We start from the raw sequence: 53,799 nt of genomic DNA on the forward strand, positions 1-53,799 counted from the left end.
GCTGTAGGCCAGGACGAACGGCGGCAGTGCGACGATCGCCAGCACCAGCAGGCGGGTCTTCGGCCGGTTCTCCGGACCGAGCTTGTGGAACTTGTCGAAGATGTTGGTCAGGAAGCTACCGCCCAGGCCCCAGTAGGACGTCAGCATGGCGCACAGGGCGAAGGTGTTGGCGGTGAAGAAGGCCCATTCGCCGAGCGCCTTGCCCCAGGCCAGGGTGGCGACTTCGGACTGGTTCTCCAGGCCGGTCAGGGCGATCACCGAGAGCGGCACGATGCTGAGCAGGACGAAGGTGGTCAGCATCCCGGTGATCACCGCCTTCGGCAGGCGCTCCGGGGCGTGGCTGAAACCACGGGCCATCTCCGGGACGATGTACTGGGCGGAGAAGCAGAACACCGCGATGTTGAATACCGGGACCATGTAGATCCAGTCGCCTTCGAGCAGGCGAGCGAACTCGGTATTGTCGTTGAGCAGGGTGGCCGCCACCAGGATCAGGATCATGCTGACCATGCCGATGCTGATGAACTTCTCGCCCTTGCCGATGGCGCTCAGTCCCAGATACAGCACGCCGGCGGCCGGAATGAAGAACAGCACGCTGCCCAGGGCCGGGCTGATGCCGAAGAAGGCGCTGAGGATCTTGCCGCTGCCGCTCATGTAGGCGATCAGCGCGCCGATGCTGTTGACCGCCACGGACAGGAAGATCGCCCAGGCGCCGAAGGAGCCGACATAGCGCTGGGCAAGGCCACTCAACTGGTTGTGGGTGCGCGTGCGCAGGGCGGTTTCCGAGACGTAGAGCATGGAAATGGTGGTGAACAGGCCGGCCACCGCCAGCCAGAGCAGCAATGGCATGAAGCCGGCCTTGCGGCTGGCGTAGGCCATGGACAGCACGCCTGCGCCGATGTTGGTTCCGACGATCATCGCCACCGCCTCGAGGAACGTCAGGCGCTTGACCTCCAGTCCCGAGGAATCGACGGCTTCCGCCCCGGCGTGATCCTGATACTGCTGGACCCGGGTATCACTCATGACAACAACTCCCTGCATTTCGAATTGGCATTGTGCGGGAGGCGGCCAGGACCGCCGTACCGATGGCCTTCTTCGAGGACAATGCAGGGCCGGGAATCGCGGACGCCTCCGGACCGGCCGCGCTTTTCGGCTGCGCGGTCCGGCGGGGGTATCCGCAGGCGGGCTCGCTCTCACCTGAAGCCATTGCCTGCGGGCCGCTTGCTCAAGCGGCCGTGCAAAATATCACACAATTCGACGGAGGAAGCGCGCGGCGACTACGACTTTACGCCTATGCCGATCGTCCGAAATATCCGGATAAATAATTGATGCAGATGGCTTTTGAAGGAGAGAAAGGCGCCATGGCGTGCTTTAACGTTTCAGCCGGAGCGTTCGAAAAGAGAAACATCCGTCAGTCTTCGCGAGGCTTCTTCGCCGCTTCGCGCCGCGCGCGGAAGAACGCCGAGAGCGCCTGGCTGCATTCTTCCGCCAGCACGCCGCCCTCGACCATGACCCTATGGTTGAGATGCTCCTGCTCGAAGAATCGCCCACGGCTTTCCACTGCGCCCGACTTGGGCTCGACCGTGCCGTACACCAGGCGCTGGATGCGTGCGTGCACCAGCAGTCCGGAACACATGCTGCAGGGTTCCAGGGTCACATACAGGGTGCTGCCTGGCAGCCGGTAGTTGCCCGCCTCCGCCGCTGCCATGCGGATCGCCAGCATTTCGGCGTGGGCACTGGGATCGTGGCTGCTGATCGGCCGGTTGAAGCCCCGCCCGATGATCTCGCCCTCGCGCACCAGGACCGCGCCCACCGGCACTTCGCCGAGGGCCGCGGCCTTTTCCGCCTCTGCCAGGGCCTCGCGCATGAAATGCGGGTCCCGGCTGCGATCGATGATCGGACGCACACCTTTTACCGTCGGGTAGCCCTTGCCGTTGCTGATCAGCTTAGTCACCCGCACCAGGCCTCGCCGACCGCGATGGTCCCCATCAGGCCGGTCTCCATATGGTCGATGACGTGGCAGTGGAACATCCACAGGCCCGGATTGTCCGCCACCAGCGCGACGCGGGCGGTCTCGTTCTTGCCCAGCAGGTAGGTGTCGGTGAAGTACGGGATGATCTCCCGGCGATCCGAATCCAGTACCTTGAAGGCCATCCCATGCAGGTGGATCGGGTGCTGGTACTGCGCCATGTTGCGCAGCTCGAAGATGTAGCTCTGGCCTTCCTTGAGCTTGGCCAGCGGCGGCGCGTTGTGCTTGTGCTCCTCGCCGCCTTCCCAGGCCTTGCCGTTGATCTGCCAGAACGACGGATAGGGATTCTTGCCGCTGGTATCGGACATCGCCCCGACCCACTCGAAACGGAAACCGATCTTCTCGGCATTGGCCAGGTCCGGTTCGCTCACCGGATTCGCCGGCAACGGCTTCGGCCAGTCGCCGGCAGGAGCCTCGGCGCTGGCCACACTGCGGATCGTCGCCAGGCGTACCGGCCCGTCGCGCAGGGACAGCTCGGTGCCCGCTTCCGGCACCTTCAGCGCCAGCTCCAGGCGCATCCCGGGGCCGATCCAGTACTGCCCCTCGAATCCGCGCGGTTCCACCGGATGGCCATCGATGGCATAGATCCTCGCCTCGCCGTTGGGCAGGTTGAGACGGTAGGTGACGGTGTTGTCGACGTTCAGCAGGCGCACCCGGACGATCTGCCCGGCCGGCAGGTCGATGGTCGGCACATGCTTGCCGTTGATCGTCGAATAGCGCCCGCGGGTGCCTTCTCGCGCGGCCTGGCGCGGCACGCTGAAGGGGGTGAAGGCGCCCTGCTCGTCCACGTGCCAGGTCTTCAGGCAGAGAACCTTCTCGTGGCGGAACCCGGTGGGTTCGCGCTCCTCGATGATCAGCGGGCCGACCAGTCCGCGGCCGAGCTGCTCGCTGCTCATCAGGTGCGGGTGGTACCAGTAGCTGCCGGCGTCCTGGGTCTTGAACTGGTAGATGAAGCTCTCGCCCGGCTGCACCGGCGGCTGGGAAATGTACGGTACGCCGTCCATCTCGATCGGTAGGCGGATGCCGTGCCAGTGGATGGTGGTCGGTTCGTCCAGCCTGTTGGTGAAGCGCACCCGCAGCCACTCGCCCTGCTTCGCCCGCAACTCCACGCCGGGGCACTGGCCGCCATAGGCCAGCGCCGGACTGCTGAAGCCCGGGACGATCTCCAGATCCAGCGGCGCGGCGATCAGTTCGTAGTCGTACTCCTGCGCCACCTGCGGACGCGCCAGCCAGAGGCGCGCGCCGCCGGCGCCGAGGCCGACTACCGCCAGCCCGGCGAGGCCGCCGAGCACTTGTCTACGGGTAAATGTCATGGAGCCTTCACCTTCGCGGGTACTGCGGCTGGGAAATGATAGATTTTCTCATTTCCACGCCCGCAAGGCGAGTTCTCGCTCGGAACAAATACACTCCCGCTGACCTGCAGCAAGCAAAAGAGCTCCCCAGCGCCAGCGGCGGATCGCTGGTCGCGGACTGCGCTCAGGCTACCTTCACGATGCGCTTGCCGAAGTTCTCGCCATTCAACAGGCCGACCAGAGCCGCCGGCAGGCTTTCCAGCCCGTAGAGCACATCCTCGTATACCTTGATCTGCCCGGAGTCGACCCATGCCTTGAGATCGGAGAGCGCCCGCTCTCTGCTCTCGAGAAAATCGCCAAGAAGGAATCCGCGCAACGTCAGGCGCTTGATGATGAGCAGCCCGGGGATCCCGGCAGGACCGGCGGCGGGTCGGTCCAGGTCGTATTGCGAAATCGCGCCGCAACAGGCGACCCGTCCATGCTCCGCCATGTTCGGCAGGCAGGCATCGAGGATTGCACCGCCAGTGTTGTCGAAATACGCGTCGATCCCGTCCGGACAGGTCCGCCGCAAGTCATCGGCCAGCGTCCCCGTCTTGTAGTCGAGTGCCGCGTCGAAACCCAGTTCACGAACCAGCCAGGCGCATTTGCTGGCGCCTCCCGCAATGCCGACGGTACGGCAGCCCCTGATCCTGGCGATCTGCCCGACGATAGAGCCGACGGCACCGGCGGCGGCAGACACTGCCAGCGTTTCGCCCTGCACCGGCCTGGCGCATTCGAGAAGGCCGAAATAGGCCGTCAGGCCTGCTACGCCGTAGACGCTGAGCAGATGCGTGAGGGGCTCCAGGCGCGGCAGCCTGATGAGCCCGGCCGCCGGCACGACCGCGAAAGTCTGCCAGCCGGTCTCGGCACAGACCAGGTCGCCGGGCTGGAACGACGCCGAGCGCGATTCCACCACCTCGGCCAGCCCCAACCCCGCCATCACCTCCCCGGCCACGAGGCCGGGGCGATAGGTCGCGCCTTGCATCCAGGCCCGGCTGGCGGCGTCCAGCGGTATGTACAGGACACGAAGCAACAGCTCACCGTCGGCCGGAACCGGACAACGCACCTCGCGCCCCTGAAAATGCCGGACAGCGAGCGCAGTCCGGGGAAGCTCGCTCAGAACGATCTGACGGTTGATCATCGCTTCTCTCCCGCCGCGAGAGCGAGACTGTCGCTGGCCTCACCGCCGAAAGCGGGAGGCATGTGAAACTGTCTGTCGTGCATGCTGTTCTCCGAGTCGATGGCAACCTGATGCAATCTCATTGTGAGAGAACATCTCCGGACTTAGAATGCAAAAAACTCCTATCTTCTATCGCGATCGTCCAGCATCAATGGATCCTCTCTCCGAAGTCCTTTCCCTGGTCAACAGCCAGGACTCCTCCTTCGGCGCCCTGAAGACCGGCGGCGATTGGGCACTCCGCTTTCCGGCACCGGAAGGTGTGAAGTTCAACGTGGTAGTCCGTGGCGCTTGCCTGCTGGCCACCGACGGCATGGAAGAGCCGATCCGACTGGAAGCGGGCGACTGCTTTCTGGTGTCCTGCCGCAGTCCGCTGCTGGTCGGCAGCGATCTATCCCTTCCCGCCGCCGACGCCACGCTGCTCTACCGAGATGCCCCTGACGGCGTCGCGCACTATGGGGAAAGCGAGGATTGTTTCCTGATCGGCGGTCGCTTCGCCTTTGGCGAAGAAGCCAACCTGCTGTTCGACGGGCTGCCTCCGGTGACCGTCGTGAAAAGCGATTCGGACCAGGCATCCGTACTGAGCTGGGCGCTGCACCGACTGGCCCATGAGTTTTCCTGCCCGTCACCCGGTAGCGCGCTGATCGCTCGCCACCTGGGCCACATCATGCTGGCGCAGGTGCTGCGGCTCTATCTCGCCGGCGAGGGCAGCGACACGCCCAGTTGGCTGCTGGCGTTGTCCGATCCGCGCATAGGCGCGGCGATCCGGGCGATCCACGCCGAGCCGGCCAAAGTCTGGACGGTCGAGCGCCTGGCCGACGTAGCGGGTACCTCGCGCTCCACGCTGGCCCTGCGTTTCAAGCAAACCGCGGGACTGGCGCCGCTGGAATATGTATCGCACTGGCGTATGCAATTGGCCGCTCGCGCCCTGCGCGACAGCAAAGCGACGATTTCCTCGATCGCGCAAACCCTGGGCTACGGCTCGGACAGCGCTTTCAGCAACGCCTTCAAACGCATCATGAAATGCTCGCCCAGAGACTATCGCAGCCGGCAGGCCAGCAGGGCATAGCGCTCGGCGAACCGCCCATGCGGCAGGTTCCCCGAGCGGTCGAGCGCATGGTCAAACGACCGACGGAGCTTGCCGCGGTATCTTTCCCGCCCGAAGGATGATCCCGATGGCCAGGACCACGCACGCGCCGAAGGCATAACGCAGGCCGAACGCTTCGGAGAGAAAGCCGATCAGCGGCGGGCCGATCAACGTGCCCAGGAATCCTATCGTCAGAACGGCTGCGATAGCCGAACTCGGCGCCATGCTCGAGGAGCGGGCGGCGGCCCCCGCCACCAGCGGAATGACGGTACAGATGCCGAGACCGACAAGGCAGAAGCCAATGATCGACGCCGGCAGGCTCGGATAGGCAATCGTCGTGACCATGCCGATCAAGGCGAGCCCCCCGCTCCACTGCAAGGTGCTGCGCGTACCGAAACGATCGGCGACCCGGTTCAGCAGAAGCCGGCCGACAGTCATGGCGCCCATGAATACCATGAAGCCGACTCCGACCAGTTGCCGCTCGGCCGATACCACGTCCTGGAAATAGACGACGCTCCAGTCGTACATGATGCCTTCGCAGGCCATCGAGAAAAAAACGATCAGCCCGTAGTTGAAAAGCCTCCTGTCCGGCATCGCGAAGGCCCGCCCGACCCGCTCCGCGCCAGGCTGGTCGTGGAGAAAGCGCCAGCAGGCCAGGGCGGCCAGGAAGGCGATCACCGATATCACGCCGAAATGCGTGGACAAGGCAAAGTCCTGCCCGATCATCAACGCCCCGAACCCGGCGCCGACGAATCCCGCCAACCCCCATATACCGTGGAAGAACGGCAACTCGGTCTTTCCGCTGAGCGCCTCCGACAGGCTTGCCTGGGTATTGTTCGACACATTGACCGCGCTATAGGAGAACCCCGATACGAACAACAGGGCAGCAAGCTGGTAGACGCTAGAAGCCAAGGGAACCAAGGACAGCAGAACGGCGTTCGTGAGAATCGCCGTTACTCCAACGTTTCTGCTGCCGAGCTTCGCGATCATCCAGCCGGATACCGGCAACGAAAGCACCACCCCGGCCGACATGGCGAAAAGCGCACTGCCGAACACCCCGTCGGAAAGCTGGAGTCCGTCTTTTATCGTGGCCATCCGGGAGCTGAGGCTCCCGAAACACAGTCCGAGCATGAAGAACATGCCGGAGATGGCAATACCTTTCCCTACGCTGCTGGAGGTCATTCGATCGATCCCGGTGCTTGTTTGATGGACAGCGAAAGCGCGGTATCCGCGGCGTCTTCCGTGTGCTCGACTAGGACGCGAATGCGTCGATCCCGGTGAGCGTCGCCGAAAGCCTCCAGAGGCGGCGGGCCTGCTCCGGATCGATCGCATGTTCGCGTACGCCGGCCAGGGTGCGCGAGTCGTCCGGCGCGACGCCTGCGATGTCGCAATCCTCGCAGTAGAGCCCGCCCATCCCCGCCAACAGCGGAGAGGTCGCAGCCCATAGCTGGGTGGCAGCCCCCTGCTGCGGGGTCTTGAGCGTATCGGGGCTGGCCGGATTGCCGGCTTCGTCCATCCAGCCCAGGGCGATCATCTCCGCCCGTGGAACATGGCGTTGCAACGGTGTGGCGATGCTGCCCGGATGCACTGCGAAGGCACGCACACCCCTCTCGCGACCCAGCGCATCCAACTGGATGGCGAACAGGGCGTTGGCAGTCTTCGACTGCGCATAAGCCAGCCACTTGTCGTAGCCCCGTTCGAACTGCACGTCGTCCCAGCGGATCGCCGAGTAGTGGTGCCCGGCGGAGGACACGGCGACCACTCGCGCGTCGTCCGCGAGCGACGGCCACAAGAGGTTCACCAGGGCGTAGTGGCCAAGGTGATTGGTCGCGAACTGCGCCTCCCAGCCCGGGCCTACGCGGGTCTCAGGACAGGCCATCACACCGGCGTTGTTGATGACGATATCGGCACGACGGCGCGAGGCGGAGAAGGCCTCGGCGAACCGACGCACGCAGGCCAACTCGGCCAGGTCGAGCGCCTGCACCTCGACTTCGTCGAGCCCGAGCAGCGCCTCCCTTGCCACATCCGGTCTGCGCGCCGTAACGATGACCCGCGCGCCCGCGTAGGCCAGCGCCTTCGTGGTTTCCAGGCCAAGACCGGAGTAGCCGCCGGTCACGATGGCGGTCTTTCCGGAGAGGTCTTGCCCCGCCATCACCTCGCTGGCCTGCGTTTTCGCTCCGAATCCCGAATTGATGGGGGTTTGCCTGATAGTCATGAGAATTCTCCTCGCATGCGGAAGCGGCCAGGCGGATAGCGCTGGCTCTTGGGACGAGGGTCATTATCGAAGTGGAAAACTGGATTCTGAATGCAGCAGAATCCAGTTTCCTGTCGAGATCGTCCGATCCCGTAAGCACCTGTTTCATCTCCGCTGCAAGAAAAGCGTGGGATGGCGGAGCTTCAGCGCGAAAGACGCTCAGTGGCGGAGCGCAACGGTAGACTCGCCGGGCGGCGCAGGGGGCACCCGTGGACCGGGGGGGCGAACGATGATCGGCGGGACGCTGCAACAGGGAGGCAGGCGCTAGCCCTCGAGGAACCTGGCGACGGACGCAAAGGCATGGCGTCGCCGATACGTGGGCTGAATGGAGAAAGCGGGACGACATCGCCCCGCTTCCCGTCCGTGGCAACTTCCAGTGTCACGAACGGATAGACACTGCGAGAAAGCCGCATGAGATCATGCGGCTTGCGGGATCACTCCCACTCGATCATAAATAGTCAAAAAACAACCATATAAATCAACGCCTTACCAAAGGCATCTCTATAAGTGCCATGAACAATACCACGCTCAGCTCCACAGCACTTGGATGACGCCAAGGCTTCAGGGCAACCTCGCAGCGCCCTGACGCTGCCGAAGGCTGTCCGCCCAGGCCGCCAAGGTATCAATCTCCGCTGTCAGTGTCTCTGGCCTCGGCAGCGGGCGGTTCAACGCAGCGGCGGCGCTGTGCAGCAGCTCGGAACAGCGGCCAAAGCCGTCACGCATGGCCTCGCAGTCGGGAACCGTGATCGCGGTCAGCTTGACCAAGCCAGGCGTCTTCACTTCGTTGGACAGCCGCCGGATGACGTGCCCGACAGCTTCTTCAACCGCGATCTCCCACGTATCGCGCAACGTCGCGGCGATGGATTTGACGGACTTTCGCCACTCGTCTTGATTGCCTTGCTCGAAATGGTAGCGTTCACCGGCAAGCTGATTGCTCAGACTTGTGGTGATGTCACTGACCCGACGCGCTTTGAATGGCGGCTCGCTGCGGCAGAAGCCTGCCTTGTCAGCACCTCGGCTGATGGAGCTAATCGCAACCGGCGGCTTTGGCTGCGCATCGTCAGCCGCGCGGTTCAGCTCGAACAGAAACGCAAGATCATGGGTGAAGACGATGACCTGGCGATGAGCGGCCTCAGCAACCAGGCGTTTAGCTACGGCCTCCCGGTGCATGTGGTCGAGCGAGGAAACGGGATCGTCAAAGACGATGCCAGACTTGTTTTCGGTGGTGGCGAGTTCGGCCATGAACGCGGCCAAGGCAACACAGCGATGCTCGCCCTCGCTCAAAACCTGTCCCACCGCAGCCGTGGGCTTCCGTGTAAGTGCGACCTTGAAGCGAGGGATGCCCTGAACGCTGTTTTGCTGTCGAAGCTCCACAGCGAGGCCAGCAATCTCGAAGCTCGCCACCTCGCGAGCAAATTGCGCGCGTAGCGCGTCCGTCACCAAAGCCTGAGCGATCTCGGTGCTCTTGGTGGTGACGCGGTTGGTAGCAGTGTCCCGCTGGGCCGTCTCAAGCAGTGCGATTTTCTTCTGTCGTTCGATTTCGGCGAGAACATCGGCTTTGATGCCACCAAGCCATTGCCGATCCACAAGCTCGGCCTTTTCGGTAAGCAAGGCGGCGCGAGCTGGAGAGCCAGCCTCCGCGGCAAGGGCGTTCGCCCGAGTCTCGATGCCCGCTGCTTGATCGACCAGTGCCTGACGCGAATATTCCGTAACGGGCACGTCAATAGCGGCGCTTGGATTTGCGTGGCGTCGCCTGATCTGGCGATGACGCCACAGGGCGCGAAGGGTCGCGCCCCTGATCTCCATCGCCAAGGCATCCTGGCGCAGTTCGTCGCGGACGGTTGCCACAATGTTCGCCAGCTCGGCCAACGAAACAGCCTCACCCTTGAACGTTGCCAGCGCCCTGTCGTATGCGACGCGCGCAGCGTCGGCACGTTGCTGGCTGTCGTCGCGCACAAAAGCCTCGAAGCGATTGAGCCGATCAGCGGCGACGGGCGTCAATTCCTGCTGGCAAAGCACGCATACGCTGCCGGGGTCTGTGACGGGGAATCGCCGTTCGGGATAGGCTTCCGCGTCAGAAAACGCTCGGGCACTGGCCCATAGCGCCTGCCAAACCTCCGACCCAATCTGCGGCAACGGTTCGTCGCGGAAAAGCGCACTGGAAGCAGCTTCTGCCGCCCGGCGTGCGGCATCGCTATCAACGGCAAGGCGGCGCAGGTTATTGGCGGAATCGTCGCTGATTGAAGCAAATAGCCGATCCAGGCGCGCAATGTGCCCGTCAACCTTGGCCTTCATCGCCGCAAGCTGACGCGCCGCGCGAGCCGGATCACCTGCCAGGTCCGCCGTGAGCTGCGCCAATCGGTCTTGCTCTGCTTGCGTGAGCGCTGCCAACGCTTCGACCGTCGCCGGCGCAGTGTTGGCGGTGATTCGGGCCATGAGCTTGCCGACCGCTGTGTCCCGGCTGCATGCCGGGGTCCTGATCGCTTCGGGCGTTTGCGCCTTTATCTGCGCGATCTCGGCTGCCAGCTTATCCTTGACCGACTTGCAGAGCTGCGCCAGCGCACCTAGCAGCTTGAGCGGAAACGGCGTGTAAGCCACGTCATTCGTATCGTCCACGTGGACGTTCGCGGTACGGGAATCGAACACGCTGATGCCTGAAAGCGCGTTGTCGGCAGCCTGACCAAGCTGCCAAGCGCAAGTGCGGTTCTGGCCGCTGATCGCGTATTCAATAGTGGCGCTCGGCGTGCCTGGCGCAGCGTCATAGATGTCGGGGGCGATTTCCTCGGCTCGGCCAGACATACGGGCGCGACATACCTTCTTGAGAATCCGCGCGTAGCCGGATTTTCCCGATCCGTTGTCGCCATAGATGATCGTCAAACCGACGCGGTGGAGTGTCAGCCGTTGGTCGGGAGCCAGGGCGTTGACATGCCGGACTCCATGCACCTGCCGCAGATAGACTTCCCCCTGATCGCGGTTCGGGCCGCGAAGGTGCCCAGCTTCCAGCGGGACCGCCGGATTGTCGCCCTTGCAGATGGAAGCCAGCTCGTCGATCTCGGCCGGCTCCAGAGCCGCTTGCGTTGCAAGTCGGCGCAGTGCGTCGCGCTGCCAGCCGGGACTATCAGCAGACCACGCAAGGATGTTGGCGAGCGCCTCTGCTTCCGTCGTCATAGACCTTTGCCTCGCGGTTCGCACTCGCTAGCTGTGCCAGTGCTCGCCAAGCGCCTGCTCACGGCTTCCGACAGCGTCTCACCAGGCCGCCAGCCGAACAGCTCGGAGATGCTTGCGGTCCTCGCGTGGCCAGGCGGTTCGAATTCGTAGCCGGCCGCGATCAATTCGGCCTCGACTTCCTCGGTGATGAAAAACGGCTCAGCCTGTTCTTCCTGATGAGTCTTCGTCATGCTGCTTCCTCCTGGCGTTCATCCTGGCCTACGGCCAGGGCTATTCATGCATTTGCACTGCCCTATGCCTTCACCAGCTTCGCAGCCTTGGGATCGTAGATGTAGCCGGTGATGCTGCCATCCTTGATGCGCGCGACGGCCTCGTCGATAACGAACAGCGGAACAAGAAACCACTCCTCGGGCTGCACGGGGTGACCGAAGCGGTCATTGATAGTGATGTTCAACCGTGCGGTCGCGAACAGCCTGTGGAACAGGTTCTCCATCCGAATGCGATTGATCCCCGCGAGCTTGTAGGTCGCAACGACCTCGACCTTTGCCAGCAGATATGTCGCTTCGTTCTCGGCGTTGGCGATGCGCGTTTCAACCCTGCCGCCCGTCACGCCCATCTTGTGGATGATGTCGCGGTGCTGGGCGACGTAGGGATGATCGGACAGGGAGCGCAGGACGTAGATCGTGCCGCTTTCCACATCATCCGCCTCAAGCTCGCCGCCAAAGGAGAGTTGCCCGCTCTCGGGCGAGGCCAGCCGCCGCGCGGCAGGGTCGTTGTAGAACGCACGCTGGAGCGAGCGCAGCAGCAAATTGCTTTCGGTGCCGTTGGAGAAGATGAGGCGCAGGCGGCGGTCCACCTCCCCGGCGGTGGTTTTCAACGGCTCGCCGACCTCGGCAACGTAGAGAGTAAGGCCATCGAGAACGAAAAAGTCCCCGGCTTCAATCGCACGGCGACCCGCTTCGATGGGCTGGGACTGGCGCATACCGGTCTTGACTTCCGCTTGCACGCGCTCGAACAAGGGCCGGAAGGTTTCGAAGTCCTCGCAGGGCTTGCGATCCGCGACCTCCTCGGCGGCGCGCTTTTCGGCGCTGGTACGGACATGGCGCAAGACCGTGATGTCGTCCGCGCCGGCAACATCCGCTAGTTCGGCAGCCAGGTCGTCGATGTCGATAGTTTCGTCCGCTGAAGCGGCAACGGTCGATGCCCCAGCAAGCAAGCCCTGATGGTCCAGCGGCTCAATCAAGGTGCGGCAATCCGGTAGCGCGCGTAGACGGTCGAGCCGCACGGCATATAGGCGCTCGAATATGTCGCGGTCTTCGCCATGCTGAGGCGCACGCCCGTGCTGCTCTGTGAAGCGTTGGATTTCCTCGAAGCCGGCAATGACACGCTCCTCGCTGGCTGGGCGGCCATTTTTCTTCTCAGGCGGCGCGAACTCGGCCAGCTCTGCCGCCAGGTCGTCAAGATCGGAGTTACTCATAGCGTCCCTCCGCCCTGAACCGCATGAAGGCGGCCGCACCTTCGGCAAGGTGCTTTTCCCAGGCGTCCTGCGAGGTAACCGATGGAGCCCTCCCACGTTCGCGTTTGAACTCAACCGCGCGCTTGGCGATCACTTTGGCATCTTCAGGCGTGATAGAGGTGCGTTTGGCCGAGATGGCCGCCGCGACCTGCTTCAAGCTGTCCTCGCTCATTGTCTTGGCGAGGATGGCATAGGCTTCGCCAAAGGGGTTGATGCGGTCGATGAGGTCAATGTCCAGCTCGCGCACGTCCATCGCAAAGCGGCGCACGCCATCGATCAGGGCGGTGTTGGGCGATCCGTCGCTCTCGCCTTCGGTGACAAGCCGCTTGGCCTGCTGCGTAAGGTTGAGGGCGGCGATGGCGTGCTGGCGTACCGCCTCCTGATCTTCAGCGTCAAGCTCGGGATATTTGTCCTTGATAATCTTGCCCATGCGAACCTGCGTGAGCTCCTCGGGAACCAGCTCTTCGTCGAACAAGCCACGCTCGATGGTGTGCTTGTCCTGCACGAAAGCCGCGATCACTTCGTTCAAGTCTTCCTGGCAGATGCGCGCTGCCTCTTTGCTCTTGGGTTCGGCGAGGCCCTTGATCTCGATCTGGTAGGCCCCTGTCTGCTCATTGACACCGATGTTGCAGCGGTCCGGGTCATAGCCACCCTCGCCATAATTAAAGCCTGGCGTCGGGCCGCTGTCGGGATTCTTGGGCTTGAACTCGAAGCGCGGAGCGAGAACCTGCTCCATCAGCAGACTCGCCGCGATGGCCTTCAACGTATCGTTAATGGCCTCGGTGACCGCTTCCTCGGTCGCGTCCGGCTCGGCGATAAGGTTGGTGAACCTCGCGCGAGTCTTTCCAGGCGCATCTCGGGTGGCACGACCAATGATCTGAACGATCTCGGTCAAGCTGGCACGGTAGCCCACGGTCAGCGCGTGTTCGCACCAAATCCAGTCGAAGCCTTCCTTCGCCATACCCAGCGCGATGATGATGTCCACATGGTCGCGATTGTTCTTCTGAGCCGGGTCTTTCAACGCGGCGGACACTCGGTCGCGCTTCGAGGCATCGTCATCGACCAGATCAGCGATGCGCAACACGCGGTCATCGGGGAGCTTAACGAGCTGGAACCCTGTGGTGGCGTCGATGCCATGCCACTCCCCCAGCGCCTCGATGATGTGCTCCACCTCGCGCATTTTGTCCTTCGTGCTTTCGCGCGAATTGACGTTGGGGATGTGGATGATGGTCTTCTCAACAGGGTCGAGGACATTGAGAATGTCATCGACATAAGGCCCGCTGTAGAAGAAATAGCCGATGTCGAGTTGCTTGAGGTACTCGTAGCCGTTGAGCTGTTCGTAGTAGGTGTAGGTAACGGTATCGAATTTCGACTCGTCGTGCGGAGCGAGGACGGCCTCCGCGTCGCCCCGGAAGTAGGAGCCGGTCATGGCGACGATGTGCGTCTTGTCTCGCGCGATGAACTGGCCCAGGTGCGTGCCCAGCTTGTTGTCGGGGTTGGCCGAAACGTGATGAAACTCATCGACGGCGATCAGACGGTCGTCGAACGCCTCGATGCCATAGGCATCGACCGCGAATCGGAAAGTGGCGTGCGTGCAGACCAGCACCTTGTCGTCGCCTTCGAGGAACGCGCCGAGGGACTTGACCTTACCGCCGTTGTCGTTGCCTGGCGCATTGCACAAGTTCCACTTTGGCTCGACGTGCCAATCAGCCCAGAAGCCGTACTTTGACAGCGGCTCATCGTTGAAGCTGGCCCCGATGGACTTCTCGGGCACGACGATGATGGCTTGCCTCAAGCCCTGGTTCTGCAATTTGTCGAGCGCCACGAACATCAGGGCGCGACTCTTACCCGAAGCGGGCGGCGACTTGATGAGCAGGTACTGCTCGCCCCGCTTGTCATAGGCCCGCTCCTGCATCGGACGCATACCGAGCGCATTAGCCTTGGTTGATGCACCGTTACGCGCATACGTAACAGATACGGAGGGGACGCTCCGAGGTTTGATGTTGTTCATGAGGAAGGTCTCGCTTCGGTGCTGCGTTGTGCCGGCTTTGCTGTCATGTGATATGGCCATAACGCCTGCCGCTGTTCATGACACGAACCTCCGCCAGACGGTCACCGAAAGATGTTTCGAAATCGTCCGCCTCCAATGCCCTCATGACGAATCGGCCTTCGGCTCGTTGGAACAAAAGGACCTTGCCATCGTAGATGTCGAAACCATGCGTTTCCGGGATAGGCAGCGAGATCTTCTCCATCATGTTGTTCCCTAGACGGAGGTTATTCGCTACGGGTTCGCCAGTCGGAGTTTCGAAGACAACCTGCCCGATGACGGAGTTGGCTGGCAGGTCGGCCGGAGGGTTAAACCCAAAATATCTGGACATTCCCCGAGGAAAGTCGATCTGGTTACCTGGGCGGTGAGGCCCGCGATTCTTGGTGACATACCCTGCTTCGATCCAGAAGACAGGTGTCGCAGCATGGTCGACATCGACGTTGGGCTGGTTCTCAACGACTCGCCGAAAAAAGGAGGTACTCCATCGCTCCTCGTAAACATCCAAGATATCGGCAACAGGTGTGGCCTGTTCCCATAGAAGTTCGGCTGCTACGAGGGTGGGACGGAGCACTACGTCGAACTCGTTGATGCCATGCGTGATAACGGAGGCACCGGCTTCGACGCTCTTGCGAAGGCCATTCGACGAAAAGTTTCCGGAACCAACAACTGCACCAGACCGCTCGGCCTCTTGGTTCAGCAGCATGGCCATCTTGGCGTGAAAATCGCGCCGGGGGACAAAACCGCTTTGGTCTAAAACATACATCCCATCGTGAATCCTGACGTCCACGTTCGGTCGCGAACACAACAATCGAAGGGCTTGCGGCTGAGTGCGACCATAGTCAATGCCAAAGAGCCATCGCGAAGGTGTATCTGCCCAGAAATTTCCGGCAAACGTCAAATCGAACAAGGCGGCGCCAGACTGGGTCGCATAGGCGTACAGCCCAAGGAAGTCGGTGGCCGCGATCTCTTCATGGATGCGTCGGATCTCCGATATCGTGGTCGGTGCATTCGCGTCGCGGTGTAGGAAAGTCGAAAGATTCAAGATGCCCCCCAATTACGCTCGTTTGACTCGGCGCTGCCCGGCACCCGCTTGACCGGACATGCGTGAATAGAGCTCAAAGAGTTTTTCAAGGCGCTCCGTGTCATTCTTGAATAAGCGACCTATATAGATTCTCTCCACAACTTCATCGTTACGCTCATGTGCGCGAAGTAGATCGGTCGGCATTGCGTCAGGCGCATAGAGTTCGGCAAGAGTCTGCGGGTAGTGGCGCTCACGCGCTAGCAGGATCTCTTGTGCGCATCTGGTGAGGTCATCGATATTCTTCTCTGTCAACTTAGGCAGTGGGAAGGTATTCCAGCCGATGGTGTTCGAATACCGGAAGTCGGTTTTCATTTTTCCGCACACGGTTGCAATCCACACGAGATGAAGTCGTGACGCCAACACCGCCAAGTTCCATAGCGGCGCGTCATACAGCGCGAACAAGAGATCGCTAACGATCACGCTGCCGTCTAAAAGGTCCACAGGCAGGTATGGTCGGCGCTCGGACGAGACTTTCGCCACGACAAGCGAATGCTGCTTAGCGGTACCGGCAATTTGGACGAAGCGATGAGGCCGTGCCGCGAAGTCGCGGGTAGAACTGGCAGCACTTGATAGGCGAAAATCCCGTACTTGGTCCAACACCGTCTTCAGGTAGGGGTGTTGCTGCGCATAAGGCGCATCGTCGTCCTCAATCCACAGGCACCACCGAGGTTTTCCCTGGATCATCTGTTCAGAGCCCATGTACGGGCGAACGAAGCGTTCGAGTTCGGGGTGCTGCATCAGCACACGTGCTCGTTCCTCGCCGTCCAAAACAAATGCACCACCATCACGCGGCATGTTGCCAAACAGCATGGGCGATACAGATGAAATCGGTCGACGCTCCTGCTCCACCGAGTTGACGCGCCCCGGCACAAGGTAGGCATTGATATAGTCAACTTGCCGCTCCTGCACGGAGCCATCCTCACTCACGGAGAACAACCTTTTAATAGGTTGTGGCGTGGATGAAATACCCACGATGGCCACAGTCACACCAGCGTTATTGCTTGCGAGATTGGTCCACTTGAAGGATGTGTGCGCGAATACGATCTGGTGTCCGGTGTTAAAAATTGCAGGCCACAAAATAGGAACCTGCAAGCCTTGGCAGATTGAGTTGGTGGAAACGAAGGCAGTGGCCGCATTAGTGCGCTCGCCATATGCTGCAGCCTTCATGAACCACCCGGCAACGTAGTCCAGAGATTTCCACGCGACACCAATGCGTTCGAAGATCGCCTTAAGCTCGCCCTTCTGTTCGTCTGACTGCCACTTGCTTCCCAGATACGGCGGGTTGCCACAAATATATGTTTCGCCCCCTTCGTTCTCGAAGTCGATCTGGGCTTGGTCCAACGGCGAGCTGAACAGGTCGTCCGCCTGCAACTTCACCCCCGTTCCAGTCGGCGGGCAAACGCTCAACCAATCAAGACGCAGCGCGTTGCCGCAGGTAATCCAGTTCTCATTGCGCAGGGGCAAGAACTCGGCCAGGGCCAGCTTCTGCCCTCGGTACAGCACGTCGCACTGGTACTCGGCGATGACCAGCGCAAGGCGGGCGATCTCCGCCGGGAAGTCGCGCAGCTCAATCCCGCGAAAGTTGGTGAGCGGGATGTCAGACGCGCGATCTGGTTCGCCGCGCCGCTTGTTGATCTCTGCCTCGATGGCACGCATCTCTTTGTAGGCGATAACAAGGAAGTTACCCGAGCCGCAGGCCGGGTCGAAAACTCGGATCTTGGCGATGCGCTTGCGCAGGTTGAGCAAGGTGCGCGGGTTGTCACCCGCCTCTTCTAGCTTTGCACGCAGGTCGTCGAGAAACAGCGGGTTCAGCACCTTCAGGATGTTGGGAACACTGGTGTAGTGCATCCCCAGCTCGCCGCGCTCCTCGTCCTCGGCGACGGCCTGGATCATCGATCCGAAGATGTCCGGGTTGATCTTGGTCCAGTCCAGCCCGCCGACGTGCAGCAGGTAGGACCGGGCGATCTTGCTGAATCGCGGCACTTCGTCGCCGCCAGAGAACAACTGCCCGTTGACGTAGGGGAAATCGTCGATATTGGCCCACCGGGGCAGCCCGGCGGCCGCCCGGTCTTCACGCTTGGTATTCATGGTGCGGAACAGCGTGGCGATGACCTCGTGCGTATTGGTCGAATCCCCCGCACTCATCCGCGCGACGGTCTCGGTGAACTTGCCCCTGCCGCCAAAGATATCGGTGTCCTCGGCGAAGAAGCAGAAGATCAGCCGCGCCATGAGCTTGTTCATGTCGTGGCGGCGCTCCGCTGTGCCCCAGGCCGGGTTGTCTTTCAACAATTCAACGTACAGCCGGTTCAGCCGACTGGTGGCCCGGATGTCGAAAGCGTTTTCACTGATCTGGCGGACGGTGCTGATGCCCGCCAGCGGCAGGAAGAAGCCGAAGTGATCGGGAAAGTCCTTGAAGGCGCAGGCGACGGTCTCGCCGCTGGTCAGGTCTTCGGCCTCGAAGTCCGCGCCGTCCGTAGCAAGGATGAACTTCGCCTTGGCCTTGGCCGTCGCAGGGCTGGCCTTGAGAGCGGCCAGCGTCTGCGTCACCCGCCCAGCGTCGCTGGTCAGAATGTGGATGTTGCTGGTCTGGAGAACACCGCCGAGGTCGGATTTGTTCGACGCCCCCGCACGCAGGCGCTTGATTGTCGTCGCCTTGTTGCCAAAGGCTTCAAGGAAGGCGTAGGGGAACTCTGCACGGTCGAAGGGCTGCTCCGCGAGGTCGGTGATGGCTTGTTCGATTTCTACGGCATTCATCGGCGTGCAGCCCCCCCTAGGGGCGAGGCCGCCAAGTTGCTATCGTTTTGCGGGGCGCTCATGTCTTGTCCTGCGTCTTCTCGGCTATCTGCGCGGCAATCCAGCGATCCAACTCGCTGCGACGAAACCGCCAGGTGCCGCCCAGCTTGAATCCCGGTATCTCCCCCTGCTGGGCCAGCCGGTATACGGTCTTCTTCCCTGCCTTGAGGTAGACCGCCACTTCATCCAGCGTGAGAATTTCGCTATCGGGTTGGTTCATTTCAGGCGGCTCGCTTGGTGTCGCGCGGCGAAGTCTTCCAAAGTTTGGCCAAGTTTACCATTTGAGCTGCCCGAATGAACCCGGAATCTCATGTGGCGAAGCCACAGATTCGGCCGGCGCTCCGCCCTGCGGCAAGTTCGCCACACCAGCTTGACGGCAACGCCATGTGCTTTGGCCGCCAGGTCGTAAATGGATTACGCCAAGAAGGTGGACGGCGTGTCTTTTTCCAAGGAAAGCAGGCAACGTAGTAGCCTGTGGCCTCATCTGGATGAGACGGGCTGAGCAATATCAGCGTAAGGCGTGCGATGGGCAAAGAGGAAACAGAGAAAGTGGATATGGAACATTGGCTACATGAACGGATCGGCCCAGCCTACGATGCGTTGAAGGCCGACCCAGGCCGCGCCGTTACCGCTGACCAGGTGCGCACCCGTCTGGCCGACATCGCCCAAGCTATCGAACTGGCCCGCCGCGTCGATGCGGACCTAGAATCCCTAACGCCCTTTGACCCGGCCGAAGACCTGACCACCGCCGAAGCCGTGGCCGCATTCTTGGCGGACGCCGAGGCCACGGCCGACCCGGCTTATATCGAGCACGCGCACCAGGTCGCGGCACGTGCGCGAACCATGCACGGCATCGCGTCGTGAGCGAGCTGGCCAGCATCGCCATTCCTGGCGGTGCTGCAGTTGGATCTCATCGCCGGAAATGACGATGCGAGATCCACGCCAAGGGGAAGAGTAAGGCGGGGCGTCATCGCCCCATCTGGCGATGCTCGAGCGCCGGCGCGCATCGCCACTTCCGACGATGCAGGCCCGGAGACAACAAGGGCAGCCATTGGCTGCCCTTGTTGTTCCTAGTATGTGGCTTACGCTGGGTGAAGCGACTGGCGCACGGCATTCAGTGCCTCACGGAAGTCCGCCGGCGTCGCTCGGCCCGTCTCGGCCTGGTAGAAGACGACCATGAAGGCATTGGCGACTGCTTCGGCCAGCGGCCCGAGCTGCCGGGCTGCATCCTGGTCAATCCAGTCTAGGGCCGCGAGCTGCACGGCCGCATGATGCACTGCCTGAGTTGCGTTGGTAGGATTCAAAGTTGCCATGATTCACCTCTCCATCAGGTGGGTTAATGGAAGTGTCGGCCGGCCCCACGCCGGCCGACGCGCCTTTCACGCCGGCGTCGTGCGATTCACGAAAGCAGCGACTTCATCATCGGGATCGGCCGCCTGATTACCGGCCTGCTCGCCGGCCAAGCTGTCGCCATCGAAGGCAGGAGCCTCTGCCGCAGTGCTGGCTCGGATCGCCGTTGCCACTTGGCCGCCGATCGTTTGGTCCATGCGTTCGTGGAAGCCCTCCGCAAGTTGCACCGCCTTGCCCCTGAGCACGGCACCCGCACCCTTCGCCAGCTCGCCGGCGGTGCCCGCAGCCAATGCTGCGGCACGAGTCAGGCCACTGCGGCCAGTGCTGCCTGGTGCGGCCTGCTGCCCCTGCCCAACACCGCCGGCTGAGGGCTTGGGTTCACTCTTGGCCGACTTGTCGGCACCGTCGCCGGTGCTGGTGGTCGAACTGCTGCCCTTGTCGCCGGCGCCGCCCTTGTCACCCCCCTTCGAGCCGGCCGAGCTGCTGCCGCCACCCGACGACGAGCCCCCGAAGCCCGCAGCCTGCGCGAAGGGCGATCCCCCTGCGCCGGCTGAGTCCTGACCGCCCGAAGCACCCGCGCCCCCCACGCTCGCCATCATGTCCATGCCCGCGCCGGCATCGCCGGTCGCGCTGCCTTGGGCCTTCTCGAAGGCGGCTTTGACGGCCGAAGCCCCGCCGGCGAGGTTGGCCGCGCCACTCATCACGGCAGCGCCGGCCATGCTTGCAGCGCCGGCCGCAACACTGGCAGCCCCCATCGCGGCACCAACAGCAGCGCCCGCACCGAAGTTGCCGATGCCACCGGCGTTCCCAACGCCCGTACCGGAAATCACGCCGGCGACCAGCGGCGGCACGCGATTGACCAGCAGCAGCAACGCCAGGCAGAACACCAGCATCACGCCCAGCTCCTCGAAGTTCAGTGTGCCCTTGCTCATCTTGGCGTAGAAGCTGGACAGCAGATCATTCCCGATGCCAACAAGCAGCACCATCGTCATGATCTGCACGGCGACGCCCAGCACGGTCTTGTAGTAGTTGATCGCCATGTCGGAAGTCCAACGCGATCCGCCGAAGCCGAGGAAGAAGATGCCGGCATAGGACAGCAGCCAGGCTGACACGAGCAGCAGCAACATGTTCACGGCGATGACAGCCAGCAGAAGCAGGATGCCGGCGCTCAAGACCACGCCCACAAAGCTGTCGATGGGCGACCAGGCCGACAGGTTGTTGATGGCCTGCTTCCAGATCAGGAAGCCCACATCGACGATGCCCGACGGCGTGATCGAGGAGATACCGGAAGCCTGCTCGCCAATCCTGGACAGCGACTGGATGATCGAGTTGGCAAAGTTCGGCCCATTGCGCAGCAACCAGAGGAAGAAGCCGAAGAACAGGATGAACCTGATGAACTCGGCGAAGAACTCACCAATGTCAGCCTTGCGCAGCGCCATGAAGCCGAAGGTGATGACCAGCGAGATCGTGCCCAGCGTCCAGAACAAGAACGTCGCGGCATTCATCACCACCGTCTGCCAGGCCGTGGCCCGCGTGGCGAACTCCGTTACCACTTGGTCAAGCATCCCCTGGTTGGTGAGCTGGGCCGACGCGGCTGTGGAGTAGAGCGCGAGCGCGACGCCGATCAGCGCCGCCTTGTGCAGTGCTTTCATGGCTTCGCCTCCTGCCCCTTCGAGTCTTTCGGGTCGGCCAGTTCCAGCCAGTTCATCGGCTTCTCGGTCGGGGCGATGCCGCCGCCGGTCCGCGACCGGCGCGAGCACAGCCCGGCGAAAGTTTCGCGCGTCGCCTTGTCCTCGATCTTTTTGATCTTCTCGATCTGGCAGTTCGCGTCATTGACCTCGGGCATGGCCTGGGTGGCCGGCTTGCTGTCGCAGCCGGCCAGCAGCGCCACCACGAGGCCGGCAAGCAGCATCGTCGGTTTCATGGTGTCAGCCTCCCTGGTCAGCGGGTCAGTTCGAGCCAGTTTTTCGGGCTTGCCGTTTTCCCGATCCGCGATTCCGTCGAAGCGGCGTGCGCCGCCTGCTGCCGGGCCTCAAGGTCGGCGTCGGCCTGCATCTTGGTCGCCACCGCGTTCTGCTGCGCGATCAACAGGCCACGAATCTGTAAGAGCTGGTTGGCCTGCTGGCTGGCAAGCTGGTTGGCGTAGCCGATGGCCTGCATCTGGCCGGTCGCACCCTGCGCGGCCGACTGGAGACGCTGCAACGTCGCCGCGTCGGCCGTCAGGTTCGATTGCTGCTTGTCCAAGCCCTTGAACAACGCATCGTTGGCCTTCTTCTGCGACTGGCTGGCGAGCTGCCGCACGTTGTTCATGGCGGCCAATTCGGCGGCCGAGCAGCCAGTAGCCGAGAAGCACGGTGACCCCTTGTAGTAGTTCACGTCCTGGAACTTGCTGATGTAGCTGTCCAGGCTGCCGAGCTGCGTCTTGTAGTAGTCCAGCGTGTTGACGGCGTTCATCAGCCCATTGATGGTGGACTGCGCCTGATCCCAGATATAGGCTGCCGGAGCCATCGTGTTCTGGAGCTGGTTCTGATACTGCTGGAGCTGGGTGCTGTACTGCTCAATTTGCTTGAGCGTTTGAGCCACCGATTCGATGGCCGTCATGATGTTCTGCGACAGGTTGGTGCCGTCGATGACGGGGATACCCGCCTGCACAGGCGTGATGACGATGCTGCCGGCCAGAACGGCGGCGAGCGCGGTTTTAGCCGCTAAAAAACGGACGTGCTTCATGGTCGCAATCTCCATTCGATGAAAGGAAGGCAATGCCTTGACCAAGCTCGCGCTTGCCCACGGCAAGGTTTCATCGAAGAGCTACGCCACTAGCTAATCGGTATCGCCCTTGGCACTGAGGCCCGGACTTCAGTGTTTCTGTTCTCGGCCCTTATGGGTGTCTCTGGCCTTATGCGTCCTCCCAAGTGTTGATAACGGCCAGGCCGGCGGCCCGGAAGAGGTTTGTGTCGCGTGCAGCACGCCGCAATTTAGCGGCTAAAACTCTCATGATTCGACCCTCGGCTGCACTACCGACTTCATGAGCCGGCTCATTTCGTCCTGGGTGGCCTCAATCCGACCCAGCAGAGCGAGGATCGTGTCATCGCCGAAGCGGGCTGTGCGCGGGTCGTCGGTGAGCCAAAGCTTGAGCAAGCCGCCTAGCCGGCCAAGGTCGCCATTCACGCGCACCAGCTCGCGCACGTACTCGTAATCCATGACGCCCTTGATCTGGTAGCCCTGGCCCACGTCGCGCAGGTAGCGCGCAACGCTGATCCCCGCCCTCTTGGCGTTCGCCTCGATCAGTTCACGCTCTTCGGGAAGGCAGTACACCTTGATGGGCGGGCTGCTCTTCCGCGTGACTCTCTTCTCGTCGTCCATTCATTCTCCAACCGGCGGTAGCCGGCAGCCTCGCAGAGCAGGATGCCCCGTTGAGCGCCCCCGGCGCGAATAAGGGGACGTGAAGAAGGACAACCCGCTTGCGGGTGGGCCTACTTCACACATCCTGCCCGCATAACGGCGTTGATTACTCCAAGGAAAGTCCTCGTCCGGCACCGCAAATCTTTCGCGGAAACCGCACGTTTGGAACGCAACAGCGCGAAAATGAACAGTAATAGCCGGTTTCCGCATGGTTTCCGTGCGCTTGCAGCGATCCATTTGCGTATCGCAGCGATTCATTCCGCCGCTTGTTGCGGTTGAGTTATGGGATTTTCGGAACCAGCCGGCGCGTTGGTGATGTGCCGATGGACGTACTTCAGGAAAGTCTCATAGCGAAACGGAATGCGCCCGATCTCGTGCATGTGCTCCCAGATGATCTTTAGCGCAAAGCCTGCGGCCATTGCTTCCATCACGTCCGAGCGCGCCGCCATGAACGCGGGCAAGAAGTCCTTCCGCTTCAGCCGCCCGGTTTGCTGCGCGCGCATGAGCCGCGCGGCCAGTTCCTGTTCAATCTTTGTCGCCATGTCCGTAAACCTCCGTTATCAACTGAACTACTCCGAAGGTTACGGATTGGCAGCCTGCGCAACATTCCAATAATTGGCCAAACTGGTTGACATGAAGCGAGTGACGCAAGCACGTCTATCGAAACCGCGATAGGCACCACTCAGATTCAGCACCACGGAAAAGTTGAACGCCAAAAAGAGGGCCGAAAGATTGCCTGGCAGCTTGCTGCCCCTCAAGAGTCAATGCTCAGCCGGCCGCAATCGTCGGAACGGAGACAATGGCCAGCCTCGCCGAAAATGACGATGCTGCAGCTTGGTGGGCGCGCCAAAAAAAGTGGCGCCATATGTGACCGTGGCACCGAATAGAACTGTTGTATGTTGTAGCGCGCTACAACATACAACATACAACGTCAGTCCATTGACACTTGAGGGGCGTAGCGTTTTAGCCGCTAAAAAAGGGGTCGTCTCAGAAAACGGAAAATAAAGCACGCTAAGGCATAGCCGAACCTGCCAAGCTTGCTCCACCCTGTAGTGACGCGATCAGCGGGCAGGAAACGTTCCCCCTTCGCGCATGGCAGGCGCACACCAACTCAGACAGCACGGCCTCCATGCGCGCCAGGTCAGCCATTTTCTCGCGCACGTCCTTGAGCTTGTGCTCGGCCAGACTGCTGGCTTCCTCGCAATGGGTGCCATCCTCCAGCCGCAGCAGCTCGGCGATCTCATCCAGGCTGAAGCCCAGCCGCTGGGCTGATTTCACGAAGCGCACCCGCGTTACATCCGCCTCGCCATAGCGGCGGATGCTGCCATAGGGCTTGTCAGGCTCCAGCAACAAGCCCTTGCGCTGATAGAAACGGATGGTCTCCACATTGACCCCGGCCGCCTTGGCGAAAACGCCAATGGTCAGGTTCTCCAAATTGTTTTCCATATCGCTTGACTCCGTACATGAGTACGGAAGTAAGGTTACGCTATCCAATTTCAATTCGAAAGGACAAGCGCATGTCTGAACCAAAAACCGGGCGCGGCGCGCTCTTCACTGGAGGGCTTGCCGCCATCCTCGCCTCGGCTTGCTGCCTCGGGCCGTTGGTTCTGATCGCCTTGGGGTTCAGCGGCGCTTGGATCGGCAACTTGGCGGTGTTGGATCCCTATCGCCCCATCTTTATCGGCGTGGCGCTGGTGGCGTTGTTCTTCGCCTGGCGGCGCATCTACCGGCAGGCAGCGGCCTGCAAACCGGGTGAGGTCTGCGCGATTCCCCAAGTGCGAGCTACTTACAAGCTCATTTTCTGGATCGTGGCCGCGCTGGTTCTGGTCGCGCTCGGATTTCCCTACGTCATGCCATTTTTCTACTGATCGGAGTTCACCATGAAGAAACTGTTTGCCTCCCTCGCCCTCGCCGCCGTTGTTGCCCCCGTCTGGGCCGCCACCCAGACCGTCACGCTGTCCGTACCGGGCATGACCTGCTCCGCCTGCCCGATCACTGTCAAGAAGGCGATTTCCAAGGTCGAAGGCGTCAGCAAAGTTGACGTGACTTTCGAGACACGCCAAGCGGTCGTCACCTTCGACGATGCCAAGACCAGCGTGCAGAAGCTGACCAAGGCAACCGCAGACGCGGGCTATCCGTCCAGCGTCAAGCAGTGAGTCACTGAAAACGGCACCGCAGCACAACGGACGTCATTGTCTGGCGCCACAAACGATAAAGGATCTGTTGCATGACCCATCTAAAAATCACCGGCATGACTTGCGACTCGTGCGCGGCGCACGTCAAGGAAGCGCTGGAAAAAGTGCCAGGCGTGCAGTCGGCGGTGGTGTCCTATCCGAAGGGCACAGCGCAACTCGCCATCGTGCCGGGCACATCGCCGGACGCGCTGACTGCCGCCGTGGCCGGACTGGGCTACAAGGCAACGCTAGCCGATGCGCCACTGGCGGACAACCGCGTCGGACTGCTCGACAAGGTGCGGGGATGGATGGCCGCCGCCGAAAAGCACAGTGGCAACGAGCCCCCGGTGCAGGTAGCGGTCATTGGCAGCGGTGGAGCCGCGATGGCGGCGGCGCTGAAGGCCGTCGAGCAAGGCGCGCAGGTCACGCTGATCGAGCGCGGCACCATCGGCGGCACCTGCGTCAATGTCGGCTGTGTGCCGTCCAAGATCATGATCCGCGCCGCCCACATCGCCCATCTGCGCCGGGAAAGCCCGTTCGATGGCGGTATTGCGGCAACTGTGCCTACGATTGACCGCAGTAAGCTGCTGGCCCAGCAGCAGGCCCGCGTCGACGAACTGCGGCACGCCAAGTACGAAGGCATCCTGGGCGGTAATCCGGCCATCACCGTTGTGCACGGTGAGGCGCGCTTCAAGGACGACCAGAGCCTTACCGTCCGTTTGAACGAGGGTGGCGAGCGCGTCGTGATGTTCGACCGCTGCCTGGTCGCCGCGGGTGCCAGCCCGGCGGTCCCGCCGATTCCGGGCTTGAAAGAGTCACCCTACTGGACTTCCACCGAGGCCCTGGCGAGCGACACCATTCCCGAACGCCTTGCCGTAATCGGCTCGTCGGTGGTGGCGCTGGAGCTGGCGCAAGCCTTTGCCCGGCTGGGCAGCAAGGTCACGGTCCTGGCGCGCAATACCTTGTTCTTCCGTGAAGACCCGGCCATCGGCGAGGCGGTGACAGCCGCTTTCCGTGCCGAGGGCATCGAGGTGCTGGAGCACACGCAAGCCAGCCAGGTCGCCCATATGGACGGTGAATTCGTGCTGACCACCACGCACGGTGAATTGCGCGCCGACAAACTGCTGGTTGCCACCGGTCGGACACCGAACACGCGCAGCCTCGCGCTGGACGCAGCGGGGGTCACTGTCAATGCGCAAGGTGCCATCGTCATCGACCAAGGCATGCGCACGAGCAACCCGAACATCTACGCGGCCGGCGACTGCACCGACCAGCCGCAGTTCGTCTATGTGGCGGCAGCGGCCGGCACCCGTGCCGCGATCAACATGACCGGCGGCGATGCGGCGCTCGACCTGACCGCAATGCCGGCCGTGGTGTTCACCGATCCGCAAGTGGCGACCGTGGGCTACAGCGAGGCGGAAGCCCACCACGACGGGATCGAGACCGACAGCCGCACCTTGACCTTGGACAACGTGCCGCGTGCGCTCGCCAACTTCGACACACGCGGCTTCATCAAGTTGGTTATCGAGGAAGGCAGCCATCGGCTGATCGGCGTACAGGCGGTCGCGCCGGAAGCGGGTGAACTGATCCAGACGGCGGCTCTGGCCATTCGCAACCGCATGACGGTGCAGGAACTGGCCGACCAGTTGTTCCCCTACCTGACGATGGTCGAGGGGTTGAAGCTCGCGGCGCAGACCTTCAACAAGGATGTGAAGCAGCTTTCCTGCTGCGCCGGGTGAGAAAAAGGAGGTGTTCAATGAACGCCTACACGGTGTCCCGGCTGGCTCTTGATGCCGGGGTGAGCGTGCATATCGTGCGCGACTACCTGCTGCGCGGATTGCTGCGCCCGGTGGCGTGCACACCAGGCGGCTACGGCTTGTTCGATGACGCCGCCTTGCAACGGCTGTGCTTCGTGCGGGCGGCCTTCGAGGCGGGCATCGGCCTCGACGCGCTGGCGCGGCTGTGCCGGGCGCTGGATGCGGCGGACGGCGACGAAGCGGCCGCGCAGCTTGCCCTGCTGCGTCAGTTCGTCGAGCGTCGGCGCGAAGCGTTGGCCGATCTGGAAGTGCAGTTGGCCACCCTGCCGACCGAGCCGGCACAGCACGCGGAGAGTCTGCCATGAACAACCCCGAGCGCTTGCCGTCCGAGACGCACAAACCGATCACCGGCTACCTGTGGGGCGGACTGGCTGTGCTGACTTGCCCCTGCCACCTGCCCATCCTCGCTGTCGTGCTGGCCGGCACAACCGCCGGTGCTTTCCTCGGCGAGCATTGGGTCATCGCGGCGCTCGGTTTGACCGGCCTGTTCCTTCTGTCCCTGTCGCGGGCGCTGCGGGCATTCAGGGAAAGAGAATGAGCGCTTTCCGGCCGGATGGATGGACGACGCCGGAACTGGCCCAAGCGGTCGAGCGCGGGCAGCTTGAACTGCACTACCAGCCCGTCGTCGATCTGCGCAGTGGTGGGATTGTCGGCGCGGAAGCCCTGTTGCGCTGGCGTCATCCGACGCTTGGACTATTGCCACCGGGCCAGTTCCTGCCCGTGGTCGAATCGTCCGGCCTGATGCCTGAAATCGGCGCTTGGGTGCTGGGCGAAGCCTGCCGCCAGATGCGTGACTGGCGAATGCTGGCATGGCGACCGTTCCGGCTGGCCGTCAATGTTTCGGCGAGCCAAGTGGGACCGGACTTCGACGGGTGGGTAAAGGGCGTGCTGGCTGATGCCGAGTTGCCCGCCGAGTATCTCGAAATCGAGCTGACCGAATCGGTCGCGTTTGGTGATCCGGCGATCTTCCCCGCCCTGGACGCCTTGCGGCAGATCGGTGTGCGCTTCGCCGCCGATGACTTCGGGACGGGGTATTCCTGTCTGCAACATCTGAAGTGCTGCCCAATCAGCACGCTCAAGATCGACCAATCGTTTGTCGCCGGGCTCGCCAACGACCGCCGCGACCAAACCATCGTGCACACCGTGATTCAGCTTGCGCACGGGCTGGGCATGGATGTGGTGGCTGAAGGCGTGGAAACATCGGCGAGTCTTGATCTATTGCGACAAGCGGACTGCGACACAGGACAAGGCTTCCTGTTCGCGAAGCCAATGCCGGCGGCGGCATTCGCCGTCTTCGTCAGTCAATGGAGGGGTGCCACCATGAATGCAAGTGACTCGACCACCACCAGTTGCTGCGTGTGCTGCAAGGAAATCCCGCTCGATGCCGCCTTCACCCCGGAAGGCGCGGAATACGTCGAGCACTTCTGCGGGTTGGAGTGTTATCAACGCTTCGAAGCGCGTGCCAAGACAGGGAACGAAACCGATGCCGATCCGAACGCCTGCGACTCGCTACCGTCAGATTGAGGCATACCCTAACTTGGCGTCAGACCATCCGGCGCTAAATCGTCAGAATAGAGTTGCCTTCCGAATTGATTGACATACGCCGTCAAGGGTCATGGATTTCTTCCTGACACATTTCCCTCAGGAGGATACCTTGCACGGTCAGCGCATCGGTTACGTCCGCGTCAGCAGCTTCGACCAGAACCCAGAACGGCAGCTCGAACAGATCCAGGTGGATAAAGTGTTCACCGACAAGGCGTCGGGCAAGGACACACGGCGGCCCGAACTGGAACGGCTGCTCGCCTTCGTGCGCGAAGGCGACACGGTCGTGGTGCACAGCATGGATCGTCTGGCGCGCAACCTCGACGACCTGCGCCGCCTGGTGCAGGGCCTCACCCAGCGCGGCGTACGCATCGAGTTCCTTAAGGAGCATTTGACCTTCACCGGCGAGGACTCGCCGATGGCGAACCTGATGCTGTCGGTAATGGGCGCGTTCGCCGAGTTCGAACGCGCCTTGATCCGCGAGCGGCAGCGCGAGGGCATCGCGCTCGCCAAGCAGCGCGGGGCCTACCGTGGCAGGAAGAAATCCCTGTCGTCTGAGCGTATTGCCGAACTGCGCCAACGTGTCGAGGCTGGCGAGCAAAAGACCAAGCTGGCTCGTGAATTCGGAATCAGTCGCGAAACCCTGTATCAATACTTGAGAACGGATCAGTAAATATGCCACGTCGTTCAATCCTGTCCGCCGCCGAGCGCGAAAGCCTGCTGGCGTTGCCGGACACCAAGGATGAGTTGATCCGTCACTACACGTTCAGCGAAACCGACCTCTCCATCATCCGGCAGCGGCGCGGCCCGGCTACCGGGCTAGCGGCCTCAATCTGGTAACGGCTGCCGTCGTGTTGTGGAACACGGTCTATCTGGAACGGGCTGCGCACGCGCTGCGTGGCAACGGCCATGCCGTTGATGACGCGCTGTTGCAGTACCTGTCGCCGCTCGGTTGGGAGCACATCAACCTCACCGGCGATTACCTCTGGCGCAGCAGCGCCAAGATCGGCGCGGGCAAGTTCAGGCCGCTACGACCGCTGCAACCGGCTTAGCGTGCTTTATTTTCCGTTTTCTGAGGCGACCCCAAAAAGGACCGACCGGAGCTGACCACCTCTTCTGGCGTACAACTCAACGGCCGAAGGCCGACCATCGGCAAGGGCTTGGCGTCGCCCTACAGGGCGGCGGCAAATGCCGCGCCTAGTGGATGATCTTGGAAGATCATGGATGGAATTTTCGAACCAGCCGCAAGCCCGCGCCGTTACTGTGTTTTCCAGTTTTTGGCGGGGAACGTTGCTACGGGTGAAGGGGAACGTTACTACGGAGATTGGGGAACGTTACTACGGGCTTCGGCCTCCCGATTTCCCACTTCCCTTCCGCATATTCGGACACCTTCCAGCCCACGGCGGCAAGCTCGGCCAGAGCCTTGCGGGCCTTCTGACGGCGCTTCTTCATGGCCTCAGCGTTCGCGTCGTCCGGCCAAACGTAACCGGAAAGGGTATCCAGTTCCACGCGGCCGGCTTTGCCAGGATCGATCCAGCCGCATAGTCGTTGGTGAATCAGGCGGGCCGGATCGGTTTGTAGCGCCCGCACCTCGGCCATCTCAATGCGGGTATACGGACGCCGCCCAAGAATCGCCTCTGCAATCTGAGGATTCAGCGCGACGAATAGCCGTCCGTCCTCCTCATCGAAGGCATAGCTCATCAAGTGAAAAGACCGTTGCCTGCTCCCTTTGGTGACTACTACTGTCACGTTTGCCATGCGCAGCAAGCACGCCTTGATCGCCCTGATATTGTCGCCGCCATCGGTCAAGCCGATCTCGCTTAGTAGGCTGGCCATGCTCTCTCTCACGACAAGCGCATCCTGCCCTACCGCGTCAAATTTTGGCTCAAGGAATAGACGGAGCTGCTTCGGTAAGTCTGCTGTTGGCTCCGACGTCAGGATAATGCCTTTCGGCCCGCCAAGAGCCACCAGACCTTGCAGCAGCCGCATGTCATCGGCACCGAGCGGCTCAAAGCCGACGAACCGCGCTTGTTCATTCTCGGCGTAGTGATACGTCACATCGAGCTTGAGTTTCTTCCGTTCTCCGCGTTTGAGACTGCGGAACAAGCCGGGGACCAAGCAGTGCATTGGATCGTGCCTGGCATGGGTGAGGTCAAAAGCCATCGCTTCGCCTCCGGCCATCGCATCCCTTCTCCTCACTCCTGCGGGCCTCATGCAGTTCCACTGGCACCAGTACGCCGCCGGAGTGCCGCATGTACCAGCGATCAAGCGGCGTGGCGTCGTAGTTCTGCTTGCTGACGCCGAAACGCACGAAGTAGCTGCGGCGCTCATTACCGATGGGCTGCCGGTCGTGGGGGCGGTCGCTGAGGCGCTTTGCCTCATCCTCGGTCATGCGAGCGACGTAACCACACCACCTGGCGTTGTCGATCAACGCCGATGCGCCACGCGCAGCCTGCTGCTGGTCGGTTTGCCCTTCGCGGGCGCTTCCCTTGCTGACGTGGTGTAGGTAGAGCACGGATGCGCCCGTGGTGGCCGCAACGTGCTCCAACACGGCCACGAGGTGGGCCATGTTGCCGTTGCTGTTCTCATCGAGGGCGTGAATACGGCTCAGGGTATCCAGCACAATCAGCCTCGCCCCGGCACCGTCCTCAATGACGCGGCGCAGGTGAGCCTTGTTCATGATGTCCATGCGCTTGCCCATGATCGGCTCAAGCACCAAGTTCTCTGCGATGGCTTGGCGAGCTGCGTGCCCGAGGTGCTGGCCGATGGCGTGAACGCGCCGCACAAGCGCGGGCGGCGGGTCTTCACCGGCCAGATAGACCACGCGCCCGGAATGTGCGGGGGCAAGGCCCACGAGGTCGCCACCCGGAACGCTGCATGCGATGCTCATGGCCGCTTCTAGCGCCCAGAAACTCTTGCCCGTAGCCCCTGGGGCGACGAGCGCGCCGACCGTTCCCGCCAGGAAGCCAGGCCATAAGAAGTCCAGCACCGGCGGTTCGTGCTCAAACGCCGCCAGTACATCAATCGCCATGACGCTGTTCCCCGCTCAGTACAGGGACTCGTCGCTCAACACCTCGGCGATCTGCGAGGTTCGGAAGTAGACCCGCCGGCCGATCTTCAAGCGGGCCCTGTTGATTCGCTGCGCCCACTCGTTCGTTGCGCGCAAGCTGATCCGCAGTCCATCAGGCGAGCGATCAAGGACAGTGGCGAGCTGCGCGATGCTTAGCAGTGGGCCGAAGCGTTGCAGCAGCGTGTCTTCTATCGTCATTGCGTAAACCTCCGTTATCAACTGAATTGCTACGAAGGTTAGGTGCTATTGGGGGTTGCCTACATCTTATTAATTGTCCAAAATGGTTGACATGAAGAATGACCCAATCATCGTTATCTGGGAAGGTTGCGACCCCACCGTCTCGGAAGCCATCCGGCAGTTTCAAGATCGCTGGCGGCCGTACTCCGCATCCTCGCGGCGCTATCCCATCGTGCGATTGATACAGGAACTGATCGATCCCGCCGTGGCCGCCTACATGGCAGCCCTTCCAGTGCGCTATTCGGGCCACGTCCCCGGCGCCGGCACGGGAGTGAGCTTCAGCGCGATCATTCGACTGGTGGGGCTTGATGCGATGGTTCGCTTGCAGCGGCAATTGCTGCGCGCGTTCGTTCTCACGGAAGATCGACAGTCTGCGAGAGATCAGCGTTTTGTCGCAACGCTGGAATCACTGATCGAACTGGTGTGGGACTGTGCGTGCAAACGACCAGCCAAGTCACAGGTGCGCGACACCCGCCTGAATGGTGAACGTCAGCAGGGCTTCTGCCGGTTTTGCGGAGCACTCGCCGAGTTGACCTCGTTCGCCGGTGGGAGCGATGACCCAAAGGCTGACGACCCCGAGGAGAAACTTCGACTCAGCAGCCTGTACTGCCTGGATCACCGGCCCAAATTGCCGAATGGCGCATGGAATCCCTCATACAGACAAGCAAGACGCTCACTCGCGCAGTTCGATCTCGAACTCGCCAGGCTCAGCCAGCAGTGCGCAAAGCCAGCTACGCCTCAAGTGAAATCGGGCGATCAACTGGTTGACAGCTACTTCTTCCACTACGTCGCCGGCCAAACCTTTCAGCCAGCAGACAAAGCGGAGTTGCGCAATCAAGCGCGGCTCATGGTGGACTCGAAGCTGTCAGACCGCAAAAAACAGATGCTGATGCTCCAGTGGTCTGGGCTCAACCAGTCGGAGATTGCGCGAAAGCTAGGTATAGAACGCCAAGCCGTATCGAAGGCACTGGCGTCGATCCCTGCGATGTTCCACTTGAGTTCAAAGTCGCGCTCGCGGCGTCAACCAAATTGACCAACTAATAGAACGAAACAATCCGCATTCACAGGCACCATCAGGCACATGTTCGCAAGTGACTGAAAGAGGCCAAGGGATGCAGACAACGACAAGTAAGACGCTCATCAACCGCAAGAAGCTACTGGCGATGATCCCGCTGTCTGAGCGCACGATTTTCAATATGGAGCAGCGCGGGGAGTTTCCGCGTCGCATTGCGCTCACCAGCCGAAACGTCGCCTGGGACTTGGCCGAGGTCGAGGAATGGATCGAGGCGCGCAAGGCATCGGGCACTCAGGCCATGCGTCCCGGCTTCACCCCGTCGGTCGCAGCAGCCACTTTTTAGCGGCTAAAACGCAGCGCCCCTCAAGTGTCAATGAAACCCGGGGCCATGCCTCGATGTTCGGGCAGGCGAGCAAACTGTCATCTTCTGGCTTACGCCTTCGGCCGCTTCAGTGTCCATTCGTCGATCATGTCCGCCCAGTCTTGCAACATCGCCGTCCGCTGCTCGCGGTACTCGGCCTTGTTGTAGACGGCCCTGACGCCTCGCTGCTCGTGCGCCAGGCACTTCTCAATCCAGTCCGTGTTGTAGCCGGCCTCATGCAACAACGTGCTGGCTGTGCGCCGCAAGTCATGTGGCCCGAACTTGGCGAGCGACTTCCCTTCCTTCTGCGCCAGCCGATACGTCAGCGTCAGCACCTGGTTGAGCGTGGCGCTGCTCATGGGCAAGTCCGAGTCGTACCGCGACGGCAACACGTAGTCCGATCCGCCGGCAAAGGTCTTGAGGGCAATGAAGATGTCCAGCGCCTGCCGGGACAGGAACACCAGGTGCGGATTGCGTCGCTTCATCCGCTCCTTCGGGATGGTCCAAAGCGCCTCGCTGAAGTTGATCTCGCTCCAGGTCGCGTTGGTCAGCTCGCTCTTGCGCACCATCGTCAGCAGCAACAACTTGGCGGCAGCCCGAATGGATGGCGTTGTGCCGATGCGCTCCATGTACTGATACATCAGACGGATCTCGTCGGGCGTCAGCGCACGGTCGCGCGGCTCGAACTTGGCGATAGTCGTCGGCCGCACCAGCTCTGCCGGGTTCTCGACCTTCTGGCCGCGCTCGATGGCCCAGCGAAAGACCTGCAACATCACCTCGCGAGCATGCACTGCGGTCGCCGGTGCACCGCGCTCCACGATGGCATCGGTCAGCGCCCGCAAGTCCTCGTGGGTGATCTCCACCAGCTTCTGGTTGCTGAATTTAGGCTTCAGCTCGCGCTCGTAGATTGAACGGCGCATGTCGCGGGTGGAGTCAGCCATCTGGTAGCCGCGCAGCCACTTTTCCGCCCACGCCCCGAACGTCTCCGCATCCTTGACGCGGGCCTTGTCCCGCGCCTTCTCTTTGGCCGGCGACTTCCCGGCCGCGATCATCTTCTTGGCCTCGCCCAACCGCTCGCGGGCTTCCGCAAGGGTGATGCCGCCAACGCCATAGCGGCCGAAGGTGATGGTCTCCTGCCGGCCGTGGATCAAGTAGTTGTAGCGGAACGAGATCGCTCCGGCGGGCGTGACGGCCACATAGAGGCCGTCACGGTCGTTTTCCTTGTATAGCTTGTCCCTCGGCTTGAGGTTACGCAGCTTGGTATCGGTCAGCATGGTTCTCGCCTTAGTTCGGCTCAAATACCATGATCTGGAACCCGTCCCATCTTGACGTAAAACACAATAAAATCATTGCACTACGTCAGATCAATACCATGAACCCAAGAAAGTGGACTGCATGGTATCGATGGCATCTCATGGTATCGAAGCACTCAATGCCATTTATCATGCCATGAAAAATTGGTGCTTGGCGATGCCAAAGATTGCCTGATGGTGCCGAACCAAGTCACAAAAAATCCCGCAGTGACGCGGGCTTAGGTGTGTTTTCGTGCTACTCAGTGCCAGCCGATGCCAGACGTGGAATCACTCCCACTCGATAGTCGCCGGCGGCTTGCTCGACACGTCGTAGGTGACCCGGGAGATACCGGCGATCTCGTTGATGATGCGGTTCGAGACCTTCTCCAGCAGTTCATAGGGCAGGTGCGCCCAGCGCGCGGTCATGAAGTCGATGGTCTCCACCGCGCGCAGGGCGACGACCCAGGCGTAGCGACGGCCGTCGCCGACCACGCCGACCGATTTCACCGGCTGGAACACCACGAACGCCTGGCTGGTCTTGTGGTACCAGTCGAAGGCGCGCAGTTCCTCGATGAAGATGTGGTCGGCCTGGCGCAGCAGGTCGGCGTACTCCTTCTTCACCTCGCCGAGGATGCGCACGCCCAGGCCCGGGCCGGGGAACGGGTGGCGGTAGACCATGTCGTAGGGCAGGCCCAGCTCCAGGCCGATCTTGCGCACTTCGTCCTTGAACAGTTCGCGCAGCGGCTCGACCAGTTCGAACTGCATGTCCTCCGGCAGGCCGCCGACGTTGTGGTGCGACTTGATCACGTGGGCCTTGCCGGTTTTGGCGCCGGCCGACTCGATCACGTCGGGGTAGATGGTGCCCTGGGCGAGGAACTTCACGTCCTGCAGCTTGGTGGCTTCTTCGTCGAAGACTTCGATGAAGGTGCGGCCGATGATCTTGCGCTTCTCTTCCGGATCGGCGACGCCGGCCAGGCGGCCGAGGAACTTGTCCTCGGCGTTGGCGCGGATCACCTTCACGCCCATGTTCTCGGCGAACATGGCCATCACCTGGTCGCCTTCGTGCAGGCGCAGCAGGCCGTTGTCGACGAACACGCAGGTCAGTTGGTCGCCGATGGCCTTGTGCAGCAGCGCGGCGACCACCGAGGAGTCCACGCCGCCGGAGAGGCCGAGCAGGACCTTGGAGGAACCGACCTGGGCGCGCACGGTGGCGATGGCGTCGTCGACGATGTTCGAGGGGGTCCACAGCGCGGCGCAACCACAGATGTCGAGGACGAAGCGCGAGAGAATGCGCAGGCCCTGCTTGGTGTGGGTGACTTCCGGGTGGAATTGCACGCCGTAGTAGGCGCGGGCATCGTCGGCCATGGCGGCGATCGGGCAGCTCGGGGTGCTGGCCAGGATGTGGAAGCCGGCCGGCATCTCGGTGACCTTGTCGCCGTGGCTCATCCACACGTCGAGGCCGAGCACGCCGTCGTCGTCCACGTGGTCCTCGATGCCGTCCAGCAGGCGCGCCTTGCCAACCACGTCGACGCGGGCGTAGCCGAACTCGCGCACGTCGGAGCCCTGCACCTTGCCGCCCATCTGCTCGGCCATGGTCTGCATGCCGTAGCAGATGCCGAACAGCGGCACCTTCAGGTCGAACACCGCCTGCGGCGCGCGCGGGCTGTCGGCTTCGTGCACCGACTCGGGACCGCCGGCGAGGATGATGCCGCGCGGCGCGAAGGCGATGATCGCCTCGTTGCTCATGTCGAAGGGATGGATTTCGCAATACACGCCGATCTCGCGCACGCGGCGGGCGATCAGTTGGGTGTACTGGGAGCCGAAATCGAGGATCAGGATACGGTGGGCGTGAATGTCTTGGGACATGGCCATCTCTCGCTACGGAATTCGAAAACGACACGGGGCTGAATCGAACAGCCCCGTGCAGCACTCATTTCAATCAGCCTCAACCAACCCGGTAGTTGGGGGCTTCCTTGGTGATCTGGACGTCGTGGACATGGGACTCGGCCATGCCCGCGCCGGTGATCCGGACGAACTGCGGCTGCGTGCGCATCTGCTGGATGTCGGCGCTGCCGGTGTAGCCCATGGCGGCGCGCAGGCCGCCCATCAGTTGGTGGACGATGGCGGACAAGGCACCCTTGTACGGCACGCGACCCTCGATGCCTTCCGGCACCAGCTTCTCGGCGCCGGCGGAGGCGTCCTGGAAGTAGCGGTCGGACGAGCCCTGGGAGCCGGACATGGCGCCCAGCGAACCCATGCCGCGGTAGGACTTGTAGGAACGGCCCTGGAACAGCTCGATCTCGCCCGGCGCTTCCTCGGTACCGGCGAACATCGAGCCCATCATCACGCAGTAGGCGCCGGCGACCATGGCCTTGGCCAGGTCGCCGGAGAAGCGGATGCCGCCGTCGGCGATCAGCGGTACGCCGGTGCCCTCGAGGGCGGCGGCGACGTTGGCGATGGCGGAGATCTGCGGCACGCCGACACCGGCGACGATGCGGGTGGTGCAGATCGAGCCCGGGCCGATGCCGACCTTGACCGCGTCGGCGCCAGCCTCGGCGAGGGCCTTGGCGGCCTCGGCGGTGGCGATGTTGCCGCCGATCACCTGGACGTCCGGGAAGGTCTGCTTGACCCAGCGCACGCGCTCGATCACGCCCTTGGAGTGGCCGTGAGCGGTGTCCACCACCACCACGTCGACCCCGGCGGCGACCAGCGCGGCGACGCGCTCGCCGGTATCGGCGCCGGTGCCGACGGCGGCACCGACGCGCAGGCGGCCCTGCTCGTCCTTGGACGCCAGCGGGTAGGTCTTGGCCTTCTCGATGTCACGGAAGGTCACCAGGCCACGCAGGTAGAAGTTCTCGTCGACTACCAGCATCTTCTCGATGCGGTTCTCGTAGAGCTTGGCCTTCATCTCTTCCAGCGGGGTGCCTTCGCGGGCGGTGACCAGCTTGTCCTTCGGGGTCATGATCGCGGCGACGGTATCGCCGGCGTTCGGCTTCACCCGCAGGTCGCGACCGGTGACGATACCGACCAGCTCGCCCTGCTCCACCACCGGGAAGCCGGAGAAGCCGTACTCGCGGGCCATCTGCAGCAGTTCGATGATCTTGGTCGAGGGGGTCACGGTGACCGGGTCGCGGACGATGGCCGTCTCGTGCTTCTTGACCTTGCGGACTTCCGCGGCCTGCTGCTCGATGCCCATGTTCTTGTGGATGATGCCGATGCCGCCTTCCTGGGCCATGGCGATGGCCAGGCGGGCTTCGGTCACGGTATCCATCGCGGCGGATACCAGCGGGATGTTCAGTTCGATGCCGCGGGTCAGGCGAGTTTTCAAACTCACGTCCTTGGGCAGGACTTCGGAATAACCGGGGATCAGAAGGACGTCGTCGAAAGTCAGGGCTTCTTGACTGATTCGCAGCATGGCGGGCGCTCCCAGACGGGAAAAATGGAAGCGCGACATTATACCCAGCCACGCGCTTCCGCTCAACGCAGTTGATCGCCGAAAACGGCGAATGGGCAAATATCTTGCAAGGCGCCCGCCAGGCCCCGTTCCGCCTGTCCTATCCCGCATTTGCAGGATGGCAGCGCGGCGGCGGATGGCCGGATACTGCGTACGTCACCCAGCGACCGCCCAGGCGGCGGGACGCCGATTCCAAGAACTATAAAAGTGGGACGGGGGAGAGAATGAAAGGGAGCACTGACCCGCATTCGTCATCCGCAGCCTTGCTCGCGGCGTTCGGCGCCGCCGTGCTGGACATCAACCGGCTGGCGCGCGACAAGACCCTGGAGCGTTTCCATCGCACCGCGCTGGAACGTCTGCAGCAACTGGTGCCGTTCCAGCGTGCCTGGTGGGGCCGCGCGGCGCTGATCGACGGCGTGCCGGTGGAGCACAGCGCACACCTGTTCAACCTCGAAGAGCACTATGTCGAGGACTGGAAATCGATCAGCCACGACGACATCACCGTCGGCCTGGTACACGCCCGCCCGGGCACCGCCGTGGCCGTCGACATGCAGGCCACCGCCGGGCTGCGCTGGCTTGGCGCACGTCACGACATCGGTGAGCTGCTCTGCGTGATCCACGTCGATCCGATCACCCGCCTCAGCGACCATATCGCCCTCTATCGCACGCCTGGCGGCCCGCCCTTCGCGGACCAGGAGAAGCTGCTCCTCGGGCAACTCTCGGCGCACCTGGCCGCGGCCGTCTCGGCCAACCAGATCCGTACCCTGGTGGCCCTGCGCGAATCCCTCGAACGCCAGGCTCTGGCCATGGCGGTATGCGACCGCTACGGCGTGCTGCATTGTGCCGAACGCGGCTTCGTCGACCTGCTGCTCGGCGCCTGGCCGGGCTGGACCGGTCCGCAGTTGCCGGAGGAAACCAGCCCGCAGGGCTATCGCGATGCGCGCCTGGTGATCGACTCGCGGCAGGTCGGCGACCTCTACCTGCTCACCGCGCGACAACCGAGCGCGATCGAACAGTTGAGCAATCGCGAAGGCGACGTCGCCCTGCTGTTCAGCGAAGGCAAGACCTACAAGCAGATCGCCCGCGACCTCGGCCTGGCGCCGAACACCGTGCGCCATCACATACGCACCATCTATTCCAAGCTCGGCGTCAACGACAAGGCGAGCATCGCCCACCTGCTGCACCAGTTCCCGCCTGGCTGACAGCCCTCCACCCCTGCCATCACCGCTTCGACCGCCCCGCCAAGGGCGGCATGGGCGCCCTTTCGCCTGCGAAAAGGCGCAACCACCACCGGCGCGACGAACGCCGGGCACACAACGACCGGGGAGACCGTCACATGACCCACCGCACCGCCTCGATGGCCGTACCGACCGCCAGCGCCCTCGCGCTGCTCGGCATCCAGCTCCTGCTGGGCGCCGAGGCCGGCGCCGCTGACCTCAACGCCCGCGACTTCTTCGGCGCCCCGGCGGGCACCACGCTCGGCGTGCTCTACCTGCCGGCGACCCGCGCCCACGAGTTCCACGGGCCGGCCGATCGCAACGGCAAGGCCGAACTGAAGACCAACGCGGTGGCCTACCGCCAGGTGTTCTTCAGCGACATCTGCGGCACTCTCTGCACGCCGCAGTTCATCATTCCCTTCGTCGACATCGATGCGCGCCTGCCCGGCAGCGCCGGGCATACCGGCGAGGCCGGTTTCGGCGATCCCCAGGTCGGCGGCACCCTGTTCTTCATCAACGACCCGGAACGGCGCCGCTACAGCGGCCTGCTGACCCTGATCACCCTGCCGCTGGGCGAGTACCACGCGAAGAACCCCGATGTCTCGCCCGGCGCCAACCGCTGGGGCGCCACCTTCGTCTACAACTACACCCAGGGCATCGGCCGCGACTGGGTGCTGGAAGCCAACCTGGAAGCGCAGTTCTACGCGAAGAACGACGACTACTTCGGCAGCGACCTGGAGCAGAAACCGCTCTATCGCCTGCAGGCCTTCGCCTCCTACGACTTCAGCCAGAGCACCTACGGCGCCCTCAAGCTGGTGCACGCCGATGGCGGCGAACTGAAGCTGCAGGGCCATACCCTCGACGACACCCACCAGCGCTACACCCAACTCGGCTTCGAGCTAGGCCACTGGCTGGACCGGCGCAACAGCCTGATGCTCGGTCTCTCGCGCAACGTCGCCACCGACAATGCGTTCCATGGCAGCCAGGCCCTGTTGCGCCTGGTCCATGTGTTCTGAGGAGGCGCAGCCATGAACGCTTCCGACAAGACCCTCGCCAGCGCCTCTCCGGCGTCCGGCAACCTCGCGCTGCTCGCGGCCATCGTGGTGTTCGCCGCGATCACCCCGACCATCCTGATGACCGCCCCCGCCGTCGCCGCGCAACTGGCGGCCCAGTGGCAACTGAGCCCGGCGCGGGTCGGCGACCTGTTCTCGGTGGAGCTGGGCGCCATGAGCCTGGCGACGCTGCCGGCCTTCCATTGGCTGAAACGCGTCGATTGGCGCCACGCGGCGCTGCTCGCCGGCCTGCTGTTCATCGCCGCCAACCTGGCCTCGGCGTTGGCCGGCAGCTACCCGCTGCTGCTCGCCCTGCGTTTCTGCAGCGCCCTCGCCGGCGGCTCGCTGATGATCCTCTGCCTGTCCAGCGCCGCCAGCACCGCCACCCCGAGCCGGGTCTACGGGCTCTGGGTGATGGGCCAACTGGTGGTCGGCGCCGTCGGCCTGGCACTGCTGCCGGCGCTGTTCGAACGCTTCGGCCTGGCCGCCTGCTACCTGTTGCTGGCCGGCCTGATGGGCCTCGCCCTGCCGTTGTCGCGGGCCTTCCCCAGTGGTAGCCCGCCAGCGGAAGCCCGCGCCAGTACCGGCGCGATTCACTCGCGACTGCGGGTCGGGCTGGGCATCCTCGCCGTGCTCACCTTCTATATCAGCCTCAGCGGCATCTGGACCTTCATCGGCGCCATCGCCGAAGGCGCGGGGATCGGTGCCGGCGCCAGCGGCGAGGTACTCGCCGTCGCCACCCTGATGGGCATCGCCGGGGCGGCCTGCGCCTCCTTCATCGGCAACCGCCTGCCGCGCGACCTGATGCTGCTCGGCGGCTACCTGGCGATGGCCGCGGCGATCCTCCTGCTGATCGGCCAGCCACCGCTGGCGCGCTTCGCCCTGGCCGCGCTGCTGTTCAAGTTCACCTGGACCTTCGCCCTGCCGTTCATCCTCGCCTGCCTCGCCGATCTGGACCGCTCCGGCCGCCTGATGAACGCCTCCAACCTGGTCATCGGCGGCGGGCTGGCCATCGGCCCGGCGCTGGCCGGACGACTCATCGAAAGCAGCGGCGGTTTCCTCCCGCTGCTGCCGATCGCCGCCGGCCTGGCCGGCCTCTCGCTGCTACTGGCCCTGGCCTGCCGGCCACGCTGAAACCCTTTCCCGAACCACGGATACCCGCCATGACCCGACGTACCGCTTTCTTCTTCGACGAACTCTGCCTCTGGCACGCCGCCGGCCCGCACGCGCTGACCCTGCCGGTCGGCGGCTGGGTGCAACCGCCTGCCGCCGCCGGACACGCCGAATCACCGGAAACCAAGCGCCGGCTGAAAAGCCTGCTCGACGTGTCCGGCCTGACCGCCCGCCTGCAACTGCGCAGCGCACCGCCGGCGAGCGACGAGGACCTGCTGCGCGTGCATCCGGCGCACTATCTGGAACGCTTCAAGGCGTTGAGCGACGCCGGCGGCGGCAGCCTCGGCCAGGACGCGCCGATCGGCCCGGGCAGCTACGAGATCGCCCGGCTCTCCGCCGGCCTGGCCATCGCCGCGCTGGACGTGGTGCTCGCCGGCGAGGCGGACAACGCCTACTCGCTGTCGCGGCCGCCAGGTCACCACTGCCTGCCGGACCAGGCGATGGGCTTCTGTTTCTTCGCCAACATCGCCGTGGCCATCGAGGCGGCCAAGGCGCGCCACGGCGTCGAGCGGGTCGCGGTGCTGGACTGGGACGTGCACCACGGTAACGGCACCCAGGCGATCTACTACCGGCGCGACGACGTGTTGAGCATTTCCCTGCATCAGGACGGCTGCTTCCCGCCTGGCTACAGCGGCGCCGAAGACATCGGCGAGGATCGCGGTCGTGGCTTCAACCTCAACGTGCCGCTGCTTCCCGGCGGCGGTCACGACGCCTACATGCAGGCCATGCAACGCATCGTGTTGCCAGCGCTGGAGCGCTTCCGCCCGCAATTGATCGTGGTCGCCAGTGGCTTCGACGCCAACGCGGTGGACCCGCTGGCACGCATGCAACTGCACAGCGACAGCTTCCGGGCGATGACCGCGATGGTCCGCGACGCGGCCGAGCGGCATGCCGACGGACGCCTGGTGGTGGTCCACGAAGGCGGCTACTCGGAAGCCTACGTGCCGTTCTGCGGGCTGGCGGTGATCGAAGAACTCAGCGGCGTGCGCAGCGCGGTGCGCGACCCGCTGCGCGACTTCATCGAGTTGCAGCAGCCCAACGCGGCGTTCCGCGACTTCCAGCGCCAGCGCCTCGAAGAGCTGGCCGCACAGTTCGGCCTGTGCCCGGCGCAGCCGCTTCAGGCGGCCAGGTAGCGCCCGACCAGCGCCAGGCCGCTGCACAGCACCAGCCAGGTGACCAGGCGGACGAAGGCTTCACGCGACAGACGCAGGGTCACCCGACGGCCGATCCACAGGCCCAGCGCCATGCCCGGCAGCAGGCAGGCGGCGAACAGCCAGGGCTCGCGCGCGGCATACAGCCCGGCGAGCAGGAACAGCCCCAGGCGGACGAAGGTGCTACAACCGATCAGCGCGCTCTGGGTGGCGCGCATCTGCTCCTTGCTCGCCAGGCGTCCGTTCAGGTACAGCGCATAGAGGAAGCCGCCGCTGCCGAACAACGCGCCGAACAGCCCGCCGAAGACACCGAACGGCAACGCCCAGGTCGCCCGCCAGCGCGGCTGGCCGAGTGGCTGGAGGAACAGCGCGTAGAGCGCATAGAGACTGACGAACACGCCGAGGGCCAGCATCAGCAGCTCCGCGCGTAGCGCCAGAAGTCCGTACGCCCCGAGCGCACAGCCCAGCAGCATGCAGGGCAGCAGACGCTTGAGTTCAGTGACGGCGATCTGCCGCCGCGCCGGCAGCCAGTTGCCGAACGACGCGCTGAAATCCAGCAGGACCAGCAGCGGAATGATCTGCGACAGCGGCAGCACCCCGGCCAGCAACGGGCCGGCGACCAGCGCGGTGCCGAAGCCGGCGATGCCGAACACCACATAGGCGAGGACGATGGCCAGTTCGACCAGCAGCCATTGCCATAGGCTGAACGGCAGGGCGGCGAACAGGACTGACGGATCGAGCGAGGACATGGCGACTCCCGGAACGACGACCTGCGCACTCTAGCGAGCGCAACGGCGCGCCAGCCAATACAATCCGAGCCCTGTAGCCATCTCGAAAAGGCATGGGGAATCTTCCGATGATCTCTTTGCGGCAACTCCATTACTTCGTCGAAATCGTCGAGTCCGGCGGCTTCAGCCGTGCCGCCGAACGCCTGTTCGTCGCCCAGTCGGCGCTCAGCCGGCAGGTGCGCGAACTGGAGGACAGCATCGGCACCCCACTGCTCCGCCGCGGTCCGCGCCAGGTCGAGCTGACGCCGGCCGGTCGCGCCTTCCTGCCACGCGCGCAGCGCCTGCTCGGCGACCTGGAGGCCGCCCGGCGCCTGGCTCGCGAGGTCGGTGAAGGCGGCCATGGCCTGCTGCGCCTGGGGCACTCCAGCTCGGTGCCGCTGGTGGGCGGCCTGCAAGCGGCGCTGCGCGGCTACCTCGCGGCGCAGAGCGGCGTCCGCCTGGAACTGACCCAGCAATCCTCCGAGCAGCAACTCGCCGATCTCGCCGAAGGACGCCTGGACCTTGGCCTGCTGCGCCTGCCGGTGCTGCGCCAGCATCCCCGGCTGCACCTGCGCGCCCTGTACCGCGAGCCGTTGCTCCTGGCTCTCGCCGCCGACCATCCGCTGGCCCGCCGTGAAGCCCCCGTGGCCCTGGCCGCCCTGGCCGGAGAAACCTTCGTCTCCATTCCCCACCTGCAACGCGGCGGCCTCAGCTATCGCGCCGCCGAACTCTGCCTCGGCGCCGGTTTCTACCCACGCCCGGCGCGCGCGCTGTCGCGCAAGACCAGCCAGTTGCAACTGATCGAGGCCGGCTTCGGCGTCGCCCTGGTGCCCGCCTCGATGCGCGCCATCGCACCGCCCGCCGTGCGCTTCATGTCTCTGGCCGAGGCCGAGGCATACAGCGAGGTGGCGCTGGCCTGGCGACGCGACGATAGCCCCCTGGTGGAAGGCTTCGTCGAATATTTCCTGGAGAATCTGCCGAACGAAGCCAAGGATTGATCGCACATCCCGGTGCGCCGCCTTATCATGCCGCCCATGCGTAACGATCCCTTCCAACGGCTCGGCCTCGATCGCGAGGTGCTGACCGTCAGCCAACTGAACCAGCGCGCCCGCCTGCTGCTGGAAGACGTGTTCCCGCAGGTCTGGGTCGAGGGCGAGCTGTCCAACCTCGCCCGGCCGGCCTCCGGCCATGTCTACTTCACCCTCAAGGACAGCAACGCGCAGATCCGCTGCGCGCTGTTCCGGCAGAACGCCCTGCGCGTACGCCAGGCCTTGCGCGACGGGCTGGCGGTAAAGGTGCGCGGGAAGATCTCGCTGTTCGAGGGACGCGGCGACTACCAGTTGATCGCCGATACCGTCGAGCCGGCCGGCGACGGCGCCCTGCGCCTGGCCTTCGAGGCATTGAAGGAAAAACTCGCCGGCGAAGGCCTGTTCGCCAGCGAACGCAAGCGTCCGCTGCCCGCCCATCCGCGCCGCATCGGTATCGTCAGTTCGCCCAGCGGGGCGGTGATCCGCGACATCATCAGCGTGTTTCGCCGCCGCGCACCGCAGGTCGAGCTGACCCTGGTGCCCACCGCAGTGCAGGGCCGCGAGGCCGTCGCGCAGATCGTCCGCGCGCTGCAACTGGCCGACCGGCAAGGCTTCGACGCGCTGATCCTGGCCCGGGGCGGCGGTTCCCTGGAAGACCTCTGGTGCTTCAACGAAGAAGCGGTGGCGCGCGCCGTGGCGGCCTGCGCCACGCCGATCGTCAGCGCGGTCGGCCACGAGACCGACGTATCGATCAGCGACTTCGTCGCCGACGTGCGCGCCCCGACGCCTTCGGCCGCCGCCGAACTGCTGGCGCCCAACGCCGGCGACCTGCAGCAGCGTCTCGACGGCCTGCGCCGGCGCCTGGTGCTGCGCATGCGCGACCAGTTGCTGCGCGAACGCCTGCGCCTGGAAGGCGTCGCCCGCCGCCTGCGCCATCCCGGAGAACGCCTGCGCCAGCAGGCGCAGCGCCTGGACGACCTGGACATGCGCCTGCGCCGTGCCTTCGAGCGCCATCTGGCGGTCCGCCACGAACGCCTGGTCCGCCTGGAGACGCGTCTCGCCGCACAGCATCCGGGCCGCACCCTGGCGCTGCTCCGGCAGAAGCTCGACAGCCTCGCCGCGCGCCTGCCGCGCGCCGCCCGCGAGGTACTGAAGGATCGTCGTCAGCACCTCGAAGGACTGGCGCAGACGCTCAACGTGGTCAGCCCGCTGGCGACCCTGGGCCGCGGCTACAGCATCCTCCTCGACGAGCGTGGCCGGGCGATCCGCGATGCCGGCCAGACCCAGCCGGGACAGCGCCTGAAGGCGCGCCTCGCGGAAGGCGAACTGGAGGTGCGGGTCGAGGACAACCACCGGACGCCGGTGACCCTGTCGCTGCTGGACTGAGCCGCGATGATCCGCCTCAGCCAACGGGCCCTGGCCTACCTCAACGAGGTGATCCACCACGGCTCTCTTCGCCGCGCCGCCCAGCACCTGAACATCGACCCCTCTGCCATCAGCCGGCAGCTCGCCAGCCTGGAGGAACATCTCGGCGTGCGCCTCCTGCAACGCACCCCGCAAGGCGTGGCGCCTACCGAGGCCGGCGAGCTGCTGGTGGCGCACTACCGCCAGCAACGGGCCAACGAAGAGGGCGTGCTGTCGCGTCTGTCGGCCCTGCAGGGGCTGCGCCAGGGCAAGGTGCGCCTGGCGGTCGGCGAGGGCTTCATCGCCGACCTGATCTCCCAGCCATTGCAGAGCTTCATCCTGCGCTACCCCGGCATCGAGCTGGAGGTCCGCATGGCCGGGGCCAACGAAGGCGTGGCGCTGGTCAAGGAAGACGCCGTCGACCTGGCCCTGGTCTACGCCCCGGTCGAGGACGGCGAACTGGACGTGCACGTCGACACCCGCCAGCCCCTCGACCTGATCATCCCCGCCAACCATGCCCTCGCCGGACACCGCGGCGCGGTGCCGATGCGCGCGCTGCGCAACGAGTCGCTGGCGTTGATCCACAACAGCACCGGCATGGGCCAACTGGCGGTGATCGCCGCCCAACTGGAGCGCATCGAGCTAAGGCCGAAGCTGCGCACCAACTCGGTGGCGGTGCTGACCAATTTCGTCAAGTCCGGCATCGGCGTGGCCTTCATGCCGGAGTTGACGGTCAGCCACGAGATCGAGGCCGGGCATATCCGTTGCCTGCCGCTGGCCCACCCGGCGCTGCGCGACGCCCGCGCGCGGATCGTCAGCCACAAGGGCCGCGAGCTGACCGTGGCGGCGATCGCCTGCCTGGAACACCTGCGCCGTGGCATGCGCTTCTTCAGTGGCGACGCGCCCGGGCTCTCGCAGCGCTGAGGCGTTGTCTTTTTCGCATCACGTCCGGACTTGAATAGTCAACGAGACAACGGCTAGCGTTGCTTCGCTTTCGTGCGAGCACCCGGCCCCGCGCCCCGACAAGAAGTGCCGCCGATCCCTCGACCGTTCGGACTGCCATAAGGAAAACAACATGCACACGAATCCGCGCCGCGGCCTCGCCCGCCGCTTCGCCGCCGGACTGCTGGCCGCCGCCCTGGGCCTGGGCGGCAGCCTCGCCCAGGCCGCCACCACCCTCAACCTGAGCTATAACGGCGCCGCCGACAGCGAGAAGAACCTGGTGCACCTGTTCGCCAGCAACCTCAAGCGCCTGGCCGAGGAAAAGAGCGGCGGCGAGCTGCAGTTCAAGCTCTACCCCAACAGCATGCTCGGCGAAGAGGAGCAGCGCATGGAACAGGTGATGACCGGCCCCGGCCTGAACATCGCCTCGTTCGCCGGGATCGCCCCGCTGTTCCCGGAGATCTACGTCAGCGCCACGCCCTTCATGTTCAAGGACGCCGCTGCGGCCCATGCCTTCTTCGATAGCGGCAGCTACTGGAAGGCCGCCCGCGAGGCCTTCCGCGAGCGCACCGGCACCGAGCTGCTGGCGGTGGTCGAGGAAGGCGGCTTCCTCAACTTCACCAACGGCAAGAAGCCGATCCACGGCCCGGCGGACTTCCAGGGCCTGCGCTTCCGCGCCATGGATCCCAGCCAGGTGGCGCTCTACGAAGCCTTCGGCGCCTCCGGCACGCCGATCCCCTGGACCGAGTTGTACATGGGCCTGCGCACCGGCGTCGCCGACGGCCAGATGAACCCGACCTCCTACATCATCCTCGGCAGCCTCTACCAGGTGCAGAAGTACCTGACCCTGGCCAACATCCAGTACTCCGACCAGTTCCTGGTGGCCAACGGCGATCTGCTCGCCAGCCTCCCGGCGAAGGCGCGCCAGGCCCTGCTCGACGCCGCCGCCGAAGCCACCCGGCTGAACCGCGAGGCGGTCGCCGCCCAGCAGGAGCACGACCTGGCGTTCCTCAAGGAAAAGGGCATGCAGATCATCCAGCCGTCCGCCGATGACCTCGCCGCCTTCCGCGAGAAAGGCCAGCCGTCCTACCTGGCCTGGCTGAAGACCCAGGACATCGAGCCGCGCTGGACCGAGATGGCCTTCCGCGACGCCGGTCTCGCCACCGCCCCCTGACCTTCGCGCGTTGCCCCCCGACGGCCGCTGCCGTCGGTCGGGCGCGCCTGTCCGACTTCCGGAGTACCTCCCATGCCGTCATTGCTCAAGGGCATGCGCGCCGCGTTGCTGAACCTCGCCACGCTGCTGTTGCTGCTCGACCTGGTCCTGCTCATCTACGGCGTGTTCGCCCGCTACCTGCTCGGCAGCTCGCCGATCTGGATGGACGAACTGGCCCGCTACCTCATCATCGGCGCAGTAATGCTGGCGCTCGGCGCGGTATGGATGGAAGGCGGGCACATGCGCGTCAATCTGCTGGAACAACGCCTGCCGCCGCGCCTGGCGCAGGTCCTCAGGCTCTACCAGTGGCTGCTGGCGCTGGCCTTCTTCGCCTTCGCTGCCTGGGTCAGCACCCGCTACGCGCTGAACGCCGGGCGCTTCCGCAGCCTCGGCCTGGGCGTCAGCCGCACCTGGCCGTTGCTCAGCCTGCCGCTCGGCTTCGGCCTGCTGACCCTCATGCTGTTGCTCCAGGGGCCCTGGCCGCGGCAGCCGGCCAGCACCACCGTCGAGGGAGGGACGCAGGCATGATGGCCATCGCCATGATCGCGGCCTTCGTGGTCAACCTCCTGCTCGGCCTGCCGCTGTTCCTCTGCCTGCTGCTCACCGCGCTGGTGGGGTTCCTCTTCGTCGACCCGGCGCTGTTCGCCAACACCCTGCCGCAGCGCTTCTTCGGCGGCATGGACATCTTCTCGCTGATGGCGATCCCGCTGTTCGTGCTGGCCGGCAACCTGATGAACCATTCCGGCATGACCCCGCGCCTGATGCGCCTGGCCAACGCCCTGGTCGGCCACTTCCGCGGCGGCCTCGGCCACGTCAACGTGGTCGCCGGGGTGTTCTTCGCCGGGGTCAACGGGTCCGCCGCGGCCGACGCTTCGGCACTCAGCACCCTGCTGGTGCCGGCCATGGAAAAGGAAGGCTACTCGCGGCGCTTCGCCGCCGGGCTGACCGCGGGCAGCTCGCTGATCGGTCCGATCATCCCGCCGAGCATCTTCATGATCCTCTACTCCTCGCTGACCAACACCTCGGTGGGCGAGCTGTTCCTCGCCGGGGTGATTCCCGGCCTGCTGCTGGCCGCCGCCTTCATGCTGCTGAACGCGGTGTACGCCTACCGCAACGGGCTGCAGGCGCGCCATGCGGCACCGGCCTGGGGCGAGATCCTGGCGGCACTGTCCGGCGCCCTGACCGCGCTGATCGCGCCGGTGATCATCGTCGCCGGAATCGTCCTGGGCCTGGTCACGCCCACCGAGTCGGGCGCCCTGATCGCCCTCTACGTGGCGCTGGTCGGCCTGCTCCAGCGCCAACTGAGCCTGGTCGGGCTGTGGAACTCGCTGCGCGAGACGGTACGCCTGACCGCCAGCATCTACGTGATCATCGCCGCCGCCTCGGTGGTCAACTGGTTGCTCAACTACGCCCAGGTCGCCAGCGAGTTCGCCCAGTTGCTGGAGCCGTTCGGCCACTCGCCGACCCTGATGCTGTTCATCATCAGTGCGGTGATCTTCGTCTGCGGCATGCTCATGGAGGAGGTCTCGGTACTGATGCTGCTGACACCGATAGTCGCTCCGGTGGCGCTGGCCGCCGGCGTGGATCCGGTGCACCTGGGGCTGATCTTCACCCTGAACATCACCATCGCCCTGATCACCCCACCAATGGGCGCCTGCCTGTTCATCGTGGCGACCATCAGCCGCCTCGATATCCTGGAAATGTTCAAGGGTATCTGGCCGTTCATCCTGCTGGCCCTGGGGGTACTCTCGCTGCTGATCCTGTTCCCCTCCCTGACCCTGTGGCTGCCACGCCTGCTCAATTGACACCATGACCGACTTCACCCAAGCCATCCCCGTTCTCCCGGAGCCCGACTGGCACGCCGTGGCCGGCATCCCCATCGTCGATGCCGGCACGCCGCTGGAGGCGCTCGGGCTGAGCCGTGACTTCAGCGTCTGGCCGGCCTACCACAAGCTCGGCATTCCTCACGCGATCCCGGAGTGCCACGCTCGCGGCGAGGTCTTCGAGCGTCTCCTGCGGGTCGCCGCCGCCCTCCCCGGCGGCGTGCGCCTGGTGGTGCTGGACGCCTGGCGGCCGTTCGCCGTGCAGCAGTATCTCTACGACAGCCTGTCCAGCGCCCTGGCCGCGCACTACCCACGGGCCGGCGAAGCCGAGCTGGAACGGCTCACCCGCCAGTTCGTCTCGCCGCCGAGCAGCAGCCGCGAGGCGCCCAGCCCGCATCTCACCGGCGGCGCGGTGGACGTCACCCTGTGCGACGCCCAGGGCCGCTGGCTGGACATGGGCAGCGCCTTCGACGAAGCCGTGCCGGCCTCCTACACCGCCTACTTCGAACGCCTGGCGGAGCCCGACGCGCGCCAGCGACGCGTCCGCGATCACCGTCGCCTGCTCTATCACGCGATGCTCGACGCCGGTTTCAGCAACCTGCCCAGCGAATGGTGGCACTACGATTTCGGCGACCAGCTCTGGGCCTGGCACACCGGCGCGACGCAGGCGCTGTTCGGCCCGGTACAGTTGCAGGCGATGGACGCGCTCTGGCGCCAGCAGTTGCAGAAGCGCCCCCCGGCGGACTAGGAGGCGAAGGCGCGCCGGTAGCCCAGCGGCGGCAGGCCGAACGCGGCGGAGAACTGCTGGCGCAACGACACCGCCGAACCGAAGCCGGCCAGCCCGGCGATCGCCTGCACCGAATGCTCGGTGGTTTCCAGCAGGCGCTGGGCCAGGGCCAGGCGTTCGGCCTGCAGCCACTGGCTGACGGTGGTGCCGGTGAGCTGGCGGAAATGCCGGGTGAAGGTCCGCCGGCTCATCAGCACCCGCTGTGCCAGGCTGTCCAGGCTGTGCGCCTGGTCGAGGTTCTGCCGCAGCCACACCAGCAGCTCGCCGAGACGGCCGTCCTGGGCACTGTCCGGCAGCGGCTGCTCGATGAACTGGGCCTGGCCGCCCTGTCGATGCGGCGCCACCACCAGGCGCCGGGCCAGGTGATTGGTAGTCTGCGCACCGAGCCGCTGGCGGACCAGGTGCAGACAGCAGTCGATGCCGGCGACGGTGCCTGCCGAGGTCAGCAGGCCGTCGTCCTCGATGTACAGCACGTCGGGCTCCACCCGCACCGCAGGGAAGCGCCCAGCGAAATCCTCCGCCCACATCCAGTGGGTGGTGGCGCGGCGACCGTCGAGCAACCCGGCCTCGGCCAGCACGAAGGCCCCCAGGCACAAGCCCACCAGTTGCGCACCGCGTGCACGGGCCGCGATCAACGCATCCAGCAGCGCTTGTGGCGGACGCTCGTGTGGATCGCGCCAGCTCGGCACGATCACGGTCTGCGCCTCGGCCAGCGCTTCCAGCCCGGCCTCGGCCTCGATGGTGAACCCCACCGTGGTTCGCAGCCGGCCCGGCTCGGCGGCGCAGACACGCAGGTCGAAGGCCTGCGCGCAAGGGTCGTAGCACTCCTGGCCGAACACCAGGCAGGGCACCGACAGGTGGAACGGACTGATGCGGTCGAAGGCCACCACGGCCACGGACTGGCGGGACATGCGCACCTCGGTGGGTATGAGCGGGTTGGCCCGATTCTAGCGAAAGTTGTCTCTCAGGCCACTCACTCGCTACGCCGCACCGGGACCAGAATCCGACTCACCCACTCAGGAGGAAACGCCATGTCCACACGTCAACCCAAACGCGCCTTGCTGGTCATCGACGTACAGAACGAATACGTCAGCGGCAACCTGCGTATCGAATTTCCCGCCATCCAATCGTCGCTGGAACGTATCGGCGCCGCCATGGATGCCGCCTACGCGGCGGGCATCCCGATCGTCGTGGTGCAGCACCTGGCGCCGGCGGACTCGCCGTTGTTCGCGCGCGGCAGCCGGCAGGCCGAGCTGCACGAGGTGGTCGCCTCGCGGCCCTACCAGCGCAAGGTGGAAAAGCAACTGGCCAGTTCCTTCGTCGGCACCGGGCTGGCCGACTGGCTGCGCGAACGCGACATCGACACCCTCGCCGTGGTCGGCTACATGACCCAGCACTGCGACGACTCGACCATCCGCCAGGCGATCCACGAAGGCTGGCAAGTGGAATACCTGCACGACGCCAGCGGCTCGGTGCCCTACCGCAACCGCGCCGGCCAGGCCAGCGCGGAAGAGATCCACCGGATCTTCGGCATCGTCCTGCAGTCCTCCTTCGCCGCCGTGCTCAGCACCGAGGAATGGCTGGAAAGCCTCGCCGGCCGGCACGTTCCGGAACGCGACAACATCTACGACTCCAACCAGCGGGCCCTGGCCAACCGCTGAAACGACGCCGCCCCGTACGCGGGGCGGCGAGCGCTCAACCGACCAGCGAGCCACGCGCCGGCAACGGCTTCCAGCCCGGAAACTCGCGCAGCCGCGGGTCAGGCACCGCGCAATAGGCGAATGTCCAGTTCGGCGCCGGCAGGTCCAGGCGCTCCAGCGGCACGCGCGTGCCGGCGCCGGCCTGCGGCGCCTTCCAGTCCTGGGTGATGTGCGCACCGCCCTGGCTGGCCAGGAGGATGCCGCGGTTGGCGCTGGTGTCGTCCACCGTCCAACGCGCGGCGGAGGCGTCCATCAGCACCTCCAGATGCTCGTCGGTCACCTTGGCGCCGAACGGCGACTGCAACAGCCAGCAGTACAGGCGCAGGTGCATCGCCCAGTTCCAGGCGGCCTTCTGCTCGGCCGCCCATTGCAGGAAACCGCGGAGGATGGTCAGGCCATCCGGCGGATCGATCTTCAGCAGTTCCGGGCAAAGGTCGTAGAGATGGTGCCAGGCGCTGCTCAGGCGCTTGTTGAGCTGGTCCGGACGCAGGGTGGAGTTCTTCGGCGGCAGGCCGGGAGCCACCACCAGGCCGGTCTGCGCCGGCAAGGGATATCTGTTGCTGTTCATGCTCTGAACCTCGCACGCAAAGGCGGGGCGCCGGGCGCCCCTGCTCGACACGGCGCTCAGTGGCCGTGCTGCTCGTGCCCGCCCTGTTCGGCCGGCGCCTTGGACTCGACGACGATTTCCACCGGCACGTCGCCGGCCTTGCGGAAATGCAGCGTCAGCGGGAAGCGCTCGCCGGCCACCAGTGGCTGCTTCAGGCCCATCAGCATCAGGTGGTAGCCGCCGGGAGCGAAGCGCAGGTCCTTGCCTGGTGCGACGTCGACGCTGTCGACTTTCTGCATGCTCATCATGCCGTTCTTGTGCACATGCTCGTGCACCTCGGCGGAAGCCGCGCGCGGCGTGTCGGCGCCAAGCAGGGTGTCGTTTTCCTTGCCGTGGTTCTGCACCACGAAGTAGGCCGCGCCGTTCGGCGAGGTCGGCGGCAGGGCCAGCGCCCAGGGATGCTCGATGTGCAGTTGGCCGGCGCTGTACTCGTGGGCCTGGGCGAAAGCGGAAACGGCCAGCAGGGCCGCGGCAGCGAAGAAGGATGTGCGCATGGTGACTCTCCAGTAGCGTATGACCGGTCTTTTTCCGTCGGACCGGCGATTCCATGGGGAAGCTAGGGTATTGCGCCGCGACCTGCCCCGACCCGAAGGTCCAGGTTGTCGAAGGCGCGGGGGAGGAGTCAGGCGACAGGAGAGGCGCGCGGATTGGCGAGGCGCCAATAGCGCAGGGGAGGCAGGTCGGTGGCGGAGAAGGCGTTACGGGCCGGGCCGGCCAGCGGCGCCAGCGGCAATGCCGGCC

Annotated in this window: 56 protein-coding genes and 1 pseudogene (2 of these 57 cut by a window edge); 26 read left to right on the forward strand and 31 right to left on the reverse strand. The window is 64.2% G+C overall.

The genetic code is table 11. From position 1 onward, the window contains the following. Positions 1-1,020: the 5' portion of an aromatic amino acid transport family protein gene (locus tag HMPREF2581_RS01820; RefSeq protein ID WP_003092694.1), read on the reverse strand. The gene continues 237 nt to the left of window position 1, outside the view; 1,020 of the gene's 1,257 nt are visible here — the first part of the coding sequence; the start codon lies at positions 1,018-1,020; its stop codon lies off the left edge, out of view. Between the two features lie 62 nt (positions 1,021-1,082). Between HMPREF2581_RS01820 and HMPREF2581_RS31510 the strand changes: the two genes are divergently transcribed. Next, complete coding sequence (locus HMPREF2581_RS31510) at positions 1,083-1,322, forward strand: hypothetical protein (RefSeq protein ID WP_152934617.1); 240 nt, start codon at positions 1,083-1,085, stop codon at positions 1,320-1,322. A gap of 86 nt (positions 1,323-1,408) precedes the next feature. Here the strand turns inward: HMPREF2581_RS31510 and tadA are convergent, their stop codons facing one another. The 3 genes from tadA to HMPREF2581_RS01835 all read right to left on the reverse strand — a co-directional run bounded on the left by tadA (position 1,409) and on the right by HMPREF2581_RS01835 (position 4,498). Then, positions 1,409-1,957 (reverse strand): tRNA adenosine(34) deaminase TadA, encoded by a 549-nt coding sequence (tadA, locus tag HMPREF2581_RS01825; protein ID WP_003092697.1) that lies wholly within the window; start codon positions 1,955-1,957, stop codon positions 1,409-1,411. Next, the gene (locus tag HMPREF2581_RS01830; RefSeq protein ID WP_003137910.1) at positions 1,948-3,339 is read right to left on the reverse strand and encodes a multicopper oxidase family protein; all 1,392 of its coding nucleotides are present in this window, start codon (positions 3,337-3,339) and stop codon (positions 1,948-1,950) included. Before HMPREF2581_RS01830 ends, tadA begins: the two co-directional genes overlap by 10 nt. Positions 3,340-3,502: 163 nt before the next feature. Then, on the reverse strand, positions 3,503-4,498 hold the full coding sequence (locus HMPREF2581_RS01835) for an NADP-dependent oxidoreductase (RefSeq protein ID WP_003137908.1): 996 nt from the start codon (positions 4,496-4,498) through the stop codon (positions 3,503-3,505). A 190-nt stretch (positions 4,499-4,688) separates the two neighbouring features. Here HMPREF2581_RS01835 and HMPREF2581_RS01840 point away from each other — a divergent pair, with 190 nt between their 5' ends. Continuing rightward, entirely contained in the window at positions 4,689-5,603 is a 915-nt protein-coding gene (locus HMPREF2581_RS01840) for an AraC family transcriptional regulator (protein WP_009313493.1), read from the forward strand. A 51-nt stretch (positions 5,604-5,654) separates the two neighbouring features. Here HMPREF2581_RS01840 and HMPREF2581_RS32810 read toward each other — a convergent pair whose 3' ends face one another. The 9 genes from HMPREF2581_RS32810 to HMPREF2581_RS01885 all read right to left on the reverse strand — a co-directional run bounded on the left by HMPREF2581_RS32810 (position 5,655) and on the right by HMPREF2581_RS01885 (position 18,700). After that, positions 5,655-6,803, reverse strand: a complete 1,149-nt coding sequence (locus tag HMPREF2581_RS32810) for an MFS transporter (RefSeq protein WP_003109803.1) — start codon at positions 6,801-6,803, stop codon at positions 5,655-5,657. Positions 6,804-6,873: 70 nt separating this feature from the next. Further along, positions 6,874-7,836, reverse strand: a complete 963-nt coding sequence (locus HMPREF2581_RS01850; RefSeq protein ID WP_003109802.1) for an SDR family NAD(P)-dependent oxidoreductase — start codon at positions 7,834-7,836, stop codon at positions 6,874-6,876. Between the two features lie 600 nt (positions 7,837-8,436). Beyond that, entirely contained in the window at positions 8,437-11,043 is a 2,607-nt protein-coding gene (locus HMPREF2581_RS01855) for an AAA family ATPase (protein WP_011666579.1), read from the reverse strand. Further along, positions 11,040-11,273 carry a hypothetical protein gene (locus HMPREF2581_RS01860; RefSeq protein ID WP_016254284.1) on the reverse strand — a complete coding sequence of 78 codons (234 nt, stop codon included), beginning with the start codon at positions 11,271-11,273 and terminating at the stop codon, positions 11,040-11,042. The genes HMPREF2581_RS01855 and HMPREF2581_RS01860 overlap by 4 nt, the downstream gene beginning before the upstream one ends. A gap of 62 nt (positions 11,274-11,335) precedes the next feature. Continuing rightward, positions 11,336-12,520: a GIY-YIG nuclease family protein gene (locus HMPREF2581_RS01865; RefSeq protein WP_011666578.1), complete on the reverse strand. Its 1,185-nt coding sequence runs from the start codon at positions 12,518-12,520 to the stop codon at positions 11,336-11,338. After that, entirely contained in the window at positions 12,513-14,570 is a 2,058-nt protein-coding gene (locus tag HMPREF2581_RS01870) for a DEAD/DEAH box helicase (protein ID WP_016254285.1), read from the reverse strand. The genes HMPREF2581_RS01865 and HMPREF2581_RS01870 overlap by 8 nt, the downstream gene beginning before the upstream one ends. Before the next feature lie 43 nt (positions 14,571-14,613). Continuing rightward, complete coding sequence (locus HMPREF2581_RS01875) at positions 14,614-15,648, reverse strand: phospholipase D family protein (RefSeq protein ID WP_124164556.1); 1,035 nt, start codon at positions 15,646-15,648, stop codon at positions 14,614-14,616. Between the two features lie 12 nt (positions 15,649-15,660). Beyond that, entirely contained in the window at positions 15,661-18,441 is a 2,781-nt protein-coding gene (locus tag HMPREF2581_RS01880; RefSeq protein ID WP_011666576.1) for a class I SAM-dependent DNA methyltransferase, read from the reverse strand. A 58-nt stretch (positions 18,442-18,499) separates the two neighbouring features. Next, positions 18,500-18,700 carry a methylation-associated defense system helix-turn-helix domain-containing protein MAD1 gene (locus tag HMPREF2581_RS01885; RefSeq protein ID WP_010378957.1) on the reverse strand — a complete coding sequence of 67 codons (201 nt, stop codon included), beginning with the start codon at positions 18,698-18,700 and terminating at the stop codon, positions 18,500-18,502. Between the two features lie 305 nt (positions 18,701-19,005). Here HMPREF2581_RS01885 and HMPREF2581_RS01890 point away from each other — a divergent pair, with 305 nt between their 5' ends. Then, positions 19,006-19,344 (forward strand): helix-turn-helix domain-containing protein, encoded by a 339-nt coding sequence (locus tag HMPREF2581_RS01890; protein ID WP_016254287.1) that lies wholly within the window; start codon positions 19,006-19,008, stop codon positions 19,342-19,344. Positions 19,345-19,562: 218 nt separating this feature from the next. Here HMPREF2581_RS01890 and HMPREF2581_RS01895 read toward each other — a convergent pair whose 3' ends face one another. The 7 genes from HMPREF2581_RS01895 to HMPREF2581_RS01925 all read right to left on the reverse strand — a co-directional run bounded on the left by HMPREF2581_RS01895 (position 19,563) and on the right by HMPREF2581_RS01925 (position 24,678). Continuing rightward, entirely contained in the window at positions 19,563-19,793 is a 231-nt protein-coding gene (locus HMPREF2581_RS01895) for a type I toxin-antitoxin system ptaRNA1 family toxin (protein ID WP_011347386.1), read from the reverse strand. 66 nt (positions 19,794-19,859) lie between these two features. Next, the gene (gene trbL / locus HMPREF2581_RS01900; RefSeq protein WP_011666574.1) at positions 19,860-21,482 is read right to left on the reverse strand and encodes a P-type conjugative transfer protein TrbL; all 1,623 of its coding nucleotides are present in this window, start codon (positions 21,480-21,482) and stop codon (positions 19,860-19,862) included. Beyond that, complete coding sequence (gene trbK / locus HMPREF2581_RS01905) at positions 21,479-21,754, reverse strand: entry exclusion lipoprotein TrbK (protein WP_011666573.1); 276 nt, start codon at positions 21,752-21,754, stop codon at positions 21,479-21,481. The genes trbL and trbK overlap by 4 nt, the downstream gene beginning before the upstream one ends. A 17-nt stretch (positions 21,755-21,771) precedes the next feature. Then, positions 21,772-22,557, reverse strand: a complete 786-nt coding sequence (gene trbJ / locus HMPREF2581_RS01910; protein WP_011666572.1) for a P-type conjugative transfer protein TrbJ — start codon at positions 22,555-22,557, stop codon at positions 21,772-21,774. A gap of 264 nt (positions 22,558-22,821) precedes the next feature. After that, positions 22,822-23,193 carry a conjugal transfer transcriptional regulator TraJ gene (gene traJ, locus HMPREF2581_RS01915; protein ID WP_011666571.1) on the reverse strand — a complete coding sequence of 124 codons (372 nt, stop codon included), beginning with the start codon at positions 23,191-23,193 and terminating at the stop codon, positions 22,822-22,824. Between the two features lie 293 nt (positions 23,194-23,486). Then, on the reverse strand, positions 23,487-23,774 hold the full coding sequence (locus tag HMPREF2581_RS01920; RefSeq protein WP_011666570.1) for a TraK family protein: 288 nt from the start codon (positions 23,772-23,774) through the stop codon (positions 23,487-23,489). A gap of 469 nt (positions 23,775-24,243) precedes the next feature. Beyond that, entirely contained in the window at positions 24,244-24,678 is a 435-nt protein-coding gene (locus HMPREF2581_RS01925) for a mercury resistance transcriptional regulator MerR (RefSeq protein ID WP_003131969.1), read from the reverse strand. A gap of 71 nt (positions 24,679-24,749) precedes the next feature. Here HMPREF2581_RS01925 and merT point away from each other — a divergent pair, with 71 nt between their 5' ends. From merT to HMPREF2581_RS01965, 9 genes and pseudogenes are all read left to right on the forward strand, one after another. Then, positions 24,750-25,100 carry a mercuric ion transporter MerT gene (gene merT, locus HMPREF2581_RS01930; RefSeq protein WP_006224622.1) on the forward strand — a complete coding sequence of 117 codons (351 nt, stop codon included), beginning with the start codon at positions 24,750-24,752 and terminating at the stop codon, positions 25,098-25,100. A gap of 12 nt (positions 25,101-25,112) precedes the next feature. Continuing rightward, positions 25,113-25,388: a mercury resistance system periplasmic binding protein MerP gene (gene merP, locus HMPREF2581_RS01935; RefSeq protein WP_003131987.1), complete on the forward strand. Its 276-nt coding sequence runs from the start codon at positions 25,113-25,115 to the stop codon at positions 25,386-25,388. Between the two features lie 71 nt (positions 25,389-25,459). Beyond that, complete coding sequence (gene merA, locus HMPREF2581_RS01940) at positions 25,460-27,145, forward strand: mercury(II) reductase (protein ID WP_011666568.1); 1,686 nt, start codon at positions 25,460-25,462, stop codon at positions 27,143-27,145. 17 nt (positions 27,146-27,162) lie between these two features. Next, positions 27,163-27,528 (forward strand): mercury resistance co-regulator MerD, encoded by a 366-nt coding sequence (gene merD, locus HMPREF2581_RS01945; protein ID WP_000995360.1) that lies wholly within the window; start codon positions 27,163-27,165, stop codon positions 27,526-27,528. Beyond that, positions 27,525-27,761, forward strand: coding sequence for a broad-spectrum mercury transporter MerE (gene merE, locus HMPREF2581_RS01950; protein ID WP_003132004.1), 237 nt, complete (start codon positions 27,525-27,527; stop codon positions 27,759-27,761). Before merD ends, merE begins: the two co-directional genes overlap by 4 nt. Beyond that, positions 27,758-28,747: a DUF3330 domain-containing protein gene (locus HMPREF2581_RS01955; RefSeq protein WP_003132006.1), complete on the forward strand. Its 990-nt coding sequence runs from the start codon at positions 27,758-27,760 to the stop codon at positions 28,745-28,747. Before merE ends, HMPREF2581_RS01955 begins: the two co-directional genes overlap by 4 nt. Before the next feature lie 130 nt (positions 28,748-28,877). Further along, complete coding sequence (locus tag HMPREF2581_RS01960) at positions 28,878-29,438, forward strand: recombinase family protein (RefSeq protein WP_003124096.1); 561 nt, start codon at positions 28,878-28,880, stop codon at positions 29,436-29,438. 2 nt (positions 29,439-29,440) lie between these two features. After that, positions 29,441-29,605 carry a DUF4158 domain-containing protein gene (locus HMPREF2581_RS31515; protein ID WP_016254289.1) on the forward strand — a complete coding sequence of 55 codons (165 nt, stop codon included), beginning with the start codon at positions 29,441-29,443 and terminating at the stop codon, positions 29,603-29,605. Continuing rightward, positions 29,578-29,817 (forward strand): annotated as a pseudogene (locus HMPREF2581_RS01965) (Tn3 family transposase); the annotation flags it as partial. The gene HMPREF2581_RS31515 and the pseudogene HMPREF2581_RS01965, both read left to right, overlap by 28 nt. 241 nt (positions 29,818-30,058) lie before the next feature. Here the strand turns inward: HMPREF2581_RS01965 and repC are convergent. The 3 genes from repC to HMPREF2581_RS01980 are packed head-to-tail and all read right to left on the reverse strand — an operon-like array spanning position 30,059 to position 32,033. Further along, positions 30,059-30,946 carry a replication protein C, IncQ-type gene (gene repC, locus HMPREF2581_RS01970; protein ID WP_011666567.1) on the reverse strand — a complete coding sequence of 296 codons (888 nt, stop codon included), beginning with the start codon at positions 30,944-30,946 and terminating at the stop codon, positions 30,059-30,061. Beyond that, positions 30,918-31,796 (reverse strand): helicase RepA family protein, encoded by an 879-nt coding sequence (locus tag HMPREF2581_RS01975; RefSeq protein ID WP_011666566.1) that lies wholly within the window; start codon positions 31,794-31,796, stop codon positions 30,918-30,920. Before HMPREF2581_RS01975 ends, repC begins: the two co-directional genes overlap by 29 nt. A gap of 15 nt (positions 31,797-31,811) precedes the next feature. Next, the gene (locus HMPREF2581_RS01980; RefSeq protein ID WP_016254290.1) at positions 31,812-32,033 is read right to left on the reverse strand and encodes a hypothetical protein; all 222 of its coding nucleotides are present in this window, start codon (positions 32,031-32,033) and stop codon (positions 31,812-31,814) included. Positions 32,034-32,124: 91 nt separating this feature from the next. On the opposite strand from HMPREF2581_RS01980, the gene HMPREF2581_RS01985 reads away from it, so the two are divergent. Together HMPREF2581_RS01985 and HMPREF2581_RS01990 are read left to right on the forward strand one after the other, a co-directional pair. Continuing rightward, positions 32,125-33,105 carry a hypothetical protein gene (locus HMPREF2581_RS01985; protein ID WP_011666564.1) on the forward strand — a complete coding sequence of 327 codons (981 nt, stop codon included), beginning with the start codon at positions 32,125-32,127 and terminating at the stop codon, positions 33,103-33,105. Positions 33,106-33,184: 79 nt separating this feature from the next. Then, complete coding sequence (locus HMPREF2581_RS01990) at positions 33,185-33,430, forward strand: helix-turn-helix transcriptional regulator (RefSeq protein WP_015649464.1); 246 nt, start codon at positions 33,185-33,187, stop codon at positions 33,428-33,430. An 89-nt stretch (positions 33,431-33,519) separates the two neighbouring features. Here HMPREF2581_RS01990 and HMPREF2581_RS01995 read toward each other — a convergent pair whose 3' ends face one another. From HMPREF2581_RS01995 to guaB, 3 genes are all read right to left on the reverse strand, one after another. Beyond that, positions 33,520-34,722: a tyrosine-type recombinase/integrase gene (locus HMPREF2581_RS01995; protein WP_011666563.1), complete on the reverse strand. Its 1,203-nt coding sequence runs from the start codon at positions 34,720-34,722 to the stop codon at positions 33,520-33,522. A gap of 306 nt (positions 34,723-35,028) precedes the next feature. Then, positions 35,029-36,606, reverse strand: coding sequence for a glutamine-hydrolyzing GMP synthase (gene guaA / locus HMPREF2581_RS02000; protein ID WP_003137878.1), 1,578 nt, complete (start codon positions 36,604-36,606; stop codon positions 35,029-35,031). Positions 36,607-36,685: 79 nt separating this feature from the next. Beyond that, positions 36,686-38,155, reverse strand: coding sequence for an IMP dehydrogenase (gene guaB, locus HMPREF2581_RS02005; protein ID WP_003092702.1), 1,470 nt, complete (start codon positions 38,153-38,155; stop codon positions 36,686-36,688). Between the two features lie 263 nt (positions 38,156-38,418). Between guaB and HMPREF2581_RS02010 the strand changes: the two genes are divergently transcribed. The 4 genes from HMPREF2581_RS02010 (at position 38,419) to HMPREF2581_RS02025 (ending at position 42,769) form a co-directional block, all read left to right on the forward strand. Continuing rightward, positions 38,419-39,396, forward strand: a complete 978-nt coding sequence (locus tag HMPREF2581_RS02010) for a helix-turn-helix transcriptional regulator (RefSeq protein ID WP_003137877.1) — start codon at positions 38,419-38,421, stop codon at positions 39,394-39,396. Positions 39,397-39,530: 134 nt separating this feature from the next. Continuing rightward, positions 39,531-40,427 carry a transporter gene (locus tag HMPREF2581_RS02015; protein ID WP_003137876.1) on the forward strand — a complete coding sequence of 299 codons (897 nt, stop codon included), beginning with the start codon at positions 39,531-39,533 and terminating at the stop codon, positions 40,425-40,427. Between the two features lie 12 nt (positions 40,428-40,439). Then, a complete protein-coding gene (locus HMPREF2581_RS02020; protein ID WP_003137875.1) occupies positions 40,440-41,597 on the forward strand; it encodes an MFS transporter in 1,158 nt (385 codons plus the stop codon). 29 nt (positions 41,598-41,626) lie between these two features. Beyond that, positions 41,627-42,769 (forward strand): class II histone deacetylase, encoded by a 1,143-nt coding sequence (locus HMPREF2581_RS02025; RefSeq protein ID WP_003137874.1) that lies wholly within the window; start codon positions 41,627-41,629, stop codon positions 42,767-42,769. Here HMPREF2581_RS02025 and HMPREF2581_RS02030 read toward each other — a convergent pair. Then, the gene (locus tag HMPREF2581_RS02030; protein ID WP_003137873.1) at positions 42,754-43,536 is read right to left on the reverse strand and encodes a sulfite exporter TauE/SafE family protein; all 783 of its coding nucleotides are present in this window, start codon (positions 43,534-43,536) and stop codon (positions 42,754-42,756) included. The two genes, HMPREF2581_RS02025 and HMPREF2581_RS02030, sit on opposite strands and share 16 nt — an antisense overlap. 107 nt (positions 43,537-43,643) lie before the next feature. On the opposite strand from HMPREF2581_RS02030, the gene HMPREF2581_RS02035 reads away from it, so the two are divergent. The 7 genes from HMPREF2581_RS02035 to HMPREF2581_RS02065 all read left to right on the forward strand — a co-directional run bounded on the left by HMPREF2581_RS02035 (position 43,644) and on the right by HMPREF2581_RS02065 (position 50,712). After that, positions 43,644-44,552, forward strand: coding sequence for a LysR family transcriptional regulator (locus tag HMPREF2581_RS02035; protein ID WP_003137872.1), 909 nt, complete (start codon positions 43,644-43,646; stop codon positions 44,550-44,552). Between the two features lie 36 nt (positions 44,553-44,588). Beyond that, positions 44,589-45,968 carry an exodeoxyribonuclease VII large subunit gene (gene xseA / locus HMPREF2581_RS02040; RefSeq protein WP_003137871.1) on the forward strand — a complete coding sequence of 460 codons (1,380 nt, stop codon included), beginning with the start codon at positions 44,589-44,591 and terminating at the stop codon, positions 45,966-45,968. Between the two features lie 6 nt (positions 45,969-45,974). After that, on the forward strand, positions 45,975-46,910 hold the full coding sequence (locus HMPREF2581_RS02045; RefSeq protein WP_003092728.1) for a LysR family transcriptional regulator: 936 nt from the start codon (positions 45,975-45,977) through the stop codon (positions 46,908-46,910). A gap of 151 nt (positions 46,911-47,061) precedes the next feature. Then, a complete protein-coding gene (gene dctP, locus HMPREF2581_RS02050) occupies positions 47,062-48,102 on the forward strand; it encodes a TRAP transporter substrate-binding protein (RefSeq protein ID WP_003092730.1) in 1,041 nt (346 codons plus the stop codon). Between the two features lie 72 nt (positions 48,103-48,174). After that, on the forward strand, positions 48,175-48,669 hold the full coding sequence (locus HMPREF2581_RS02055; protein WP_003092732.1) for a TRAP transporter small permease: 495 nt from the start codon (positions 48,175-48,177) through the stop codon (positions 48,667-48,669). Continuing rightward, positions 48,666-49,946 carry a TRAP transporter large permease gene (locus tag HMPREF2581_RS02060; protein ID WP_003092733.1) on the forward strand — a complete coding sequence of 427 codons (1,281 nt, stop codon included), beginning with the start codon at positions 48,666-48,668 and terminating at the stop codon, positions 49,944-49,946. The genes HMPREF2581_RS02055 and HMPREF2581_RS02060 overlap by 4 nt, the downstream gene beginning before the upstream one ends. A 4-nt stretch (positions 49,947-49,950) precedes the next feature. Beyond that, entirely contained in the window at positions 49,951-50,712 is a 762-nt protein-coding gene (locus HMPREF2581_RS02065) for a M15 family metallopeptidase (protein ID WP_016254291.1), read from the forward strand. On the opposite strand, the gene HMPREF2581_RS02070 is transcribed toward HMPREF2581_RS02065, so the two are convergent. After that, positions 50,709-51,662 (reverse strand): GlxA family transcriptional regulator, encoded by a 954-nt coding sequence (locus HMPREF2581_RS02070; RefSeq protein WP_003137870.1) that lies wholly within the window; start codon positions 51,660-51,662, stop codon positions 50,709-50,711. The two genes, HMPREF2581_RS02065 and HMPREF2581_RS02070, sit on opposite strands and share 4 nt — an antisense overlap. Before the next feature lie 120 nt (positions 51,663-51,782). Between HMPREF2581_RS02070 and HMPREF2581_RS02075 the strand changes: the two genes are divergently transcribed. Beyond that, a complete protein-coding gene (locus HMPREF2581_RS02075; RefSeq protein ID WP_003137868.1) occupies positions 51,783-52,412 on the forward strand; it encodes a cysteine hydrolase family protein in 630 nt (209 codons plus the stop codon). A gap of 34 nt (positions 52,413-52,446) precedes the next feature. Here HMPREF2581_RS02075 and HMPREF2581_RS02080 read toward each other — a convergent pair whose 3' ends face one another. The 3 genes from HMPREF2581_RS02080 to HMPREF2581_RS02090 form a co-directional block, all read right to left on the reverse strand. Continuing rightward, entirely contained in the window at positions 52,447-53,019 is a 573-nt protein-coding gene (locus tag HMPREF2581_RS02080; protein ID WP_003092738.1) for a putative natural product biosynthesis protein, read from the reverse strand. A 56-nt stretch (positions 53,020-53,075) separates the two neighbouring features. Further along, positions 53,076-53,552, reverse strand: a complete 477-nt coding sequence (locus HMPREF2581_RS02085) for a copper chaperone PCu(A)C (RefSeq protein WP_003109794.1) — start codon at positions 53,550-53,552, stop codon at positions 53,076-53,078. Between the two features lie 128 nt (positions 53,553-53,680). Then, positions 53,681-53,799 carry the final stretch of a DUF2946 family protein gene (locus HMPREF2581_RS02090; RefSeq protein WP_003137865.1) on the reverse strand. The gene runs 271 nt beyond the window's last position, so only the last 119 of its 390 coding nucleotides appear in the window; its start codon lies off the right edge, out of view; the stop codon is at positions 53,681-53,683.

Origin of the sequence: Pseudomonas sp. HMSC057H01, assembly GCF_001836405.1 — a bacterium.
Classification (GTDB): Bacteria; Pseudomonadota; Gammaproteobacteria; order Pseudomonadales; family Pseudomonadaceae; genus Pseudomonas; species Pseudomonas aeruginosa.

Excerpts from the sequence above, each read along its gene's own strand:
- HMPREF2581_RS02065 (WP_016254291.1), top strand. The coding sequence starts at position 49,951 with ATGACCGACTTCACCCAAGCCATCCCCGTTCTCCCGGAGCCCGACTGG.
- HMPREF2581_RS01890 (WP_016254287.1), top strand. The coding sequence starts at position 19,006 with ATGGGCAAAGAGGAAACAGAGAAAGTGGATATGGAACATTGGCTACAT.
- HMPREF2581_RS02035 (WP_003137872.1), top strand. The coding sequence starts at position 43,644 with ATGATCTCTTTGCGGCAACTCCATTACTTCGTCGAAATCGTCGAGTCC.
- trbK (WP_011666573.1), bottom strand. The coding sequence starts at position 21,754 with ATGAAACCGACGATGCTGCTTGCCGGCCTCGTGGTGGCGCTGCTGGCC.
- HMPREF2581_RS01840 (WP_009313493.1), top strand. The coding sequence starts at position 4,689 with ATGGATCCTCTCTCCGAAGTCCTTTCCCTGGTCAACAGCCAGGACTCC.
- HMPREF2581_RS01855 (WP_011666579.1), bottom strand. The coding sequence starts at position 11,043 with ATGACGACGGAAGCAGAGGCGCTCGCCAACATCCTTGCGTGGTCTGCT.
- HMPREF2581_RS01975 (WP_011666566.1), bottom strand. The coding sequence starts at position 31,796 with ATGGCGATTGATGTACTGGCGGCGTTTGAGCACGAACCGCCGGTGCTG.
- HMPREF2581_RS01850 (WP_003109802.1), bottom strand. The coding sequence starts at position 7,836 with ATGACTATCAGGCAAACCCCCATCAATTCGGGATTCGGAGCGAAAACG.
- HMPREF2581_RS02055 (WP_003092732.1), top strand. The coding sequence starts at position 48,175 with ATGCCGTCATTGCTCAAGGGCATGCGCGCCGCGTTGCTGAACCTCGCC.
- HMPREF2581_RS02045 (WP_003092728.1), top strand. The coding sequence starts at position 45,975 with ATGATCCGCCTCAGCCAACGGGCCCTGGCCTACCTCAACGAGGTGATC.
- HMPREF2581_RS01995 (WP_011666563.1), bottom strand. The coding sequence starts at position 34,722 with ATGCTGACCGATACCAAGCTGCGTAACCTCAAGCCGAGGGACAAGCTA.
- HMPREF2581_RS01870 (WP_016254285.1), bottom strand. The coding sequence starts at position 14,570 with ATGAACAACATCAAACCTCGGAGCGTCCCCTCCGTATCTGTTACGTAT.
- HMPREF2581_RS02075 (WP_003137868.1), top strand. The coding sequence starts at position 51,783 with ATGTCCACACGTCAACCCAAACGCGCCTTGCTGGTCATCGACGTACAG.
- merP (WP_003131987.1), top strand. The coding sequence starts at position 25,113 with ATGAAGAAACTGTTTGCCTCCCTCGCCCTCGCCGCCGTTGTTGCCCCC.
- guaB (WP_003092702.1), bottom strand. The coding sequence starts at position 38,155 with ATGCTGCGAATCAGTCAAGAAGCCCTGACTTTCGACGACGTCCTTCTG.
- HMPREF2581_RS01980 (WP_016254290.1), bottom strand. The coding sequence starts at position 32,033 with ATGACGATAGAAGACACGCTGCTGCAACGCTTCGGCCCACTGCTAAGC.
- HMPREF2581_RS31510 (WP_152934617.1), top strand. The coding sequence starts at position 1,083 with ATGGCCTTCTTCGAGGACAATGCAGGGCCGGGAATCGCGGACGCCTCC.
- HMPREF2581_RS01880 (WP_011666576.1), bottom strand. The coding sequence starts at position 18,441 with ATGAATGCCGTAGAAATCGAACAAGCCATCACCGACCTCGCGGAGCAG.
- HMPREF2581_RS01860 (WP_016254284.1), bottom strand. The coding sequence starts at position 11,273 with ATGACGAAGACTCATCAGGAAGAACAGGCTGAGCCGTTTTTCATCACC.
- HMPREF2581_RS31515 (WP_016254289.1), top strand. The coding sequence starts at position 29,441 with ATGCCACGTCGTTCAATCCTGTCCGCCGCCGAGCGCGAAAGCCTGCTG.
- HMPREF2581_RS01885 (WP_010378957.1), bottom strand. The coding sequence starts at position 18,700 with ATGAACCAACCCGATAGCGAAATTCTCACGCTGGATGAAGTGGCGGTC.
- repC (WP_011666567.1), bottom strand. The coding sequence starts at position 30,946 with ATGGCCGGAGGCGAAGCGATGGCTTTTGACCTCACCCATGCCAGGCAC.
- dctP (WP_003092730.1), top strand. The coding sequence starts at position 47,062 with ATGCACACGAATCCGCGCCGCGGCCTCGCCCGCCGCTTCGCCGCCGGA.
- HMPREF2581_RS01955 (WP_003132006.1), top strand. The coding sequence starts at position 27,758 with ATGAGCGCTTTCCGGCCGGATGGATGGACGACGCCGGAACTGGCCCAA.
- HMPREF2581_RS02085 (WP_003109794.1), bottom strand. The coding sequence starts at position 53,552 with ATGCGCACATCCTTCTTCGCTGCCGCGGCCCTGCTGGCCGTTTCCGCT.
- trbJ (WP_011666572.1), bottom strand. The coding sequence starts at position 22,557 with ATGAAGCACGTCCGTTTTTTAGCGGCTAAAACCGCGCTCGCCGCCGTT.
- merA (WP_011666568.1), top strand. The coding sequence starts at position 25,460 with ATGACCCATCTAAAAATCACCGGCATGACTTGCGACTCGTGCGCGGCG.
- HMPREF2581_RS01990 (WP_015649464.1), top strand. The coding sequence starts at position 33,185 with ATGCAGACAACGACAAGTAAGACGCTCATCAACCGCAAGAAGCTACTG.
- merT (WP_006224622.1), top strand. The coding sequence starts at position 24,750 with ATGTCTGAACCAAAAACCGGGCGCGGCGCGCTCTTCACTGGAGGGCTT.
- HMPREF2581_RS02060 (WP_003092733.1), top strand. The coding sequence starts at position 48,666 with ATGATGGCCATCGCCATGATCGCGGCCTTCGTGGTCAACCTCCTGCTC.
- HMPREF2581_RS02025 (WP_003137874.1), top strand. The coding sequence starts at position 41,627 with ATGACCCGACGTACCGCTTTCTTCTTCGACGAACTCTGCCTCTGGCAC.
- xseA (WP_003137871.1), top strand. The coding sequence starts at position 44,589 with ATGCGTAACGATCCCTTCCAACGGCTCGGCCTCGATCGCGAGGTGCTG.
- HMPREF2581_RS01830 (WP_003137910.1), bottom strand. The coding sequence starts at position 3,339 with ATGACATTTACCCGTAGACAAGTGCTCGGCGGCCTCGCCGGGCTGGCG.
- trbL (WP_011666574.1), bottom strand. The coding sequence starts at position 21,482 with ATGAAAGCACTGCACAAGGCGGCGCTGATCGGCGTCGCGCTCGCGCTC.
- guaA (WP_003137878.1), bottom strand. The coding sequence starts at position 36,606 with ATGTCCCAAGACATTCACGCCCACCGTATCCTGATCCTCGATTTCGGC.
- merE (WP_003132004.1), top strand. The coding sequence starts at position 27,525 with ATGAACAACCCCGAGCGCTTGCCGTCCGAGACGCACAAACCGATCACC.
- HMPREF2581_RS01920 (WP_011666570.1), bottom strand. The coding sequence starts at position 23,774 with ATGGCGACAAAGATTGAACAGGAACTGGCCGCGCGGCTCATGCGCGCG.
- HMPREF2581_RS01865 (WP_011666578.1), bottom strand. The coding sequence starts at position 12,520 with ATGAGTAACTCCGATCTTGACGACCTGGCGGCAGAGCTGGCCGAGTTC.
- HMPREF2581_RS01985 (WP_011666564.1), top strand. The coding sequence starts at position 32,125 with ATGAAGAATGACCCAATCATCGTTATCTGGGAAGGTTGCGACCCCACC.
- merD (WP_000995360.1), top strand. The coding sequence starts at position 27,163 with ATGAACGCCTACACGGTGTCCCGGCTGGCTCTTGATGCCGGGGTGAGC.
- HMPREF2581_RS32810 (WP_003109803.1), bottom strand. The coding sequence starts at position 6,803 with ATGACCTCCAGCAGCGTAGGGAAAGGTATTGCCATCTCCGGCATGTTC.
- HMPREF2581_RS02020 (WP_003137875.1), top strand. The coding sequence starts at position 40,440 with ATGAACGCTTCCGACAAGACCCTCGCCAGCGCCTCTCCGGCGTCCGGC.
- traJ (WP_011666571.1), bottom strand. The coding sequence starts at position 23,193 with ATGGACGACGAGAAGAGAGTCACGCGGAAGAGCAGCCCGCCCATCAAG.
- HMPREF2581_RS02015 (WP_003137876.1), top strand. The coding sequence starts at position 39,531 with ATGACCCACCGCACCGCCTCGATGGCCGTACCGACCGCCAGCGCCCTC.
- HMPREF2581_RS02070 (WP_003137870.1), bottom strand. The coding sequence starts at position 51,662 with ATGTCCCGCCAGTCCGTGGCCGTGGTGGCCTTCGACCGCATCAGTCCG.
- HMPREF2581_RS01925 (WP_003131969.1), bottom strand. The coding sequence starts at position 24,678 with ATGGAAAACAATTTGGAGAACCTGACCATTGGCGTTTTCGCCAAGGCG.
- HMPREF2581_RS01895 (WP_011347386.1), bottom strand. The coding sequence starts at position 19,793 with ATGGCAACTTTGAATCCTACCAACGCAACTCAGGCAGTGCATCATGCG.
- HMPREF2581_RS01835 (WP_003137908.1), bottom strand. The coding sequence starts at position 4,498 with ATGATCAACCGTCAGATCGTTCTGAGCGAGCTTCCCCGGACTGCGCTC.
- HMPREF2581_RS02030 (WP_003137873.1), bottom strand. The coding sequence starts at position 43,536 with ATGTCCTCGCTCGATCCGTCAGTCCTGTTCGCCGCCCTGCCGTTCAGC.
- HMPREF2581_RS02010 (WP_003137877.1), top strand. The coding sequence starts at position 38,419 with ATGAAAGGGAGCACTGACCCGCATTCGTCATCCGCAGCCTTGCTCGCG.
- HMPREF2581_RS02080 (WP_003092738.1), bottom strand. The coding sequence starts at position 53,019 with ATGAACAGCAACAGATATCCCTTGCCGGCGCAGACCGGCCTGGTGGTG.